This is a genomic window from Streptomyces sp. NRRL S-337 (genome assembly GCF_000720175.1).
In the GTDB taxonomy this organism is placed as follows: Bacteria; Actinomycetota; Actinomycetes; order Streptomycetales; family Streptomycetaceae; genus Streptomyces; species Streptomyces siderophoricus.
On the sequence record NZ_JOIX01000038.1, the window covers coordinates 1 to 57,385 of the forward strand.

Consider the following 57,385-nt stretch of genomic DNA (forward strand, 5'->3'; position numbering starts at 1 on the left):
TCGCGGGCGTCACCGACGATCGGCACGTCAGCGGCGCGGTTCTTGCCGATCTCGGCCGGGTCGATGTCGGCGTGCACGACCTTGGCGTACGGCGCGAAGCTGTCCAGCTTGCCGGTGACGCGGTCGTCGAACCGGGCACCCAACGCGACGATCAGGTCGGCCTTCTGCAGCGAGGTAACCGCGGCCACCGAGCCGTGCATGCCGGGCATGCCCAGGTGCTGCGGGTGAGTGTCGGGAAATGAGCCCAGCGCCATCAGCGTGGTGGTGACGGGCGCGCCGATCAGCTCGGCGAGCACCTTCAGCTCGCTCGTCGCACCGGCCTTCATCACGCCGCCGCCGACGTAGAGCACCGGGCGCTTGGACTCGGCGATCAGCCGGGCGGCCTCACGGATCTGCTTGGCGCGCGGCTTGGTCACCGGGCGGTAGCCGGGCAGGTCGGTGTGCGGCGGCCAGGAGAACACCGTCTTCGCCTGCAGGGCGTCCTTGGCGATGTCCACCAGGACCGGGCCCGGACGCCCCGTCGAGGCGATGTGGAACGCCTCGGAGATCATCCGCGGGATCTCCGCCGCATCCTTGACCAGGAAATTGTGCTTCGTGATCGGCATCGTAATGCCGTAGATGTCGGCTTCCTGGAAGGCATCGGTCCCGATGAGGTTCGTGCCCACCTGACCCGTGATCGCCACCAGCGGCACCGAATCCATGTGCGCATCGGCGATTGGAGTGACCAGGTTAGTCGCACCGGGGCCCGAGGTCGCCATGCAGACGCCGACCTTGCCGGTGGCCTGCGCATAACCGGTGGCTGCATGACCTGCGCCCTGCTCATGGCGGGCCAAGACGTGCCGGACCTTCGAGGAATCCATCAAGGGGTCGTACGCCGGCAGGATCGCACCGCCGGGAATGCCGAACACGGTGTCGGCCCCGACCTCCTCCAGCGAGCGAATGAGGGCCTGCGCACCCGTGACATGCTCAACGGCGCTCGTCACAGAATTGGTGTGCTGTCTTGCGATGCGATCCTGCAGCTGCGATTCGGGGAGCCAAGCGGCCTGCTCAGTCATCAACTGTCTCTTCTCGGGTCACTGGCCAAAGTCCTGCGGAGGCGTACTCCTAGCTGGCGTCCGCGGCCAGGAGGACATCCAGACGGTGCAGCGCCTGATCCGCGCCGGCTGCAACCTCGGCGTTGTCCGGATCGCCGCACAGCTGGATGAAGTACTCGGCAAGGCGCTCCTGGGTTTCCTTGACTGAGCCGTCTACAGGGGCAGGGTTGGTGGTCACGGGGAGTCTCCCTTTCTCGGGCTCTGGAACATTCGAACGTGGAAGGCGAGGTCACATGGCGTTTGCAGCACGCCAGATGTGCACGAAGCCTTCAGCGCTCGCCTGTTCGGGGAAGGCCGCGTACTCGGTGAGGATCAGGCTCTGATTCCACTTGTCCTTGTAGGCCAGCTGGGAAGAGGCGGGGTAGACCACCTGGTTCTCCCACAGGTAGTGCATCAGCCACTTGAATCCGAGACTGTGGCCAGAGACCTCCCGGCTGTCGCTAAGGCTGGTGAAGGGGGTGAACCCAAAGTGCAGCCAGGGGGTGCCTTCTTCGCGGAACACGTCGATGGCGGCCTTGTTGATGGCTTCCATAACGCCGGCTGGACTGTCCGGGAGGCGACGGCTCAGGTCGTGCATCCAGCCGGGGTTCGAGCCGTAGACCGGCGAGTAGGAGACATAGCCGATGGCCTTGCCGTCGATGTGTCCAATGAACAGACGCCGGTGCTTTTGCATCTCTCCGCCGGTTTGCCCGACCAGGTACTCCAGTGGGCGTGCGCCTTCGCCTTTGAGAGGGAGCCAGCGTCGGTTGATGTCGTCGACACCTTCCTTCCACTGCTCGTAATCGGCCTCGACGATCGTCAGCCCACTGCGCAGCGCGCGCGAGATCTTGTTCCGGAGCTGCATGTAGCGAGACCCGGCAAGCGTGAACGTGGTCAGGTCGACGGCGTAGGAGGCTCCCACCTGGTTCACCGTGAAGCCGTGCTGCGAGTAGATCTGTGCATCACGGGCCTGCAGCTGGATCGCCGCGAGCTTCCGGCCGCTTGTGCGCGCGAATTCAGCGAAGCTCTGCATCAGGTCCGCATATGACTCGTCTGGCGCGAAGGGCCCGCCGAACTGGATCAGGTACTCGCCGGCGGGGCGGTACACGACAACGCCGGGGCGGCCGGGTAGCGCGAAATACGAATTCCCTTGGTTGACGGCCAGGAATGAACTCGGATTCTCTGCCTGCGAATATTTCTGGATCGCGTCGAGAACATACTCGACTGGCACGTCTGACGTGCCCGGAATCGTGACCTCAACCATTATATGGGACTCCTTGCCTGAGGGAGTGGTGGACCGGGCCCTCTTCGGCCGGTCGCCCCGGCCATGCCGGGAAGGGCAACGCCGTGGCACATCATGCGCTCGCCGTTAGTTTCATGCAATGTCGGTGAAGGCAAGCACGTTGCTCGCGTCAGATAGATGTCAACTTCACGTCAGAGCACATGGCCTGACCAGTCAACAAGAACCGCATCAGGAAGATGTCAGGAGGAGATCAGAGAAGCGTGTCACCGTAATCACGGTGATATTCACGAGAAGAGCGGCGCGTACACAGCCAGCGCGGTTCTTCCTGATCTTCCCGAGTTCTTAGAACACGGACATTGGACTCCCCGAAACGCTGGAGGCACTCCCAGATGCGGTCTCTCGACATTGCGCGCGACACCTGCGAACGTCACCATCCAGGGTTGCTCAAGGCTCTGGATGCGATACCGATGCAGGAGCGGGAGTCGGCTGCCAGCCCCGTTCTCGACATCTTCCGTGAACACGGCGGAGCGGCACTTCTGGTCCCAAAGGAATACGGTGGCATCGGCGCCGACGCGCTGGACGCGGTCCGCGTCACACGCGCCCTGGGCGCCTACTCGCCATCGCTGGCGGCCGCTGCCACGATGCACAACTTCACCGTTGCCATGCTCTTCGCCCTCACCGACCGGGTCGTCCCGCCGACGGAGGCACAGAACGAGCTGCTCTCCCGCATCGCGCCTGAGGGCATGCTGCTGGCGTCGGGCTGGGCAGAGGGCCGCACCCAGCAGGACATCCTCAACCCCGCGGTGTCCGCCACCGCGGTCGAGGACGGCTTTCTCCTAAACGGGGCGAAGAAGCCTTGCAGCCTCTCGCGGTCAATGGACCTGCTCACCGCCAGCGTAACCGTGCCGGCTCCCGACGGCGGCGAGCCCTCACTGGCCGTGCTGCTGATCCCTGCCAAGTCCGAGGGGATCTCCGTGCACCCCTTCTGGGAGAGCCCAGTCCTGGCCGCCGCCCAGAGCGAGGAGGTACGGCTGAAGGATGTCCACGTCCCGGAGCACCTGATCATCCGCGGTACCCCGGACGATCCCGACCGCCTGGATGACCTGCAGACAGCCACCTTTGTGTGGTTCGAGCTGCTCATCACCTCCGCGTACGTGGGCGCCGCAAGCGCTCTGACCGAGTTGGTCATGCAGCGTGAGCGGGGCAGCATCACCGATCGGGCGGCTGTGGGGATCCTCCTAGAGTCCGCCGTCGGGCTGACCGAAGGGACGGCCCGTGCCGTGCGCGACGGAGTCGCCGGCGAGGACGCCGTCGCTGCTGCTCTCACCGCACGCTTCGCCATTCAAAAGGCATTGGGTGCCATCTCCGAACAGGCGGTGGAGCTCCTGGGCGGCATCGCCTTCATCAAGTCACCCGAGGTTGCCTACCTCTCTTCGGCCCTCCACCCGCTTGCCTTCCACCCGCCCGGCAGGACCAGTTCCTCGCCGCACCTGGTCGAGTACTTCAACGGCGGTCCGCTCCAGATCTGATCCGTTACTGCCCTCACGCTGAGTGGAGCACCCATGGACCAAGTTAACTCCTTCGAATCACCCGCCACCATGCGCCTGCACCGAGCCGAGTACCTGGTCGGCCTCGCCGTCTCTTTGGTGCTGTTCATCGTCCACATCGGCGAGGTGCGCTGGCTGCCGGCCATCATCCTGTTCGCCTACATCGACCTCATCGGCTACATACCCGGCGCGATCGCGTACCGCCGCAGCCCGGACAAGAAGATCCACAAGGGCTTCTACGTCTCCTACAACCTGATGCACAGCCTGATAACCCAAGGAGCCGTGGCCGGGCTGTGGATCTGGCTGAGCGGCCCGGAATGGGCCCTGCTGGTGATCCCGATCCATCTGTTCGCCGACCGGGGCATCTTCGGCAACTTCCTCAAGCCGTTCGCCCTTCCCTACGAGCCGGTCCCCAACGAGGAATTCGCGCGGCTTTCCCACCAGTTGTTCGGCAAGCCCCGGCCGGCCGCAGCCGCTCGTGCCGCCACGCCTACCGCAGGCTCCACGCAATGACCTCCAGCCTCGTCCAGGACGACACGGCAACGCAGGCCCGAGCGCTGCGAGGCATCTCCCGGCGCCTGCCTACCGGGGTGGCCGTCCTGACTACCGCGCATCAGGAGGCAGTGCACGGCGCGACCGTCTCCACTGTGAGCGTGATCTCGCAGCACCCGCTCCGCCTGGGCATCAGTCTGCGGCACGGCTCTTTCATGAGCGGCCTGATCCAGCGCAGCGGACAGTGCATGGTCAACGTGCTCTCCTCGCGGCAAGCCCTGTTGGCCGACTGGTTCGCCAATCCCGACCGCCCCCGCGGAGTCCGCCAGTTCGACCTGGTCAAAACGCAGGCCGATGAAGCCACCGGCATCCCGGTGCTGCAGGAGGCGCTCGCCTGCTTCTCCTGCCGCCTGACCGATCACATGGTGCTGGGGGACAGCGATGACCTGCTGGTCACCGAGGTCCTCCGCGCCGAAGCCAGGCCCGGCCGCCCGCTGGTGAATTTCGACGGCCAGCTGCACGACGTCGAATTCCGCGAAGTGGACCGACGTCAGGGCTGGCGTGCTGGCGCCATGACCACTCTCGATTAACGCCCTATCCAGGACCAAGTACGCATCGAACAGGGAGAACCCCATGACGACCTCCATTCCGCCCGAGACCGACTGGGACCAGGCGCCCGGACTGCTTGACGGCGCGATGAACCTGGACCTCACCGCCGAGCAGTGCAACCTGGCCTACTGGCTGCGCGGCGTTGCCCAGGGCACTCTGAAGGACCGTGCGGAGACCGGGCATACCACCGATGAGCCCACCCCGGAGCACATGCGCACCGACGGGCCCCTTCGCGACGCCCAGATGCTCGAGCTGGGCTGCCGCTCGGTGGCTGAGGAACAGGGCACCCGGGCACTGGCGCACTACGTAGTGGGTGCCACCAACGTCGAAGAAATGGACTTCTTCGCCACCCAGCTGATCGACGAAGCCCGGCACTCCATGGTCTTCCGTAACCACCTGGTCGAGATGGGCGTGCCCGCCGACCAGTTGCACTCCACCATCGCGAAGCTCTCCGTGGACTACCGACGCGAGGTCCTCGACCCCATACTTGACTTCGCTGTACGGGCCGTGCGCGACGAGGGTGACTTCATCGGTGCAGTCGCGGTCTTCACCATCATCATCGAAGGGGTCCTGGCTCCGGCGGCCGAGCTCAGCGAGCGCAAGTGGAACGTCATCGACCCCGCAGCCAGCGCCATCGCCCGCGGCGCCGCCATCGATGAGATCCGCCACCTCACTGTGGGCAGCTCCATCGTCCGCCGGCACCTGCAGAAGTACCCCGACTCCCGCGGCCGGCTGATGGACATCATCAAGCGCGGCAGGGAACTGTGGGACGACATCCCGGACAAGAAGTACATCATGGAGCGGGAGCACCTCTTCCAGGACGGCATGCACCAGCACGCCGCCCTCATCGGTGACTATGAGGTCTGGCCGGACAAGCGCCTGCTGGAGACCACCGCGGAGGAGCGCTACCACATGGCGGAGCGCTGGACGGACAAGATGGCCGCCGCGCGCCTGGAGTACATGGGCCTGCCCGAGGCCGTCGAGATCCTCCGGCTGACGTAGAGCTCTGGCGGACCGGACCGGCCGCTGCCCCGCACGACGGGACAGTGGCTGGCCCCCACCCCTGATGCAGGAGAAGACCATGTCCGGCAGGCCCGGCCCCGCGCAGGACGAGCAGTTCCAGCGCACCCTGACTACCTCGAAGATCGTGTTCATCATCATCGCCGCTGCCGCGCCACTGGCCGCGATGATCTTCACAGTGCCGCTCTCCTTCGCGCTCGGCACCGGTCCCGGCGTCCCCGCCATGTTCCTCTTCGCCGGACTCACCCTGCTGTGCTTCACGTCCGGATACACCGCCATCGTCCGCCGGATCAGCAGCGTGGGCGGCTTCTACAGCCACATCGCACACGGCCTGGGCCGCCCCCTGGCTGCCGGTGCAGGCTTCATCGCCGTCATCTCCTACAACGCCGCCACCGTCGGCGTTCTGGGGGCCTTCGCCTACTTCACCCAGAACGTGGCCGACGCCCACGGGCTGCACCTGCCATGGGTTCTTTGGGCCTCGGTGGGCATGCTTGCCATCGCGCTGCTCGGCTACCGTGACGCCGAGCTCAGCGCCCGCCTGCTGGCCTTCTGCATGATCTGCGAGATAGCGATCCTGCTCGCGCTAGACGCCGTGGTCTTGGTCCGCCACGGTGCGGCCGCTCTTCCCCCCTCCGTCTTCGCGCCGCACACCGTCCTCGCCCCGGGCATCGGTGTCTCCGTCATGTTCGGATTCGCCTCCTTCCTGGGTTTCGAATCAGCCGCGCTCTACGGCGAGGAAGCCAAGCAGCCCCGCCGCAGCGTGCCCAGAGCCATCGTCATCGCTGTCCTGTCAGTGGCGGCGCTCTACGCCTTCACTAGCTGGGTCGCCGCCGGCGCCCTGGGGCCCGAGCACGTCCGCGCGCAGGCAACCCGGCACCTGGGCGACCTCTTCTTCGGCCTTAGCAACACCTACCTGGGCCACCCCGCCACCGTCATCATGCAGATCCTTCTCTGCACCAGTCTGTTCGCCAGCTGGCTGGCCCTGCACAACGCGGCCAACCGCTATATGTACGCCCTCGGTCGGGACCGGCTCCTGCCCGGGTGGCTACACGCCCTTCACCCACAGCACAGGTCCGTCCATCGCGCCAGCCTCATCCAGACCCTCTTCAGCGCGCTGGCAGTCGCGGGTTTCGCAGCAGCCGGGCTCGACCCGTACGTGAACATGTCGACCAGCATGCTGGGCCTGGGCACCCTCGGCATCATCGTGCTGCAGGCCCTTGCCTCCCTGGCCGTCTGGAGCTACTTCCGTCGTCGCCCCCATCACTGGTGGCACACGGCAATCGCCCCCGTCCTCGGCGCGCTTGGACTGATCATCGCCGCTGCGCTCGTGATGTGGAACTACGACATCTTGACCGGCACCACCAGCCCCGCCGTCAGCGCCCTCCCATGGATCCTGCCCATTGCCGCGGCAGCCGGAATCGCCTACGCATACCGGCTCCGCCGAGCGCATCCACACCGCTACACGCATCTGGGTGGCATCCAACCAACACCCTCACCAACCACACACCCCTCGAATGCGCCGGACCAGGCGCGGGCGTCCCAGCCCGACCGGCACCAGACAATCCACTGACGTCCGTCGCCGACTTCCGCGCCCGCAGCGAAAGGAACTGCCAGATGACGTCCGCCGACAACCACCCGGATATCCCCTTCGGCCCGGAAGACACCCCGTGGCAGAAGACCTTCAGCAGATTGCGGGTCCTCGATGGCCTGCCGCGCGTCACGCCGCCGTCCTACGACCCCCGCAGCGCCTATATGGACATACCAGAGGTCCCGTACGCCAAGGTCCAGCTGCCGCCGAGCGGCCTCGACGCCGACCAGTACGCCGAAGCCGAGGCTCTCTTCCGCAGCTATACAGACACCCAGACCCACAACTTCGCCGGCTACCAGGTCACCAGCGACCTCAACTATCGAGACCGCCTGAGCCACTACCTCGACCGCCACCTCAACAACGTCGGCGACCCCTACCAGTCCAGCTCCTACACACTGAACTCCAAGATCCTGGAGCGAGCTGTACTGGACTACTTCGCCTCCCTCTGGAACGCCAAGTGGCCCCACCGCAACGACGACCCCGACTCCTACTGGGGCTACCTGCTGACCATGGGCTCCAGTGAAGGCAACCTCTACGGCCTGTGGAACGCCCGGGACTATCTCTCGGGCAAGCTGCTCCGCCAGCAGGGCGGCCGCCGGGACGGCAAGGGGACCGCCACGGTTACCTACACCCAAGCCCTACGCCAGGAAGGGCAGAGCCCGCACGCCTACCACCCCGTGGCCTTCTTCTCCCAGGACACCCACTACTCGTTGACCAAAGCCGTCCGGGTACTGGACATCGACACCTTTCACACCGTCGGCAGTACTCGTTACCCGGATGAGAACCCCCTCGGACCTGGCACCCCCTGGCCGACCGAAGTGCCCTCCGTGGGCGGGACAGCCGGGGACGGCGCAATCGACGTTGACAAGCTCGCCATCCTCGTCCGCTTCTTCGCCAGCAAGGGCTACCCCATCCTGGTCAGCCTCAACTACGGCTCGACCTTCAAGGGCGCCTACGACGATGTGGCGGCCGCCGCCCGCACGGTCCGTGAAATCTGCGCCGAGTACGGATTGGATGAACGCCGCGTTTACCACGCACGAGGCAACGAGAACGACTACGACCTGCGCTCGGGGTACTGGATCCACATTGACGGTGCACTCGGCGCCGGCTACGCCCCCTATCTGGAGATGGCGTACGACGCCGGCATGGTCGAAGACGCACCCCCGGTCTTCGACTTCCGGCTCCCTGAAGTGCACTCACTGACCATGAGCGGCCACAAGTGGATCGGAGCGCCGTGGGCCTGCGGCGTCTTCATGAGCCGCACCGGCCTGCAGATGACCCCGCCCAAATCCTCGGAGTACATCGGAGCCGCCGACACCACTTTCGCCGGCTCTCGAAACGGCTTCTCGGCTCTGCTGCTGTGGGATTACCTTGCTCGCCACTCCTACGACGACCAGATACGCCTCGCCGCTGAGTGCGACCGGCTCGCAGGCTACGCCCACGACCGGCTTCTGACGCTCCAGGAGAAGCTGGGAACGGACCTATGGGTCGCCCGCAGCCCGCTCGCCCTCACAGTACGCTTCCGTCAACCCCACGCCGACCTGGTCCGCAAGTACTCGCTCTCCAGCGAAACGCTGCGGGTCGACGGCGAGGAGCGCACGTACGTTCATCTCTACGCGATGAAACACCTCACGCGCGAACTCATCGACGAACTCGTCCGGGACCTGCGCCAGCCAGGAGCCTTTCACGGCACCGAACTGTCGGACGCGGCCCCCTTGCGCCCCCAGCTGAACATGCTGACGGACGCAGTACCCCAAGCTCCGGAGGCTACCGAGAAGACAGACCTCGTCATGTCGCACGCGGTCGCGGGCACTAGCCTCACGGGATGACGGCTGCGCAGGACCCAGCCGTGGGAGATCTTCCAGCCTCGTACCAGGGGCGGTTCCCTCACAGGCGGGCAGAGGGGCCGTGACACGAATCAGCACCGTGTGGTCGCCGCCGGCGCCGCCCTCCGGCCCAGGCGGCGGCCATATGGACACAGCCATTGGCTGCCCCGACAGGCCTAACGGGTCTGCGCCATCTACTTCCACGGCTGCTACTCGATCGGCGACGAGAACCTGTGGGGCGTCAACCGTCGCCGCAAAGGGGCGGCCAACACCCTGGCGGCACTGAAGTCGATCCGGGCTGCCCGCCCGGACTGCGTCCCGATCTACGTGATCCTGGACAATCTCTCCGCCCGCAAGGGAGCGAAGATTGGCGAGGAAGAACAAGGTCGAGCTGCGCTTCACCCCGACCAACGCCTCCTATGCGCACCCGATCGAGGCACACTTCGGGCAGCTGCGGCAGTTCACCGTGGCCAACTCCCACCATGCGAACCACACCGTCCAGACCCGAGCCCTGCACGCCTATTTGCGCTGGCGCAACGTCAGTGCCCGCCACCCCGTGACCACGCGCCGGACGCCCCGGTCATAGCTCAGCGGTATGCCATGAACCTCCCCATCAAGCGTGTGGAACCCGGCGGGCAGGAACTTCGAAGACGAGTTCGCGACCGTCCTCCTCGTCCCACTGCTCTGCGACCTCAACGGAGCCGAAGCCCGAGATCGTGGCCAAGGATGCCACGTTGTCGGGGCTGATCGTCGCCCGCACAGTCGTGACTGCGGTTTCGTCCGCTGCCCGGCGGAGCAACTCGATCAGCGCGGATCGGGCATATCCCTGGCGACGGAAGTCGGGAGCAACGCAGTAGCCGATCTCGACCATGCCGACCTCATCAGGCGGTCCGTGGAACCCGGCATGTCCGACGACGAGACCCTTGTCGCCGACGACCGCTTGTCGCACCATCCACCGCCCCTGGCCGGGATCGGCGGCCATCTGGTCGAGCCGGAACCGCCATAGCCACCGTGCTCTGTCGGTCACGAAGTACTCGGTCAGCGAAACCCCGGCCAGATTTCGAAGCGGCCCGACAGCCACTCCGCGATGTCATCCACCAGCACGAACCCACCCCGGTGAACCTTCCCGGTCACAGCACTAGTGTCCACCCGTCAGGTCACTACCGGTCTGTCACTGCCGGAGCGCCAGGCCGGGTAGAGAGCGGCCATTGTCAGCATTGGCCGGTACGGTGCTCTCCGATGGCCCCGGGGGCGCCCATCCTGACGCTTACAGCTGATCGTGCGTTGTCGTTCACGTCTCCTCTTTGAACATGGCGTCACCGAGAGCTCGGTGGGCCAGTTCGAGCACTATGGCGGTGACTTGCGCAGGTTCGATGTCATCTTGCTTCGCGACGAGATCATCGAGCAGCCCGTCGGCCGCGTGGTAGACCATTCGGAAGGCGAGCCGGGTGTCTTGAGCCTGGAAGGCGCCAGCGCGAGTTCCGTGGGCTACGAAGTCGCACATCAGGTCGATGACCCGTTGGTTGGCCTGCTTACACAACTCGAGTGCCTTGGCGTTGGCGGACCCGTAGACGATGCGGTGCAGTTCCGCGTTGCGTATTGCGTGCTCGATGAGCGTCGCCATGACCTTGTCGATCGTCGGCCACCAGGCGGCGCCTTCGTCGAGGATGCTCTGGGTCGTGGAGACGATGGCGTCGACGTAGCGCTCCCAGAGGGCCCCCAACAGGTGGTCCTTGGAGTCAAAGTAGAGGTAGAAGGTGCCTTTTCCGATGTCGGCTGCGCTAGCGAGCTCGTTGATGGTGGCCTGTGCAAAGCCGATGGTGCTGAAGACCTTCTCGCCAGCGCGCAGGATGTCGTCCCTGCGATCATCGGGGCTTTTTGTCACACGCTTGCGCCGTGTCCGCTCTGCCATGACCCCCACCTCTGTTGCTTGCCTCCAGCGGCTTCTCTCTCACCCGACTCTATATGACCGGCGGTCGGTCAGCGTTGACCGACCGTCGGTCATTTGCTTGACTGACCACCGGTCACTTTTCAGGAGTGCTGCCCACTTTGGGCAGCGAGACCCCCTGCCCACCTCCACTGATGAGGATGAGATGACAACGGAAAAGCTCACAGCCTCCACCGGTGATCCATTAGTGGTGCCGACTCACCGAGCACCAGGCAGTCCAGCGCGCTTTTGGATCACTGCCTACACCCTGCTGCTGTTGCTGACCGGCACCAACCTGCCGACGCCGTTGTACCGCGGGTACGAGCAGGCTTTCGGGTTCTCGCCGTTGGTGGTGACGCTGATCTTCGCGGTTTACGTCGCCGCCCTGATCCCATCCTTGCTGATCGCTGGACCGCTGTCGGACTCGATCGGTCGCCGCAAGGTTCTGCTGCCGGCCGTAATCCTGGCCGCCCTCGGCTCTCTCTCATTCGCGCTTGCCGACAACGTTGGGTGGCTCTTCGCCGCTCGCATCCTGCAGGGTCTCGCCGTCGGTGCTGCCTCTGGCGCGCTGACCGCCGCGCTGAGTGAGCTCGAGCCGAACGGTGACCGCCGTCGCGCCGCACTGGTCTCCACCGTTGCCTCCGTCGGCGGGTTGGGAGCAGGCCCACTGCTGGCCGGTCTCCTTGCCGAGTATGCTCCCGCGCCCCGGGTGCTGCCCTTCGTGGTTGAGATTGTGCTGCTCATTCCGGCGCTCTTCGCTATGGCGACGCTGCCGACCGCCCGCCCCACTACGAAGTGGCGACCGCGCCGCCCCTCGGTCCCCGCATCCGTCCGTGGAGTGTTCGTCACCAGCGGCATGGCGAGTTTCCTGGCGTTCACGGTTGTCGGTCTCTTCCTCAGCTTGGTGCCCACCTACGTCACCAAGCTCTCCGGAAGCAGCAACCTCGCTCTCGCTGGGGGTGCGGTCGCCCTCATGCTTGTCTGCTCCGCGGTGGCGCAGATCCTCGCCTCCGGTAAGGCCGCACTCGGTCTGCAGATCACCGGTCTTGCGCTCCTGGCCGTCGGTCTGGTGCTCCTGGCGGTGGCCGGTCAGGTTTCCTCGCTCTCTCTGCTGCTGATCGCCACGGTCGTCGGCGGCATCGGTCAGGGACTTGCCTTCCTCGGCGGCATCACTGAGGTCAACCGCGTCGCTCCGCCCGACCGGCATGCCGACGTGCTCTCCAGCTTCTATGTCGTCATCTACTGCGGGGTCGGCATTCCCGTGATCAGCGTTGGTTTCCTCGCTGGGGTGACGGGCTTGCTGGCAGCCGTGCAGTGGTTCGCCGGAGTCGTCGCAGTGCTGTGCCTGATCGACCTGCTGGTGCTGTCCCGGAAGCGACGAAATCCTGCTGCAGCGTGAGCTCACCCGACTTCCCACCGCGCACTGCGTCTCTAGACACCGGATACCCAATGAAACTCTCTGCCCTGGCGGCCGGCTACCAGAAGCTCCTCGCCGCCGCTGAAGCCATCTCCCCGGCCGCCCCTCTCCTCCCGGACGTGCGCGCCGATCTCGACTGGCGGCTGTGTCACATCGCTCTGAGCGACCGCATCATCGTCACTGCCGCACACAAGACACTCGCAGGTAAGGCGGCTGTCGTGGACAATCAGGCAGCCATGGACTCCGACCAGATCGGAAAAATGGTCACGGCAACATCGCACACCGAACGGGTGGATGCTGTGCGCCGCAACGCCGCTGAGCTACTTGATGCTCTTCGGCGGTTCTCGTCCGATGAGACTGAGACCTCCGTGGAGCTGCGCATCTACAACCGGGAAGGTGAGCATGTATCGGACTCCTGGACTTCCTGGCAGGATCTGATCGCGCTTCGCGCGGAGAAGCACATTCCCGGCCATACGGACCAGCTGGTTGGCTATCAGGTGTAGGAAGAAGCGCTTGGCCGGCCCCCAGAGGCATCGGGCGACCCGCTCAAACCAGACGGGTCGCCCGGTCATGCCTGCAGACCGTCCTTCTCAGCCTTCCCGCAAACGACTGAAGGACAGTTTCCGGTCTTGTGCGCGCCTTTCCTCGATGAGGTGGATCAGTGAGGCCGCGTCTTCCTGGCACAGGGCAGATGCGGTGTAACGGCTATTCGCGCTGCCGTTCAGAATATCGACGTTGGCACTCGGGGAGAGGCCAAGTCTGATCAGCTGAGACGTGCATGATGCCGGCGTGGCCGAGTCAGGGACTGTACTGCCGTGGTGTTGTGGAGAACGGGGTCTTGTTCGAGGACTGCCCGTTCGTACTCCTGCATAGCGGGTGAAGGTGAGAGGCCGAGCTCCTCCGAAAGTTGACTGTGCAACGCCCGGTACACCTCTAGAGCATCCGTCTGCCGGCCTGAACGATAGAGGGCGACCATGAGTTGCTGGCGGAAGCGCTCCTTGTACGGATGTTCAACCAGAAGTGTCTGGAGTTCAGGGATGATCCGGCGGTGCTCCGCATTTTCCAACTCGCAGTCGAAGAGCATCTCCTGGAGTTCGAGACGCGTCTCTTCGAAGCGTGCTGCAGCGGCCTGGCACACCTGTCCTCCGACCGAGCCGCCAAAGATGGGGCCCTGCCAGAGCCCGAGCAAATTCCGTATGGTGCGCGCGGTTTCGGCGGGTGAGGCTCCGCCAGACCTGATCTGCTGATAGCCGCGCATGAAGGTGACTGCATCCAGCCCTCCCTCATCCAGAACTAATCGGTAGCCGGAGTGCTGCGTAATAAGCCTCGGACTTCGCGCGTCAGGCTCCAGGAGAGCCAGCTTTCTGCGGAGTCGACTGACGTGTGCGTGTACAGCATTTTCGACGGCGTCCGGCTGCTTACCTCCCCACATTTCATCGATAAGGCATTCGATGGAAACTGGGCGCCCTTCACTCACCAAGAGCGTAACCAGAAGAGAGCGTTGAAGTGCGCCTCTCGGTCGCACTTCCCCTCGCTCCGAGGAGGCACTTATCATCCCGAGAAGCTGGAATTTAAGCATCATGTCTCCAATGGGCCGCGCATCCGAGGCAGCGTTTTCGGAATGCATTGATGTCGAAATTTTGAATGACTTCCCGGGCTCCCGTTTAATTTCAGCATTAACCCGGTAGTTGCGAACGGGATTTAATGCAGTGCCCTGGTTTCCAGTTTGATGCAGCTCAAGTGGCGCAGATTGCGTCACGCCGGCGCCTGGGAGTCGTCGGAATGCCTGGACGGCCAGCCGGTGAGTGACTAGCGAACTCGACGTGGGGTACGGCGACATCCTCGGCGATGCGCCTGAGGATGCCTGACGACTGCATTGACCTGGTCGTATTGCCCACCCCCCCAGGTGCCCCCCGCGTGACCGACCGACGGTCATTGCTCGGATGTTTGCATATGCGGAAGCGCGTGGTCAACAGGGGTACATGGTGAGGCGAGGCGGCATCCAGCGGGGCCTGAGGGTTATCCGTGCGTCCTGGGTGATCGCCCGACCAGCACTCCGGGCTCGTATTGGCTGCACCGTACGGCAGGTCGTTCAGCCGTCAGCGTCCGAGAGATTCACCCCGGAGTCCCTCGCTTCTGGCGATGCGTCGTGAAGGTCCTAATTTCTGGGTACATGTAAGTTTCTTGCCTGACTGTCGAAGGTTTCATTGAAGTTGCAAAGAGATGGAACCCACTGAAGTCGCGCCGGCTATTTGGTCAAGAGCTGGTCAAGAATCATTGGCGTGGCGAGCATCTTAAGTGATCATTGTCCCCGCGTGTCACCACATGGGACAAAACGGGCAAATAGGGGGGATTAGTGATCGGGCGTATGGAGCATCCAGAAGGCTGGAATCCGCATTTTCAGCCGCCTTGCTGGCTGATCCTGTGAGGGGTGCCCGGCAGATTTAATAAGGGATGTTGTGGCATTGCCCCGGCATTCATGCCGTCGCGCGGGTCGATTTTTAGCCACTGAATGGGTGGCTTCAACCCACGACTGCCCGAGTGTCGCCTGCGCCGACTCACTCCTTGACCAGCGCATGACCGCGTGGCGCCTTGCCGCGCAGCGTCGACCAATCCACAGCCGGACAGGACTGCCTGCACATGAAGCGTCACCGTATTGCTGCCTGCCAGAAGCCCCCTCTGTGCATGGGTGCCGAAGCCCCGCCCTTGTCGAGAGGGGGCCTGGGCGCCACCCAGTTACCCCGCCAGGTCTACCGGTCTCGAGGATGGTGAACGCCATGGGTGCAGACAAACGCTTTGCCTGCCCCGCCGCCGCTGCATGGCATTCCAAGAACCCGCGTGTCGTGCAGCAGCCTGGCCCGCCTTCGATCGGCCCAGGGCATCCGCTGCGCTTGAGCAAACCCATGCGCACCCGGCTCAAGGCTGCGGTTAGGGCCCTGCTGGACAACCCGGGTCTGGCTAACCAGCCCGATGCGGTACGCCTGGCAGCCGTGGTTCTGTTGGGCAAGAGTCGCATTCATGACGGTCACACCTTTCTGCGCAGCGAGGAGTTGGCCCGATGGCTCGGGGTTTCGCGGTCATACGTGCAGCACACCGTGCTGCCAGCCCTGCGCGGGTCCGGAGCGGTGCTCACGCGGGTTATCACGGACACTCGGGGGCGGCCGGTTGGCTTGGACTGCGTACTCACGCCGACGCGCAGGGCTGCGGAGTCCGGAGACGGCCGGCACCCGCTCTTGCTGTCGCGGCCGCAATTGGCGACGCTGCTGCGCTTATGCGAGGCCGTGTTCGGCCCAGGATGGCAGCGTCGGGACCGGCTGGACGTGCCGCCGGGGCTACTGGCGGACCGTACGGGGAAAGGCGCTCCCACAGACCGGCTGGCCCTCCTGCTGCTCGTACTGGAGACGCGCGCAGACGGATGGGTGCGGCACTGCGGTGGCGTGGTCGATACCCGACGCGGACGACCGGCCGCGACCGTGGGGCGGTTGATGTCCCGCACCGCGGCTGCCGGGGAAAAGATCCTGCGCCGGCTGAGGGGAGTCGTTGAGGTGGTGCGGCAGGAGACCCCCTCGGGACTGCTCCATACCTCCCGAATCCACCTGCCAGCGGTGGCGGCGGCGCACCGCAACCAGGCACAGCATCCGGAGTCGGTCCTGCAGCTGGGTAAGCGCAGCACTTCAGACCCTGCTGCACGTGTGGCTGGACAGGACACAAGCCACCTCTCCCTACCCACAGCACGTGACCAGCGGAGACGGGGAGAGAGACGCGGATTATCAGATCCTGCCGTTGCAGCAGACCTTCACACTCCCCACGCTTCTGTGGTTGCGATATCGGAACCAACTGGAGGTGATCTTTTGATATCCGGCGATAGCCGTGGAGGGGCACCCATCGCTGCCGGGAGCGCGCGCACGCGCGAGAGATGCGGTGCGATGCCCGACGCTGTCTGTTCTGCGATGTCACCGGCAGGCCGACCGGCTGCTGCTCTGCTGGCTGATCTGCCCCTGAGCCGCTGTGTCCGGTCAGTGCTCGTCGCCGTGCAACCGGTCGTCGAAAGGCTGAACATCCAACAGGCACTGCTTGTCTCGCGGGCAGTGGAGCGAGCGCTAACGGTGGTGTCAGACGGATGGCTCGGCAGATACTTGGAAGGGCGCCTCGCCTCGCTGTCCAGCGGGAGCATGCGCGAGGCGGTGATACGGCTGCGTGACCCAATGGGCTGGCTGCTGGCGCAGCTTCCCACCGTAACGCTGTGCCCCCGCTGCCGCCGGAGTCGATACGGTCGCGCCTCAGCACTGCCTTCGCTGTGCGATCGGTGCCGCAGCCGCGAAGCCTCTGCATCCCCACGGGCCCGTTGCGCCCGATGCGAACGGGCCGCTGTGCTGTCTGCACAAGGCGAGTGTTCCCGCTGTGAGGCGCGGAGCGCAGTAGCGGCAGCGGCCGAGGAAGCGGTTGCTCTGTTGGCTAGACACGCTCCGGTCTCCGCGGCGTCTGCAGAGAAGGTACGTGCAGAAGTCAGCAGGGTTGCCTCAGCAGCTGCGCGACAGCTGGCGGCAGCAGGGGCGGTGCCGGCTGTGCAGCACGCTGGGGCACGTCTTGCTGCGGAAAGCCACGTGGCGTCCCTTCGGGGCATGAGGCGACCAGCCCAGGGTGAGCATGAGCCGGGATACCGCTTCCCAGTCAACCGAGGGGTGGGAACCGGGCCGGTCGGTCAGCCGCCGCCCAGCGGCGGTTTCCAGCTCATGGCCCTCGCTCAGGCTCCGCAGCCGCAAGGCGTCACAGAATGCGCCCGGCAGCCGGTTCGCTGCCCGTAATCGCTCATCGCCCACGTCATGCAGAAGGCACTCGGCAAGCTCCGGGCCGGTTGTACAGCATTGGCCATCGTCACTGGCGCCTCCGTTACCTGAGGAATCGAAGCCGGGATCCGCCCTGCCTCACTGGCTACACGTTGGCGGGAGCCACTCGACCCGCGGCCACAGAAACGAGGGAAAGACTGTTGTTAGACGAAAAGGTGTTCCGGAGTCTCGATGTGCCGGCAGCGGACCGGTTCGAGTACTGGTCCGAGTTGTTGGGCCGTACCCATGCCCCCATGGAGCTGCGCAGCGACTACGCCGACGACTTCCGGGCCTCCCAGCGTGTGCTGGACCTCGGCGCCGTGACCGCCTGGCGGGCCGTCTTCCCGCCAGTGGCCTTCCGGCGCACACCGAAGCTGATCCGGCAGTCCGACCCCGAGACCTACCATCTCTGCCTCGTCGTCCGCGGGACCGGGGCAGGCGTGTGGAGGGATCGGGAAACCAAATACAAGCCAGACGACCTCTTCATCAACTCCTCCACCCTGCCGAGCGACGTCCACAGCACCGGGGACCCGGCCACGACAGTGGCGCTAGAGATTCCCAAGACGCTGATTCCGCTGCCTCGCGACATGACCCGGCGGATAGTCGGGATGCCCGTATCGACCCGGGAAGGGATGGGGGCCCTCCTGGCACGGTTCCTCACCCAGTTGAGCGCGGACACGGCCGCATACCAACCCTCCGATGGCCCCCGGCTGGGCAGGGTCCTCACCGAACTAGTCGGCGCGCTCTTCGCCCACACGCTCGACGCCGGCCGCTGCCTCCCACCGGAGACTCACCGACGGACCCTGACCCTTCGCATCCAGTCGTTCATCCGAGAGAACCTGCACGACCCGCACCTCACCCCGACCACGATCGCCGCAGCGCACCACATCTCCACCAGCTATCTGCACCGTCTCTTCCGGGACGAGGACTCCACAGCCGCCGAGTGGATCCGCCTCCGACGCCTGGAGGCAGCCCACCGCGATCTCACCGACCCAGCACTCCACGCCACCCCCATCCACACCATCGCCAGTCGCTGGGGCTTCCCCTGCGCCACCCACTTCAGCCGCGCCTACCGCGCCGCCTACGGGGCCACGCCCCAGGAACACCGGCACCACGCCCTCCACGGCCACGAGTGAACTCATTGTCAACACAGTTGGGCACGCAACGCTAACGACTCACCCGCCGCATTCGGGCACCCTGGGAGGACGCTCCGATCGGCAGCGCGATACGGAGTGCAGACCCAAAGATGCAGATCCAGCCGAGCCCACTCGCCCGAGAGATCACCCGTCCAAACCGAGCGCAAGCACGCCAGCACGCCCCCCCAGTGCCGGCAGCAGCTGCGGTACGCGTGTGCTGAGCGCGCGTTCCGACTCATCTTCGAAAGAGAGGCAATGCGAGACTCCAGGCAAACTACTCGGCCGAGTTGGGGCCGCCGCCAACACCTTGAGGTACCCGCCCACTGGGCTCGGCACCCTCTCAGGCGCGGGAACAGTGGCTGGCCTCGACTACCGGGCGCAAATCATCGCCGCCGGCATGCCCGGCCTGGCCACGGCCGCCGCGCTTGCCATGACTGGCCGTATCGCGCGGCCCACGCACCGATCAGCGGGAAGTCAGTGCCTTAAAACGCGGGAAGTCGATTCCGCATAGGAGGAGTGTTGTGGGGAGCCCTCACGGCGGTTCAGCAGTCGCGTGTAAGCGCATCTTCCGTGTCACCGCTGATCATCACGCAGGACACGAAGGCCGGCCTTCACAAGATCAGCGACGCAATTCTGATCCGTACCTCACCGTAGGGATGGGACGGTCCATTGCGGGCTGCCGGATGGCGGTCAGGAGACGAGGTCGCGGAGGGCAGGCAGGGGAGCGGCCGCCCTGATCGGGCCTATGTAGACGACAGCCTCCTCGAACTGGAAGCAGGATAGGCCTCGTGGCCTGGGCCGACGACAAGCAGGTTGTCTCGATCCGGTGATCCAAGTCGTTAGGACACCGTGGCGACAGCCGCAGTCCGGGCGTTCGGCGCCCGTCACCCCCTCTGCGACGCCGCCACTCCGGACGCCGAAACCGACTGGGATCAGGCAGAACAGCACTTCACCCGTCTGATCGAGATCATCATGGGAGGGGCAGCGCCGTCGCGAGACAGTGCCGCAGCCACCGTGCAGCGGGCCGAAAACGAGGCCATCCAATTCCTTCTGTCGGTCAGCAACGTGCCCGACTACCGCTGCCCCATCTGTGTCAAGCGGCAGGCCCGCGCTGTGAGTCCTCGGCCTACGCTGGAGGCGACATGACGGACGACGAACGCGCCGAGCACGCAGCCCGTCTGCGCGGACTGCGCCACCTTCGACGACGACGTCCTGGCCAAGCTCGCCGAGTTGGAACAGCGCTCCGCCCAGCACGAGATCGACCTCCGCCCGCAGAAAACCGTCGACGGCTACGCCGCGGACTGGAAACAGTGGGAGGTCTTCTGCGCGCTGCTCGACCTGCCGGCCACCGCCATCACCCCCGGCTTCCTGACCGCGTTCGTCGAATGGCTGTGGTGGCAACCCGGCTGGAACCGTGGCCGCCCGCGCCCGCCGCGTGCTGAAGGCCAAGGTCCGCGAGTTGCAGAAGACCGACGAGGTCCGCGGTCGCGGACCGGCCCCTGCCCTGCTCCTCGCCCACCTGCGGGCCGGCCTGGACGCCACCCTCGCACCCGACTCGGCATCCGCGACCGGGCCATCATCCTTCTGCAGTTCGCCATCGCCGGCCGCGAGCACGAAGTCGCCCGCCTCCGCCTACGCGACATCGTCGAGGTCGAGCACGGCCTTGAGGTCGACGTCCGCGTCTCCAAGATCAGCCCCCGGAAGGTGAAGGTGCCGTTCGGCTCTCGCCCGTCCACCTGCCCGGTCGGCGCCTGGCGGGCCTGGACCGAGGCCGCCGGCCTCACCGACCCCGACGGCTACGCCTTCCGCGCCCTGAACCCTGTTGGCACACCGTCACCGACCGCGGCCTGTCCCCCGAGGCCATCGGCGCCGTCGCCACCCGCCTCGGCGAGCGGGCCGAGCTCCCCGTCCGGCACACCGGACACTCCGCCCGCCGCGGCGCCGCCGAGGAGTCCCGCCGCGCCGGCAACGACCGCAAGACCATCGCCAAGCAGGGCGGATGGGTCCCCAACAGCGGGGTCATGGAGGGCCGAGGACGCCGATGGCTGGGAGGAGAACGTCATGATCGGAGTGCTGTGAAAGCAGGTGCCGACTTTCACAGCACCTCCCCCAAATGGGTTACCCACCCCGAAAAGGAGGGCATAGTGGATGCGATGCGATCACCGCAGGTCAGCGGGGTTTCCCTATGACCCGAGGCAAGTTTTACGCGTCATGGTGGGGTATCGTAAATTACGGATGACTCGTAAGACTTGCACGCCCCGGCTGGGGTCGATGCAACTCAAGAGTCGCCGCGTGCAGACCACCCAGGTCAGAGCACGCAAAGAGGCCCGGGGAACCGGCGGCTACCGGAACCCACGAGCCTCCCGCAGTTACCGAGCCCGGTCGACCTCGCACCGACCGGGCTCGCTGCATCTTCAGCGGCCGCCGATGGCCTCTCCGGGTCCGGGGCAGGGCAGCTACTGAGAGAGCTGTCCCGCCAGAGCGATGACCGTCGCCGATGTGCCCACCGCCGCTAAGAGAAGCATGATCCACTCGTACGTGGACCACTTCTTCTTGCCGCGCTTGCCCAAGGGGACGCTCATAGCACGTACCTCGCCTTCTTCTCGATCCAGGCCTGTGCACCAGGCCCGGCCCAGGACCCGCCAATCGGACCCCGGGGGCTCATGAACTGAGCACGAATTCAGCGCAGTTCGAGGAGAAGCCGGTGAAGCAGAGACGATGTTACCGGCACACAGCGACCATGCCGCACGCTTGCCCCCAGCCCTCGCGTAAGTCACACCCCCTCAGGGAAAAGCCGCAGCTCAGGAGTAAGGACCACCTCGAACAAGGGCAATATGGACTTCTCTCGGTGCTCAGTGGATCGGTGTGGCGAGCCCGGTCCTGTGACGGAGCCCGGCCGCCTTCGGCCACACAAGAAGGTGCTGACGGAGGAGGAGACGGAGCCGGCCGGCCGGACCCGAGCCCGCCAGCTCCGTGACGAGGACGGGCAGTCGTTCCGTGAAATCGCCGTGAGGGGCCGGCCGTCCTCGACGACGGCGGCCGGCCCCTGCTCGTTGCCAAGCGCCTGCTGTCCACGGAGCTCCGGTCCTCGCTGGCCCGCGACGCCTGGCAGGTCGCCCCCCGGCAGCCGGCCCGCCGGCCGCGGCCCGCCGGTGGCCAGGGCCGCTGTGTGCGGCTGTCTGTATTGGTTTGTTTTTCAGGCCGCGCCGTCACGCATGCGGCGCAACTGGGAAACGAAACGCGGTGCCAGCTCGGGGTGCTGCGCGAGCCGCATCGCCACTACATGGTCAGTCGTGAGCTTGTGCTGGTGGGCGAGGACAAACGACGCGAGTTCAGACGCCCTCGCATTTTCTTCTGTTACGACTGAAAGTAGGTCGACTTGCTTCTCGTAACGCCAAGCGCGTGTCCAGGCAGCCTCCCATGCAGGCCATTCCGGCTCGCAGACCTCACATGCTCGCAGGTACGCCTGGAACTGTTGCCGACTGTGAGGCATGGCCTGTTTGGTCACGATGCGGTGGGCGGTGCTGCGGGGCAGGACACCGAACTGTCCCGCCCGTTGCTCCAACGTGCGCAGTGATGGGGAGCCGGCCTTCTCGTACAGGTCCCGAAGGGCTGCGCTCAGATCCGCGAAGTCGCGAATGAGCTCCGGTCTCGGGGCCGGCACGGTACGGCCACCGCGTAACAGACGCGTGTGTTCATACCGGGCTCGCTTCCACAGGCGCCGTGCCTCCTCGGGCGATGCATCGCAGGCACGGGCGTAGTTGAGCACAGTCTGCAGCTTGGGCACGCTCTCGCCCGAGGCAGCACGCTGGAGCGTCGTGGCGTGACAGCCGGCACGCAGCGACAGGGCCCGGTAGCTCTGCCCTGTATGCATGCGCTGATCGCGCAGCCACTGCTGTAGGTCGTACAACGCCTTGTTGCTCGTGGTGAGGGGATTTTGACGGCGGCACACGACGCTGTCCTCCTCACGCAGCCGGAGCCAGCAGGGCGCGGACCAACGAGCGAAGCCCGCGGATGGGCTCCCCGGTGACCAGGCAGAGCACCAGGCCGGCGGTCAGGCCAGCTCCCGCGATGAGCTGCAAAATGACGGGCACGGACATCTCCGCAACGGCGGCCAAAGCCGCTGCCACCACGGTGATCACGATGATGACGATGGCTTCGGCGCCGTCGAGGCGTCGACGGGACGGGGCGCCGGTCTCCACGCAGGAGATGGAACGGGGCTGGGACACAGGGCCTCCCTGCTCGTGTGTCCGGCGGCCTCTGGCCGCCGGACACCTGCTGCTGACTCCAACGAAGCGCGCACCTATGGCAGTTGCAGCTGCCGTGGAGATGGTGCGTGAACAAAGATGGTGACAGCCTCGGCAGGTCAAAAGTCCCGCCCGGGGTGTTCCTGGGCTCTTTGATGCGCTCGCGTCCCAGCGATCAATTTGCATGTGGACGCGAGGACAGCGACCCAGCGTCAGTGGCTCCACGTGAGCTAACCGCTGACCTGTGGTTTCTCCGTGATCACCACGCTGGCAGGACTGTCGGTAGAACGTGGTAGTGGACAAGTTGATGCACACGTGCGCAGATGATTCTTGCGTGATCTGGGACGTCGCTGCGACGATCCGCCCACCTGGGGGCACCGAGCAGGTGGGCCCTGCCCTGATTGCTGCTGACTCCACCAACAAGCTGATTAGGGATTAGCCGGTCACGCGTTGCAGCGCGAGACCGGCAAGAGCCGGTACCTCCACAAGCGAGGTACCGGCTCTTCCGATGTGGCCTCGAAGGCCAAGCCCGGACTCCTGCCGGCTCAAAAGCCCCCGCCGGGCCCCTCTCGGGACCCGGCGGGGGCTTTTGGCCATGCACAGGCGTTAGCGCGGCGGCTCGGTGGCCGATGTGTGCCCGCCGCTGCGCTCGCTCCGCTTGCCCACAGCCTCGCGTAAGCCACACCCCAGCTGGGGGAAAACCGCAGCTCAGGAGCAATGGCCACCTAGAGGGGCATGCATCCAGCGGTACGCCGATGTGTGAAGGCATCGCCGGAGGGCGACGCCCTGCTTAACGTGCTGTCGGCGGCACTGATCGCAGCGGACGATGGCCCGGTCAGCGGTATAGCGCAGGCTCATGGAGCACTCCCGACGTGATCCTCGGCGCGGTGGGCGGCGGCGAGCTGTTCAGCGTAGTGGCTGGTGATGGCGCACCAGGTAGCAGTGGCAGCTGATACACGCCGCTTATGCTCGCCCGGGCTGTCGGCCTGGGCTGCGGGCGCGTAGGCGGCGCGGGCGGCTGACTCCGCGGCACGGGCAGCCTTCGGAGCGAACGCGGCCAGCACGCGCAGCTGCTCACGGACCGACATCGGCAACAGCGGCTCTTCACCGGTAGGTTCCTGTTCCTGCTCCGGCGACATCTCCGAATAGCCCGGGGCCGAGGCACCGGACGTGACCTCCGAACGATCAGGGGCAGGCTGCCCGGTGGGGGGAGGTGGTAGCGGCGCGCTGAGAGCGGCCTGCAGAGCCTTCCGGGCCCGGGGAGCGTCCATCACCTGCACCTCGCACTCGTCGCAGCGCACCGTGTCGGTGGCCCGGGCGCGAACCAGACCGGGACATCCGCGACGGGCACACGGGAGGGTGGTCTTGCCACCGGGCGCGTAGGGCAAGCCGATCGTCAGCGCCCACGACAAGCCGTCGCGGCGAAACACGTACGGCTGCTCTCCACCGTCAGAGACCAGGGGCTTCAGACGCTCCCGCAGCCGGGCCGCGATCATCGCGTCGTCCTCCCCCTCGATCAGCAGGCCGCGAACCAGGTTCCTCAGACGCTCACGCTGATGGAGGTTTGGCGACGGAATGATCTGGGTGAGGATCTGCGCGACCTGCGGAGCTTGGCGGCCCAGCTCCCGCACCAGCGGGGAATCAGGAGGCGAGGAACAGGGGGTTTGCCGTTCCGCGCGCAGCGCGCCGTCCGGGTTGGCGTTGACCGCGGCAGGCGCCGCGGCTGCGCCGGAGCCGACGGCGTGGTCCTCGCGTGCGCACGCGCATTCCGGCTGATTGCAGGACTCCCGACGGCCATAGCCGGAAAGACAACAACCACCTGCATTGTCCCCACTTTCCGAAACCACAGGTGAGTGGTCAGTGTGCAGTCCTGCAGAAGCACCACGCGGCTCAGGGACCGCTTTACCTCGTCTGACCTGCGGATTTTGCGTCTGAGGAGCTACCTGGTCCCACCCTGCAGAACGATCACCTCGTCGCGGCCGTGGGATGAGCCCACCAGGCCGTCCCGCCGCCCGCTGGACGCGGCGCATCTCCCGGTACGCAGCCTCCACCGCAGGGATCACCAACTGCTTTCGGCCACCCGGAGTCTGACGCACCTCCACCACGCCCGCCGCCTCCAGCCGACCGAGGACGCGAGCCCCGGCCGCCGACGAGCAACCCAGCAACCGCGCCAGCGTCGCCGCCACCCGCCCATGCCGGTCGACCGCACCGCCACACAACCGGACCACGCCTGTCGGTCGGCACTCCAGCACCGCCAGCAGCAGCGCGAGTCGGTCCGTCGCCGCGCCACGTCCTGTGCGCCTGCCCAGCAGGCCAGGAGGCGTCTGCGTACCGTCCGCGTGCGACCAGCCCGGCGCACACACCGCTTCCAACAGCCCCCACAACACCGCGAACTCCACCCGTTGCAGCCGCAGCGGGTGGTCGGAGGGCTGCTGGTAACGGGCGTCGCGCAGGGGAAGCAGCTGCCAGCAGATGCCGGTGACCACCCGCGTTCCCGGCCGCAGCCGATTATCGGAGTCGGTGATGTGTTCCCGGTCCAGATGCGGACGCACCTCATGCCCGATGGTCGACGCCGTCACACCGACCCAACGACCCAGCTCCCGGGCCGTCAGCTCCACCGAAAGGTCGGCCGCCGACGTCCTCGCCGCCAGCACCACAGCCGCCATCCGCACCGAATCCGGCGCACCAATGAGACCCGGCTGCCCCAGCAGGGCATGGACCGCAGCCCGCAGCCGGCCGCGCATCTTGTCCGTGTGCGTCAGCCAGCTCCCGGCCTCCCACACCGCCACCGGCCCCGCTGGCCGCACGGCCATCGACATCTTGCTCACCGTCGCCTCCCCGCGGCCACGCATCCACGCGCGGCGTGGGGGCCGACACCATCAGCCGAAGCGGACATCGGCCGACGAGCAGCCGAAAGGAGCCGGGAAGCGGACAAGCAGGTCACATACAGAGAGGGGAACGTCGAAAGGCCGGACTTGACGTCCAACCTGAAAAAGCGCGTCCGAGCAGGATGGGGAAGGGGCACAGCTGGCGAGGCTGAGGCCGCAGCGGAAGAGAGCATGCTGAACGATCGAACAGTTCCCCTACGGACAGAGGACACAGTCGACGCCTCTCCCACCGGACGGGAAAAAATCTTGGTTGAGGTGCCCGCCAGGCGGGACGGAGGACAAACCGACCACTCGGGAAGGAAATCCGGACGGTCGGCAGTGATGTGCATCACACGGAGGGCGTCAGTACCGGCCAATGGAGCATGCCGGAGCTGACAAGTCGGTCGGGTGTCGTGCACTATGACAACGACCTCCTGTTCTCAATTGCGAGTGGGCAAGAGGGCCGCTCCGGGAGGAGCGGTGAAGCCGGCCCCGCCAACGGGCCGGTACTGCGGAACCAGTCCTTGCCAAGGGACCGGGTACTGCGAGCGCGACTTCTGCCAAGGAGTCGCGGTGGAGCCCTTGCCAAGGGGCTCCGGACTTCGCTCAGGACCGGGCGCCAATCCGGGGTCTGAGCAGACGGGCCGCATGTCCGCCTACGTGGTTGCCAAGCCACGGAAGCGGGCGCGGCCGATGGCCTACGTGGTCATCCCAACCCCCTCAAAACGGTGGCTGGCGTCAGCATGCGCGCACGCCGGAGCAAGGTGATCATGATGCTCAAACGGCGCAGTCGCGCGTTCAGTTCCGGAAATGCGGGTAACCTGCATTTCGCGATCACCTCCTACTAGGTGCGTCGCCGGGACGGGGGTTACCTCCGTCCGAGAGCCCCCGTGGACCCGGCCAGGTCCTAGGGGGCTTTTACCGTTATGGATCAAGCCAGGGGTCACCCTACTCGCATCGGCCCCACGCAACTGCACGAGTGCGCGATGTGTCGGAATCGGCGTTGCACGACGGCGACGGCCGGTCAGACCAGGCCGCAACTGCGGGGATAGGCTGTCGCGGGCATCGCCCCAATTGACGGGGTACGGATCCGTACGATTGATGCGTGAGGTTGTCCGGGAGGGGCCGAAACCGGGGCCTGGCTCGCTGGGTGACGCCGAGCCGCCGGGCGTCGTCCTTCTTGCGCCGTCGCTACTCTTCATGAGCGCACCTGTACAAGGGCATGGGCTCCGGAAGTCCGCCAGTGCGCTGTTGCTTTGAGCTCGGCGAGAGTGCCCGCGTCGAGGCCGACGATGACGTCCGACTTCAGCGTGCGCAGTGCCGTGACGCGGCCCGGGAAATGACCCGTCACCTCAGCGAACGGGGTCGTCGGCTCCCACCAGCGGTCGCCGGTCAACCGACGGTAGTTCAGGTCCCCTTTCAGGATCGTCACTGTGGCCGACGTGAACTCTTGCCGCAGTGCCTCCGGCATTGCCGTGAAATCGAACGGTGCGCAGAAGAACGAGTCCGCACGCACGCGCAACCGTCCGAGGGCAGCTGCCTCGCGCAGCCGATCTCCCACGGCTCCGGCCTCACCTTTGCTGAGCAGAAGCGTCCGTAGGCAGTCGGCGACATCTGCGAGCGTGGCGTCGGAGACGTAGTACGGCGACGGCTTCACGTGTAGCACGACTTCGTGGGCCAGGCCGTGCGCGAGGAGGTGGTCGATGAGGACCAGGTCTGCAACCATCTCGCTGCCTGCGTTGTCAGCGACCAGGGCGACCGTTCCGCCTGCTTCGCTTCGGAGCAGTTCCCATAGGCGTGTACTGTCGTCGGCCACCAGGCCGGATGCCTCGGCCCTTTGGCCTGCAGTGATCTGGAAGCCCAGGTCGGCGCGGTTGCCCCAGAGACTCGACAGCAGCAACGCCTGCCCCAGCTCGTCGTCGGCCAGCCCGGCAACATCATCGAGCGCAGCGATCTCCGCCGCCACCACCTCACCCGCGAGCTCGGCCTGCTTGAACGAAGTGAAGGGATCGACGCCCCGCCACGGCCCGGGCTCGAAGTAGCCGGTGGCCTCCAGGAGGCGCCGGTAGAAGAAAGATTCCGCCCACAGGAACGGCACCTCCGCCCACGGGCGGCCGTACATGCCGCTCCCCCAGCCACGCCAGAGCCCAGCGTCAGCGGCGCCGTCCGGAAGCGGGTGGATCACGCCCTGAACGTTCTCCTCCGCGAGCTCGGACAGCGCTTCGCGCTGCTCAGGGCCGAAGGGCCAGGCATCCGCGACCCGTTCGATCAACGCCGGATGCCGCTTGGCGAACACATCGCTGGCGAAAGGCGACTCACTTGAAATGATCACCGGGGCCTTCTGGGCCATGAGCGTCTATCCCTCTCGGAGCGGGGTCAGGTTGAGGTCAAGGGTGACCACGCCGGCGGCGCTGCCGACGAGGATGCGGCCGTGGACCGGGTCGTAGGCCGCGCAATTGAGGCTGCCGTCGACGCGGACCTCGGCTGTCTGCTGCTGCTCGCCGAGGGACCAGAGCCGCACGGTGCCGTCGGAAGCTGCGGAGGCGAGCTGGCGCCGGCCTTCCGAACGGGCACAGCTCGCGGCCCGGCGCGCTGCCCTCGGTAAGGTCTGGCTCATGCCACTCGCGCTCTTCGACCTGGACAACACGCTCGTCGACCGGAGCTCCGCCTTCACCGACTGCGTGTCCAGGTTCTGCGAGACGGCCGGCTACGGCCCGCACGTCGAGGCGTGGATGCTCAACGAGCTTGCGGACCGCGCCGTGCCCGGCGACTTCGAGAGGCTGCGCGAGACCTTCAGACTGCACGAGCCAGCCGTGCAGCTGTGGCAGGCGTACGTCGACATGATGGCGGCCGCCGTCACCTGCCGACCGGAGGTCCTCGAGGGCCTTGCCCGACTTCGCACGGCCGCGTGGACCATTGGCATCGTAAGCAACGGGGCCTCCGACATTCAGCGCGCCAAGCTCACCGCGACCGGCCTCGCGGACCTGGTCGACGGTGTCGCGGTCTCCGGCGACCTGGAGATCCGAAAGCCGGACCGGCGCCTCTTTGAACTCGCGGCCGCTCGTTGCGGCATCAGCCTTGCCCACGGCGGCTGGATGATTGGCGACAATCCCGCCGGTGACGTCCGAGGCGGCCACCAGGCCGGACTGCACACCATCTGGCTGCGTGGTCGGCCTTGGCCCGACAGGCTCGCCGCCGCACACCGCACCGTCGACGACGTCACCGACGCCCTCAACATCCTGCTCAACGAGACGGAGTAGCAACGTGGACCAGCCCGCCGTCGGCATCCTCCACCCCGGCAGCATGGGCGCCGCCGTCGCGGCGTGCGCCGCGACGAACGCGGCCACGGTCCGGTGGTGCACGGAAGGCCGCAGCCCGGCATCCAAGGCCAGGGCCGAGCAGTTCGGCCTGATGCCGGTGGCCACGTTGCAGGAGCTACTTGACCGGAGTGACATCGTCATCGGCCTCTGTCCGCCAGCCGCAGCCGAGGACCTGGCCCGCGACGTCGCCGCATGCCGGTTCGACGGGGTGTACGTGGAGGCGAATGCGATCAACCCTGAGCGGTCCGCACGGATCGCCGCGCTGCTTGGGCCCGCCACGACAGTCGTGGACGGTGGCGTCGTCGGCTCCCCGCCCGTAAGCGGCAAGACCCCGACGCTGTACCTGTCAGGCTCGGAAACCGCGACCGCGCGAGTCGAGGGCCTCTTCGTGAACACGACCGTACGGACGAAGGTGCTGGGCACAAAGGTGGGGCAGGCGTCCGCGCTGAAGCTGGCGTACGCCAGCTTCCAGAAGGCGAGCCGCGTACTCGTGGGGCTGGCCATCGGATTGGCGCGCGAGCACGACGTCGACCAGGAGCTCATCGAGGTCGCCTCGCGGCGCACCGACTCGTACCTCTCAGAGCCTGAATACATCGCCAAGACCGCAGCGCGCGCCTGGCGCTGGGGCCCGGAGCTGGAAGAAGCCGCCGACATGCTCGCCACCGCCGGCCTTCCCCCAGAGGTGCTGCGCGCGGCCGCCTCCACGTTGGCACGGTGGAACGACGTCAAGGACGACAGTGAGCTCACGCTCACCGACGCCCTCAACCGGCTCGCCCAGCCGTAGCCCCTACTCACGCCGTCGCCGCTCCCGTCTGCTTCTCCAGCAACTGGTCGATGAGTCGTGCTGCCTCCTGTGGAGGCACGGCCGTGGTGTCGACGGTCAGTTCCCAGGCCCTGTCCTGGTGCGTGTCCAGGTCTTCCCGGGTCGCATCCCATGCCGCAAGGCGTGCCGTGGTGTCGCTGTCGCCCCGGCCTGCGGACCGAGCCGCAGTCACCTCGCGCGGGCACCACAACAGCACAACCGTCCAGTCAGCCGGGTAGCCGTCGACCAGGGCCCGGATGCCATCGACTTGACCGAGGTGCATCACCGGCACCCCGGCTGCGAACGCCGCGTCCAGGCCTGGCCTGTCGATGACGTAGGTGTTGCCGTACCGCGCGTTCGCATAGATGACGTCACCCGCGGCGTCGAGGGCGCGCAGCTGCTCCGCCGTGCCCATCCGGTAGCCGACACTCTTGCCCGTTCCGACCTTGAGACGCGCGAACTGCGCGTACCGCGGACTCAGCTCGGTGAGCGCCGTGGTGATGGTGTCCTTCCCCGCCGCCGGCGGGCCGTAGAGGATCACGCCCTGCTTCTCGGTCACGCGTACATCGCCCCCATCGCCTGCCGGGCCTGGTCCGCGAGTGTCACCGCGGTGCCCAACCTGTTGTCGACGACCAGGTGCGGCACCGCCGGGCGCAGGTCCAAATCGATGGTCGCCATGTACTCGTCCCACCGCTGGAGCTTCCACGCGTCCCGCGCCGCGGAGCGGAAGGTGATGTACTCCCGCATCGACTCCTCGTCGCAACGCACCCACACCGGGAACACGTCAACGCCCATGGACGAAGCCCGGTTGGACAGGCGCTGCATCCAGGCAGCGTCAGTCATCTCCGCAATGAACGGGGCGCTCAGCACGGTGCTGATCCCGCACTTGATGTTGGCCATGGCTGACTGCATGAGGCAGTCGTACTCCACCGACCGGACACGCTCCCTGTAGAGCTCCGTGTGCCGGTCGTTCGGATCGCCACCCAGCGCGACCAGGAGGCGCTCCACCAGCGGCCGGGTGAGCGGGTCCTTGTCGAGCAGCGGCCACCCAGTGAGCTGGACGAAAAATCGGGCCAACTCGGTCTTGCCGCTACCGGCGAACCCCCCAACCAGAATCAGGACCGGGCGGTGCGGGTCGCCGCCGGTGTGCCGGCGCTTCCACGCGTCGATGATCCGCTGCTGCAGAGCGAGGTGATCGGCTTCCTCGCTCCCCGGAGCGATGCGGTGGATCGCCCGCTCGACGGCCAGGACCTGCGAACCATTCAGCTGGTCGTCCAGCGGTGTGAGCTTGAAAGAGCTCTCCTCGCCAGGCAACGCAGTCCGGAAACCGAGATCCGGCTCGGTGGCCCTGTACAGGAGGCAGTAGGCACGGCGGTAGTGCGGGCCGGGGTAGACCTCGCCCTGCTCGTGCTGCCACAAGGTCTGTGGGTTCGCAGCGGGGATGCCCTTGAGCTTGGCCTGCTCGGCAACCTGTCGGAGACGCTCCCCCGCCTTCTCCAGGGTCAGACCGTGAGCTTCTCTCTGCTCGCGCAGCCTGTCCGGCCGCCATCCCGCTCGGTGCTTCCCCACCCTGGTCCCCTCCGTCATCGTCATGTCCGCAGCCTAGGTCTGAGCGCTCAAAACCCGTGTGTACGCGGATGTTGAAAACCCGTGTAGCCCGATGCCCATGAGCTTCGACAAGGCGCTGTGATGTTGTGATCCGGTTCCAGCGAGTGTGATTGCCCCCACAAGCGAGCGTTGAGGGGGCAACACAGTGGAACGAGAAAGCGTCGCCGAGATGTGCGGACAACTCCTGGACACACGGGGGCTAGCCCGAAATGGGCATGTGGGTGCCGGGGGCGTAGACGTCTTCCCAGTAGGCGAGCGGGCCGTTCTCGTCATGGAACGTCTGCGACGTGACGAGAACGGCAACGGACACATGTTGGGGGGCATCGATCTCCAGGGCGTCCAGCTCGTCCTGCGATGCCTGCCGCGCTCGTGCCGTGCGCTGGCCCTTCACGACCTCTCGGTCGGTTCGCTCGGTGTAGATGTCTGCCCAGTACCGCTCCATCCGACCCTCATCCGCGAGTTCGGGAACCTTGCTGGTCGTCTGCACCGGATAGACCGAAACCCCGACCGACGTGGCCCTGTCTCCTTGGCGGAAAGTCCGGATCCGGATGACGACCTCGTCGCCGGGCTCGAGGTTCAGCGCCTCACATACCTCGGGGTCGGCTACCGACCTGCGCATCACCCGGTGTCCTGTCGAGGTCTCGCCGGGGGCGTAGCGCAGGCCGTTCCTCTCCATGCGTTCGATTCGGTCGGCCCCTGTGATCACCATGGGCGACGTCGCCACGACAGTCCCGAGAGCTCCTCGGGCCACGACGAGGCCCTCGCTTTTCAGGAGAGCGAGAGCACGGCTGACGGTCTTAGCTGCGACGCCGAATTCGGAGCGGATGTCCGCGACCGAAGGAAGCGTGTCCCCGGGGGCGAGTTCGCCGCTCTGGATCTGCTGGCGGAAGTGGGCTGCGACATCGGCGTAGCCCTTGCCCGGTCCTCTGTACGGCATGCCCGCTTCTCTCTCTCGTTTGCTTGGACCCTACCTCTTGAAGGTACATCGCTCGCTGGTGAAGGTACAACGCTTGCCGTGACGAGCGATTGAATGTACCTTCGCTCTCACCAAAAGGTACATCAAGTACCTCGGTCGGGGTGACCTGTACCTACGTGCGCCCTACCTGTTATCCGCCGCCCGGAAGGAGCCCCATCCCATGAAGATCACCCGCCACCTCGCCGGCAGCCTCGCTACCGAGCACTTCGACGCTGAGACGCTCGCGCTCTTGGATGCGGTCGAGGTGCCGCTCCCCGAGTTCGCCGGCCTCGACCTGGACGTCGCGTTCGGGACGCCGTTGGAGATGTATGAGGTGGGGGAGCTGCCGCACGAACGATGGGCCGGCGTGGATATGGCCGTGACGCTGGATGCGCTACACAGCCGATACGCCCGCCTGGTCGCGGCCCGCGACATCGCCGCCGACGACCCGACCATCGCCATCCGTGTCCGGGAGCGGCTGGTCGATGTGCTCCTCCCCTACGCCGCGCAGCTGCACATCGCGCGGCTCACCACCGCCTTGCCTTCGCCGCTGGCGGCCTGATTGCTCGCCGGGTCCACACGGACCCGGCTCCCCCATCCGGAACCGCCTGAGGGCGGCGCCGGATGAGGGAGCCGGATCAACGGCCCCTATCAGCACGTCCGCAAGACCGCAGGAAGTCGTCCGCCCTTCGGGGCGGCCGGGGTTGAGAGCTTCATCAAACTCCCCCGGAGCCTGACGGCCGCGACGACTGTGTGCACGTCGCAGCGCTGTGCGCTGTCTGTCCTGCGGGACGCCGGCCTTGTGCCGTGCGGCCCGGAGGGCGGAGAGAGCATCGCGACCCGCGCCCCTGCCACTCCGTCCGTGAGGAGTCCAGATGTCTGCTTCGACCCTTGAGCGCACCGCCCGCCCCCGCCGGAGCCGGACCCGCTCCCGCACCGTCAATGCCCGCCCGGCGCTCGTCGTCTCCACCCTCAAGCCACACCAGTACGACCTGCGTCCGGCCTGCGCGTCGCTGGTCTGCCCCGACTGCACGACGTGGGTGCCGATCACCGGGTTCCAGACCAGGAAGCCCAAGCTCGTGCCGCACGACACCGGCCCGGCGGGCAAGGCTCCGGCCGTCCGCTGCGGCCTGGGCAGCAACCGTCTGGTCACGGTCGACGTCACGGCCAGGAAGTGGGAGGAGCGTCTGACGGACGGCCACGCGGAGACCGTTCACCGCCGCCGGACCACCGTGCGGCGCAAGCCGAAGGTGCAGCCCGCCCCGGCCGTCAGCCAGATCGCGGCACACAAGCAGATGGCGACGAATGACGAGCCCGGCGACGGTCGGCCCCTGTGGCTGCTGCGCAAAAGGCAGTGGAGGGCGAGCGAGGTGATGGTCCGCGACACCGACACCCGCCGCGCGCAGTTGCCCGCCGGTGGCGCGCCGCTGGGCGCGCCGCCGGTGCCGCTCAAGACGCTCCACCCGAAGCGCCGCGCACGCTGACCGGCCTGGACGAACGACCACGGCCCTGGCCCGCCCGATAGGGGGCGGCCAGGGCCGTGGCTGGTCGTAGGACCTCGGCTCCCAATTGGGGCCGAGGCGACAGCCCACTGATATCGGCCTCGCATTACACCGGTGCCCGCTCAGCTCGGGCGCCGGTGCCGACTCCAAGGAGACCCCGTGACCGTCACCTCGATCACCCGCCGCGCTCGACGCTTCTCGCCCACCGAGGAGCTGTTCATGACGCACCAGCAGCGGCTGCTGGCCTTCATCGCCAGCCGTCTGCCGGTGCCGGATTTCCATACAGCTCCCGACCCTCACCTGGTCGAGGACCTGGCCCAGGAGACGTGGCTGCGCACGCTCATCAGCGGTTCGAAGACGCCGGTGCAAATCGACCGGGGCGCGGACCAGGATCTCGCCGGGGGCCTCCCCTGGTGGCTGCGCAGCGCTGCCCGGCAGGTGCTGCTCGCCCATCTGGTCGAGTCCGTTGAGCGCACAGCTGGCGAGAGCCTCGACGCGGCCCAGCAGGTGGCGGCCTGAGCGTACGAACGACCACGTTCCCCGGCTCCCTCCTCAATGCGGGAGGGAGCCGAGTTCGTGGCTGCTCGTACGACAGCCGACTCCACTGAAAGGAGCACCTCATGGACTGGCGTCACCGCGCGGTATGCCGCGAGGAGGACCCCGAGCTCTTCTTCCCGATCGGCAACACCGGACCGGCCCTGCTCCAGATCCAGGAAGCCAAGACGGTGTGCTGCCGCTGTCCGGTCATGGCCCAGTGCCTGCAGTGGGCGTTGGAGACCCGCCAGAACGACGGCGTCTGGGGCGGCCTGTCTGAGGACGAGCGCCGGGCGCTGAAGCGCCGTAGCGCCCGCAATCGCGCCCGTAACAAGGCGGCCTGAGCGTACGAGCGACCACGTTCCCCGGTTCCCTCCTCAATGCGGGAGGAGGAAACCGGGGTTCGTGGCCCGCTCGTCCGAGCCGGCCACGGCGACAGCCCCGGAAGGTGAGAGCTCCGGGGCTGTCAGTACCAGGACCTGAGTTGGAGGACCTGATGACCGCCAGCATGACATCCGTACTCGACCGCCCGAGCGCCGGCCTCCAGGAGGAGATCGACCGCATCGAGCGCGAGGACGGCAACGAGCCTGAGGGCGCCGATGAGCTGGACCGTCTGCACGCCGAGGTCCGTCACCGTCTGCGCACCGCCGACGCCCGTATCACCGCCTCCCGGCGTGCGCCGCGCACGCTGGATGCGATGCGGGACCGTCTCCCCCTGCCCCCGGTCGCGGCGACGGAGGAGGACCTCAACCGCGAGCTGGACAACCCGGCGGAGGACTGGGACCAGGCGGTACCGCACACCGTGCTGCCGCAGGCGGCCGCTGACGGCGGCCGCATCGCCTGCATCGGTGGAGGTGCCCGATGAGCGCCTGTGGCCACCCCCCTCGGCTTGTGACTGTCAACCAGGTGGGCGCCGACGGAAAGCCGTATCAGGCCGTCCGCCATGAGCCCTGCAACTGCGGCGGCAAGTAGCTGCAGAACTGCTGACCAGCCCAACCGTCCCGCTCGGTGTCGGCTCGGCCTCTCTTGAGGAGGGCGAGCCCACGGACCGGACAGCAGGAGATCCGATCACCACCCCCGACATACACACTGCCCGCGCCGCCCAGCACTCCGCGGCGCGGGCCCTTGCCCGCTACGGGCTCACTCATCCGCTGGCCATCGCACTGCTCGCGGCCGCCTGCGCCGCAGCGGCCGCGGCCATGGAGGCCGGCCACCACGTCCACGACATCCACCGCCCACAGGGAGGACACGAACTCATGGACTCCACCACCCCTACCGAGCCCACTCCCACTCCCCCGCCCCCGCCGCCCCGACCACGGGTACGGCTGCGGGACCCGGACGGCCCGCGCATCCCCTGACCAGCCTCTGACGGTTGCCTGATCCGCCCGCACCGACCGCCGACCTCACGGCGGCCGGGTCGGGCGGTGACGGGGAGCCGGACAGCCGCTCTCGCCAACCACGAGCAAGGAGTCCACATGACCCAGCAGCCGCAGACGCAGGCCACCAGCCCTCAGACCACCTATCGCCAGGGCGACTTCGTCCTGTTCCGTGACGCCGAACGCTACTGGCTGGGCAAGCCCGGCCACACGTTCGTCGGTCGGGTGGCACGGTCCTGGCAGCACGCCCACACCGGCCAGGTCCTCTACGACCTGACCGAGTTGGGCAGCAACCGCTACATCGCCGGGGTCGACCGCAACTACATGCGGCTGCTTCCGCCGGACGATGCCATGGCCGACATCGACACCGCGCCGCTCGCCGAACCGGACACCGGGGCGATGAGCCCGGCCGCCGTCGCCTGGCTCCGCCAGCACCTCAGGCAGGACAGCAGCAAGCTGCCCGCCCAGCGCGACTGATCAACCACTCCGAACACCGCACCGAGTCTGACGGTTGCCTGCTCGGCCCCTCCCGCCACCCGGGGGGAGGGGCCGAGTCATGGGGAGCCGGACAGCCGTCCATCCGCTGCACGAAGAGAAGGGAATGGGCATGGCCGCGCGCACCGCGACCCGTACCAAGAACAGGCCGCCCACCAAGAATAGGAACGCGGCGAAGCAGACGACCGCCGCAGCAAATGTCCGGGACCGGGCCGCTGACGACTGCGACCTCGCCCGCGAGGCCGCCCGGTACGACGCCAACCAGGTTCTGGCCGCGGCGCAGAAGCAAGCTGCGGAGACGAACGGCACTGCTCGTACCCAGGCCCGGCAGATCCTCGCGGAGGTGGTCGAGGAATCCGGCCGCCGTTTGCGCCAGGCCAGCAAGGACGCTGACGCCACGCGAGCCTACGGTTCTCGCCAGGCGCAGCAGGCCCTGGAGGAGGCCCGCAGGCAGGCGAAGGACACCACCACCGCGGCCCGCGCGGCCGCGGCCCGGCACCGCAACCGTGCCGACCGTGCCGCCAAGGCGGTCCAGCAGCGTGCCACGGACCACGGCGAGCAACTCCTCGCCGACGCCCAGGCCCAGGCGCAGGAGCTGACCCGCCGGGCCCGCACCCAGGCCCAGCACCTGCGCCGGGACGCCCAGGCCCAGGTCCGGCAGGTCCTCGTGGAGGTGGCGGAGGAAGCTGGTCACCGTCTGCGTCAGGCCACCGAAGCCGCCGACCACGACAGGCAACAGATCCGCGAGGAGGCCCGTCGGGAGGCGAAGTCCGTCGTCACCGCGGCCCGCGCGGCCGCGGCCCGCTACCGCAATCGCGCCGACCGGGCTGCTGAGGCGATCGAGCGGAATGCCACACGCCAGGCCGAGGCACTGGTGGACCAGGCGCGGACGCGGGCGGCGAAGCTGTCGGAACAGGCCGAGCTTCAGGCCAGTCAGCTGCTGGACGCGGCTCGCGACCGTGCCGAAAGCCTGGTGGCCGAGGCCCGCGCACAGGCCGCCGACCTCACCGAGCTGGCTGCCGCCGACCGCGAGGCGGCGGGCAAAGCCGTCGCCGAGCTGCGCCGCCTGGCGGAAGGTGACCTCGCCGAGGTCAGCGAGTTGATCGAGGAGCGGCGCCAGCATGCCGGTGCCATCCTCGGCCTGGCGCAGGAGCAGGCCGACGAGCTGGTCACTACCGCCCGCCACGAACTGGAGCAGGCCCGTAAACGGTTTGGCGAGCTCGCCCAGACCTCGGCCGGCCAGTACGACGCCCGGCGCGCGGAGGCCGAGAAGCTGTACGCGGATGCGATCGCGGCCGCCGACGACCGCCGCCGCGAGGCCGACAGCTATGTTGCCGCTGCGCATACCGAGGCGGAGCAGGCCCGCACCGAGCTGCGCGAGCAGCTGCGCAAGCTGACCGACCAGTTCGACGCGGAGGCCGCCACCAAGCGCAAGGCACTTGCCAACGATCTCGCCGGGCTCAAGCAGGCGTGTGACAAGCAGCGGGAGCGGCTGCGGGAGGAAGCCAAGACCGTCGCCGCGCAGCTGCGGGAGGCCGCGCAGAAGGAGGCTGACCGCATTACCTCGGAGGCGGAGCGCAAGGCCAAGGGCATCGCCGAGCGGGCGCAGGCCGACGAGGCTCGCGCCCGCCGGCTGCTCGATGAGGCCCGCGAGGCGAAGAAGGCCAACTCCCGCTTCCGGGGCTGGCGGCAGAACCTCGGCCGCAAGGCGTGGAAGACGGCCCCGTGGATCGCGCTCGCCGCCGGCGTCGGCCTCGCCGCCTCCGGCGAGTTCGAGCTGGCTCACATGGTCGGCATCAACCGGTACGTCGCCCCGCTGCTGCCGGTATCGATCGATGTCTACTGCGTCACCGCGTTCCGCGCTAAGCGGGACATCCCGGCGGCGCTCGCACTGATGGCGTCGGCGAACGTCACCTATCACCTGGCCGAGCAGGCCCACCTCGTTGAGGAAGGCCAGTCGGCTCCATGGCAGCTGACGACGTTCGTCGTGCTGATCTTTGTGGCCGTCATCTGGCGCGTCCACGCGCTCATGCACGACACCAGTACGGACGGACACGGTGGTACGGACATGGCGATCGGGACGGACGGGCGTACCGGTACAGCCGCTCGTACAGACGGCGCGACCAGTACGCAGCACGCCCGTACAAGCCCGTCCGGTACGGAGTCGTACGGTGCGTCAGCCGGTTCAGTCCCCGCTCGTACGGCCCACGGCACCGCTCGTACGGAGCCTGTACAGGGAAGCCCGCACCACCCCGCCCCGCCGGGAGCGAAGGCGGGCCTGACCAGCGCGTACAGCGACCGTACAAGCGACGTACAGGCCGCCCCGAACTGGCCCGCGCGTACTGGTACGGAGCGCTCTGGCCGTACCAGCGCTGCCGCGTACGAGGGCGGAGCGCGTACCAGTACGGTCACCGCCCGTACGAACTCGGCCAACGACGTTCCGGTCGCGCGTACCAGTACGGCGGAGGCCCGCTCGCGTACCACCGCGACGGCCGCCGCCGGGCGTACCGGTACGGTCACGCCCGCTCGTACGGATGCTGAACTACTCCCCCTCGTACAGGAGCTGCCGCGCGAGGACGACGGCTTCGTCAACATCAGCCGCGTCCGTACCGAGCTCTCCGTCAACCAACCCCGGGCGATCCGCCTGCTCTCGCGGGCCGGCCTGCTGCGGCCCGAGGACGCGGACAAGTACCTGACCTGATCCACCGTCCGGCACACACCAGTGAGGGCCAGCCCGAAGGAAGCGGGCTGGCCCTCGCTGCGACTGCCGGAAGCAGCCAACAGCCCCCTGAGTACAGCAGATCCGTCCCTCGAAGAGACCGAAAAGGCCTTCTTCGACAATCGCCCCTGCCCCGAGAAGGAGAAACCGCAGCTCATGGATATCAACGCGCTGTTCACGGATGAGGGCTTGCGGGCCTTCACCGCTACTGTCCGCGACCAGCACGTTCGCGACGCCCAGCAGTACGGGCAGATCGCGGACATCGTGCGTCGGCGCCTGGAGCAGACGCCCATTGAGGGCGATCGCTGGATGGCCAAGAAGATCCGCGCCTGGAAGGTGTCGCGGCAGCTCAAGGCCATGCAGAAGGCGTCCGGCGAGGCCGCGAGCAAGGCGGAGGCCCTGTACGCGACGTACGTCAACGAGGTCCTGGAGCTTCCCCAGCGCAGGGCCGCGGCGGAGGCCAAGAAGCTGGAGCGCAAGCAGGGCAGGCAGGCCGCCCTGGGCGCGGCCGTCGCCAAGTCCCTGGACAAGACGGTGACTTCGCTCAGTGCCCCGCAGGAACAGGCACCGGGCGTGGTCCCGCAGGTGAGGCCGGCGGAGTTCGTGACGCCGGACAACCCCTGGAACCAGTGGCCGATGGCGGCAGGTGGTGAGCAGGCCCCGGCCCGCACGATCAACGACTTCTTCGCGAAGGGGGAGGGGCGTTGACGACGCCTCGGCAGACGCAAAACCGTGCGAAGCACTGGAATGCGCGGATCGCGGAAGCCGCGACCGACCAGGAGCGGGCCGGGGTCTGGTACGACGCGTGCCGGACTCTGGCCCGCCAGGCCGAACGCGACGGCAAGCCGGACCTGTGGCGCGCACTCACCGCCACGCTCCACGACTTCTACAAACGCAACGGAGGGTGATGAAGTTCTTCTTCATCACCGCCTCCTCCTCGCCGCCTGGAGCACCCCACGGCGCGCGCGTGTCGTGCGCGCGCGAGGGTCCCTCAGGCGGTGACCGTCTGTCAACTCCGAGAGGGAGACGTCATGGCCGACGACGACGGCCCGAACAACCTGATCCACTTCCCCCGCGTGGGCTACACCGCCCCTGCTGAACCCCCCGCGGAGATGCCCGGTCCGGCCCCGGCCGACGTGCCGTTTGCGGCCCCCGCCGACGTCTCCACGGACACGCCTGAAACGTTTGCACTCGCGACGCGGACTGCTCCTTTGGACACCATCGCGGCCCTGCCCGAGCCCGGTCTCGGAGCTCCGTTCACCGCCGATTCGCAGCCCGCTGCGGCCCCCGCGGCGACGGGGGCGATGCTGCCGGCGACCTTCCGCTCGGAGAGTTCGCAGCCGGCCGCGCCGCGCCTGGGCGCGCTGTCGCTGGCGGCGATCCTCGCGGTGTCCCTGGCGGCCATGCGCGGCATCCACTCCGCCATCGCGACGAACCGGGCCAACCGGGAGCAGCGCGAGGCGGTCGCGAAGACGGCGAGCACCGGCAAGGACGGCTCCTTGGGGGACGGCTCGAAGAAGCAGGTGCAGCCCAGTCACGAGTACGGCCGTAAGGTCCTCCAGCGCGGCCCTGGCGCCCTGGGAGGGCGCTCCGGAGGCGCTGGTCCGGGCCGGCCCGGGTGGGGCGGCAGCGGGGCGTACAGCGGCTCGGGAGGTCGAGGGCGCGGCGGGATGACGACCCGGTCGCCCAGCGGTGTCGGCGGCGGCGCCCGAGGCGGTCGCAGTGGCGGTTCGGGCGCCGGGCCCGGCCGCTCCAACACCGGCTCCGGCAAGGGCGGCCCGGGGATCACCCCGCTCAAGCGCAGCTCCCAGGGAGGCGGCCCCAGCCTCAAGAAGAACCGCGGTCCCGGATCCTCCGGCGGATCGGGCGGTTCGGGAGGCTCCGGCGGCAGCAAGGGCCCGAGCAACAGCGGCGGCGGTGGCGGCGGGCGTAAGCGCTCCCCCGGCAGCCGCGGCGGGTCCGGCTCCTCGGGGGGTGGCCCGAGCACGAACAGCAAGCGCGGACCCGGCAGCACCGGGCCCGGGGGTTCGTCCGGCAGCCCCGGCAAGAAGCGCGGGCCCGGCGCCGGATCGGGCAGCGGCAAGGCCGGTCCCACCAGCAAGAGCCCCGGCAAGGGCACGGGCGCGGGCGGCGGGAAGACCGAGCCCGGCGCGTCCAGCTCGAAGGGCCCCGGCACCGGCAAGGGCACCAGGTCCGGCACCAAGAGCGGCACGAAGAAGTCGCCGCGCGGGACGACCGGCCCGTCCGGGATCCTGCGGAAGAAGCCCGGCATCACCACCTCCGGCACCGGCCCGAAGTCGAAGGGGAAAGGCATCACCGGCCCCGGCGGCGCGGGTACGACGGCGTCCGGCAAGGGCGGCGGCAAGAAGGGCAAAGCCCGCTCCGGCAAGAGCGGGACCGGTCCAGCCTCGGTGCCCAAGGCGCCGGGCGGGAAGTCCCGCAAGGGCAAGAAGATCACGCTCACGCCGGGCATCGCGCACGGCACGTTCGCGGCGGCGGACAAGTACGGCTGCCGCTGCCGCAAGTGCCGACGCTTCAAGAAGGAGTACGACCGCAAGGTCGCCGGGGCGATGAAGTCCGCCGCCCGGGGCCGGACCACCTTCGGCGAGGCGGTGTACGAGACCGCTGAGAAGCGCCTCAAGCGCCGCCGCAAGAAGATGGGCCCGCCGGTCGTCACAAAGGTCAAGGTCAGGAAGCCCAAGAAGAAGACCGGCCCGAAGACCAAGACCACCAAGCCCAAGAGCCCCAAGCCCGCCGGCCCCGCTGCGAAGGCGCCGACCGGCCCGGCCGCGAAAGCACCGACCCGTCGCACGCCGTGGTCCACGGCCAAGGCACGGGCTCGCAAGCGCGCCCGGATGCGAACCACCACGGTGCCGGGCCCCCGCCCGGCACCCGCGACCGGCCCGGCCACGCCACCGGGACCAGCTGCCCCGACCACCGCACCGCCTCCAGCCGCCGCGGTCGCCGGGGCCACCACTGCCCCGGCCCCGCCAGGCGGGGACACGGTGCCGGGCACCGGCGAGCCGCGCCTGTCGCCGTTCGAGGCGATGGGCGTGGCGACGGCGGTGTCCGCTCCGGTCGATCCGATCACAGTCAAGCGGGCCGACTCCCCCGGATCCGCACCGGAATCATCCGGCGCGGGCCGGCCCGCCGGCACCTCGAGCACGAAGGAGAACAGCGTGAGTGACGCCTGGCTGACGAAGTGGGGCAGCGGCAGCGTCGCGGAGATGGACGCACAGCACGAGACCGAGGTCACCCTCGATGACAGCCTCGACCTCCTGGAGGAGCTCACCGAGCAGTCCTTCAAGGCGCACGAGACGTGCCGCAAGCTGGCGTCGAAGGCGCGGGAGATCCGGCACGAGCTGGACGAACTCGCCGCCGACCTGCGCTCCACCCACAACGTCATCGGCCGTATGACCGGCGCCGCGTTGGCCAAGCTGGCGGAGTCCATGGAGGTCCTGGCCCGCAAGGCCGACGAGATGTCCACGAAGTCGCTGACGGCGGCGGAGCTCTCCGAGAGCGCGGAGAACGCCATGTTCGACGCCTACCGGCCCCTCGTGCAGGCCACCGAGGACGCGGGTCTGGTCGTGCCCGCCGCCCGCGTCCACAACGAGAACTGAAAGGAGATCAGCACGTGAGCGACAACCTCCCCGCGATCCCGGGCATGAACAACGGGGCGGCCAGCGGCACCGGCAGTGCCAGCACGGGCAACGGCTTCCTCGCCCTGGCCGGCCGGACCGCCAAGCTCGCCGCCTCCGCCCTCTTCCTCAAGGAGGGCATGCACCTGCTCCGCTCCCACATGCAGGCCAACGCCGGTGCGGCCATGCGCCTGTCGGAGATGTGCGGCCAGGCCGAAGTCGAGCCCCGCTTCACCTCGATGATCGAAGACGTCTCCACCTCCCTGACCAGGGTGGCGGAGGCGTCCGGCGAGATGGTCAACGCCGCCGACGCCGTCGACACCGATGCCCGCGGCTTCAACGGCGCGCACGACCGGGAGTACCGCCCCGGCTACGAAGCCTCCAACGGCTCCGGAGTCCGGCAGGCCAAGCCCGGCTTCTACCGGCGAACCGGCCGCCGCCGCTGAACAACCCCCACCCCGCCGCAGCAGGGCCGCACCCGGACCTCCGGGCGCGGCCCCTGCTGCTGCCTGTCCTTGAACGGAGGCAGTGTTGAGCACCATCGACCAGGCGGCGCCGGCCGCCGACACCACCAAGCGCGTCCCGGGCCACGTCATCTACCGGCGCGTCCTGGCCGAACGCACCTCCTACGCACTCGCCGCGGCCGGGATGATCGTCGGCCCGCAGCTCGACGACAGCGCCTGGTCCTACCTCGCCTCCGGCGGGATCGGCCTGGGCACCCTCGCCTGGCTGTACGCGAAGACCAAGGACCCCGACCAGGGCCTGGACATGCTGACCCGGGCACAGCGGGCGATCCCGTTCCTGACAGCCGCCGGCACCTACATGGCGAACCTGATCACCCCCGGCTTCAACTGGTGGGAGGTCGTCGCCCCGGCCGCGTGGGCGTCCCTGATGGGATGGATGGCGCCGCTCACCCGCAGCGCCGGCCTGGTCCTAGAGCTCACCGAACACCAAGACCAGCAAGGCGCCGGACCCGGGGAGCCGCTGACCTACACCGAGTTCCTCGCCGCGAAGTGGCAGCAGGCCACCGGTGACGGCACCCGGCTGGTGTCCATCACCCCGTTCCGCGCCGACCGCCCCGACTTCGAGGCCATCGTCGTCGCCCAGGCCGGGAAGGCGGTGCCCACCTTCACGGACGTGCAGCTGGCCGCCGCATTCGACTTCCCCATCGGCACCGTGAAGCTGCGCCCGGTCCAGGGCTCCGGGCCCGGCCGGATGAGGCTGGTCGCCCGCCCCACCTCCGAGGACGTTGAGGCCGTCGCCGAAGGCATTCGCGGTCTGTGGGAGACCGCGGTCGCCGCCCCGGGCAAGGCCGCCCCCGGCGTCGACCTGGTCGACTACCGGGCCGAACCGCACCGCATCGTGCTGCTGGTCGCCTCCCCTCCGGGCAAGGAGATCCACCTGCCGCACACAGCGATCTGCTCCGCCTTCGGCATCGACGACCCCTCCCGGCTGGTCATCGAGACCGACGGCATCCGCCAGGGCGTCGTCTCCATCTACAAGACGAACCCGCTGATGAAGGTTCGCAAGGCCACCGTCGAAGACCTGGCGATGGACGCCAAGGGCCGCGTCACTATCGGCGTCTGCCACGACGGCAAGCCCGCCCGGATGCGGCTGTGGGACCCGAGCCAGGGCGCGCTGCGCGGCATCACCGCCGGTGTCACCGGCGCGGGCAAGTCGGTCCTTCAGAACCTGATCCTCGCCGCGGAGAAGCGCTCCGGCGTCGTCTCCTGGGTCGGCGACGTCCAGGGCGGCATGTCGCTGCCCGAGGCGGAGGGCCGGGTCGACTGGTTCGCCAAGGGCCCGGTGGAGACGCTACTGATGCTCACGGCCGCGCACGCGGTCATGAAGTACCGCGAGCGGATCTCCAACGAGATGGGCCGCGGCGACTTCGCCCTGAACCGGCCCTGGCCGCTCATCAACATCACGCTGGACGAGATCAACCGGCTGCTGTCCCACCCGGACGAAGCGATGCGCAAGGCCACCGCCTACCTCATCGCCGACATCCAAAAGACCGGCCGCAAGGTCGGCATCGGCATCCGGCTCGCCGTGCAGTCCCTGCACCTCAAGGACCTCGGTGACGACGACGCTATCCGCCAGCAGGGCAAGGTTGGCGCGCTGTTCCTCATGCGCACTGCCTCCTCCTCCACCAAGGAGATGGGTCTGGACGGCATCGCCCCGGCCGGTTTCCAGATGGAGAACATCCCCGCCCGGATCTACGAGAACGGGCAGATCGAGGCGCTGTTCTCCGGCAAGGACGACGAGGACGGCGAGTCCACCGCGGGCATGGCGTACATGTTCCTGGACGGGCGCGCCAAGTTCATGCGCACGTTCTTCGCGGAGAAGGTCGACGGCGTCTACCCCGACCTGATCGCCCTGTACGGCGACGAACCGCCCACCGGGCTGACCGAGGGCGAGGCCAAGCCCGCGCAGGCCGGGGCCGCGATCTACGGCGTGCGGCACACCAACCCGTACGCCGACTGCGACACCCTCGCCCAGGCATTCTCCGACGCACCCGGCAGCGAGCCGAAGGCCGGCACCTCGGCCCCCGACGCCGACGGCGACAGCGGCGATGCACCTGCCCCGTTCGAGACGCCGTTCGGCATCCCGTTCGGCGACAGCGGTCCTGACATCGGGGAGGAGCCCGGCCTCCAGGACCAGATCCTCGACCTGCTCACCGACGGCCCCAAGAGCCTCAAGCAACTGCGCGAGGCCCTGCCCAGCTTCCAGCCCTCCAGCGTCAGCAACGCCTGCACCCAGCTCAAGGCGAAGGGGCTGGCTACGTCGCTCAAGCGTGGCCACTGGGAGCTCGCCGACAGCTGACCCGCACCACCCACCCCGCTCACCACTCACACCGAAGGAACCGATTCCCGTGGTCCTGTCGATCTCCATGGTCCTGCTGCTCGGCATCGCCGTCTTCTTCCTCTGGAAGACCGGCTACCAGCGGATCGTCCCCGGCATCGTCGTCTGCCTGTTCGGCTTCTTCCTCGCCAGCACCGGCATCGCCCCCACGATCACCGCCACCGTCACCTCGGTCGCCGGATGGATCAGCTCCCTGTGACCCGCCCCGACTCGCCCCACGTGAAGGAGAACACGACGATGACGAAGCACCGCCCGCTGGTCCTGTTGGTCGACGACGCCGCTGACGTCCTCGCGGCCAGCCCCAAGGCCCGCGCGCTCGTCACCGAGCTGCTGCGCACCGGCCGCCGCAACGGCCTGGTGGTCCGCTCCGAGGACCGCCGGCCGCTGTGGCAGTACCCGACGGTCGGAGCGCTCGAAGCCGCCGCCGACCGGCAGTAGCCCCGCCCGCTCCCCCACCCCTGCGCCCTCCCCGCCCGACCGGCGGGGAGGGCGCCCCGCGTCTGCCCTGAAACGGAGATCACCGTGGACTTCGAGAACATCACCCGCCCGCTCACCGACGACGAAGCCAAGGCCGAAGCCGAGCGGATCATCGCCCGGTCCTTCCAGCACCCGCTGCCGCCCGTGCGGCACATGCCGACGTCGTTCCGCGACGACACCCCACTGCCCGCGTACGGCGACACCCCGCCCGTCCATCAGGACGACAAGCGGATCGTGCCCGCGTGGGCGGCCGGGATCGCGGTGGCCTCCATCGGTGTCGGCGCCGGCATCACCGGCATCGGCTGCGGGGCCTGGCTGGTCCTCCAGGGCCTGGCCTCCGTCACGCTCTACGGCGTGCTGATGGTGACCCTCCCCTTCGCGGGTGTCGCGATGGTCGCCACCGCGATCGGCGGCGCGTTCAGCAAGGCCCGCAGGTCGGTCTCCAAGACGGTCTACGGGGGCCCGGTCGTGCAGAACACGCAGATCAACAACACCAGCAACCAGCGCGGGATGTTCTCCCGCACCCGCAACGACATCCGCTGAACTCCGGGCCCCCTGCCTCGTATCCGACACCTCGCCCGCGGGCCGGACTTCGGGTGCGGGACAGGCCGTCCGGCCTCGCGGTCAGTCGTAGTCGATCCAGATCCGGCCGTCGCCGTCGACCTCAGCCCCCCGGATCTGCCCTCCGACGATCGCGCCGTTGATCGTCACCTCGACGTCGTAGTCCACGTCGATCCACAGCACACCGTCGTCGTCGGTGAACGCGGGCCAGATCGTCCCGTCCGTGTCCACGACCTCGTCGAAGACGACTTCCTCCGGCTCATCGCGGGTGAACCACCCCATCGCAGCCGCCCCCCTCTCTCCGGGCCCGTCGCACACAGCTTGGCCCACTCACACGCTCCGCGAACACCACATCGACACCTAGGAGTTGCCCCGTGCCGACCAACGACAACGCCCCCGGCCACAACCGCCAGGAGCTCGCCTACCTACCCGTCCCGTTCCCGAAGGCGCCGCCCAAGCCGCCACGGTTCGCCGTCCTGCGCGAAGGGGTGCGCGACTGGTGGAACCGGGCCTGGGACGTCGACGGTGTCCTGTACGAGATGTGGGACGACGTCCTCAGCGCCCCCGAGGACGGCCTCCGGTACATGGCGCCCTGGCTGCGCGCCGCGCTGACGACGGCTGGAGTCGCCTTCGTCGTGCTGATGGCCAAGGCCGCCGGCGAAGTTGTCCTCCAGGCGCTGCACCAGATCCTCACCGCCGTGCCCAAGGTGCAGGTCGGCGTCGACACCTCCAGCGGCGTGGCCTCTGTCGTCGACCAGCCGGTGCGCACGTACATCGCGCAGCATTCCGCCGGCCTCCCGGTCGCGGCCTCCACCGTCTACACGCTGTGGCTGCTCACCGGCATCGTCGGCCTGGTCCTCGGCTGCCTCTCCCGGAACAACGGCGTGCGGGCGATGTGGACCGCGTGGGGCGCGGCCACCGTGTTCATGGTCTGGACGACCACCCCGCAGGCCAGCCGCTCCGTCGCGGCCGGGCTCGCCGTCCTCGCCTGGACGTTCCTGTCCGCCTTCGCGATGCGCGGCCTGACCCTGCGCCGCCACGTCGGCGCCGGCCGCCCCGCGAAGGTCACCGTCAAGCCCGAGATCCACGTCCCCGTCCAGCCCCCGGCCCCGGCCGCCGAACAGCACCCGCACAGCGGCTGCCCGTTCCGGAACTGACCTCCGGTCGCTCCGTCTGGTCCTCGCCCACCCGCTTCCGGGTGGACGAGGGCTGGACAGGCCGACCGGCCACCTCGCACCGCGCCCCGCCGACATCAGCACGACGTCGGCGGGGCGCAGCGCTGTCCACCGACCATTGGAGGAACCGCTCGTGCTCATTCCCCGCCCGCGCCGCCTGATCGGCCGGGCCCGCCCGCAGCGTCCCGGTCCCCGCTACCCGCACCACCCCGACCGGCTGCCCGGCGCCTGGAGCAGGTGATGCCGCGTCCGAGGAAGAAGCGCTACCGCCGCGAGGCCGCCCGGGTGCCGCGCAGTGACGCGGCGCTGCCCGAGTACGACCGCAGCACGGTGCCGGAAGGCTTGGTCACCAGGCGGCAGTTACGGGGCATGGGCCTGAGCGCCGGCAACAACGAGGGCCCGGTCGCGATCCTGCGCTGCAAGCTGTGTGCCACCCGGCCCCAGTGGTCGTGCGCCCACCCCACCCGTGGCTATCTGCTTCGCCTCGACCTTGCCATGCCCAAGAGGACGCCGACGCTCGCTCAGGAGTGGGCCCTCGATCGGGCGATGGCAGCGAGGCAGACCTGCCCGCGTTGCCACCGGCGCTACTACTTCTGTCTCCCGCTGCGCACCCAGGGTGTCTGCGACCCCTGAGACAAGGGCTACGAGCCCAGCGCCGACACCTACATGTCGTCCCGGGCCCCGGTCGTGCATCGACTGGCCGCCTGACCAACGATTCTCTGAAGGAGAACTCACCCATGGCACTGAGCCTGTTCACCCGCCGTATGGACGTGCAGGATCCGGCGACTTGGACGCCGCCGGGCACGATCGTCGTCCAGCGCTACCGCAACGTCGTCGGACCGGCAGAGGGCGCGGTTGTCCTCGTCTACACCGCCGACAGCGACTGCCGCAGCGCCTACTTCGCTACAGCCTGCCTCGGCTGCACCTACCGCATGTCCGGCAGCGACCGCCGATCGCCGCTCACGCAGGCGAAGGCCGCCGACCTCGCCAACGCCCACGCGGCCACCTGCCACGCGATGAACTGCGGCGTCCCGGCAGCGCCCAACGACACCGAGGCCACGCGGATGGTGCGTTCCCGGCTCTGGGGCCTGCGCCCGCACGGCACCAGCCCCCACTACGTCCACCTCACCGACTTCCACGTAGACCGCGTCGATCTCCAGCGCGACGCCGCCTTCATCAAGAAGACGATGGTGCAGCTCACCCACACCGAGCCGCACTTCCTCACCTCCAGGACCATCCACGACGGCAAGGGCACCCAGTTCCTGGTCCAGCCGCACCCGCCCCGGGGCTGACTCGGTGCGCACCCGAACCGCCGTGCTCCTGACGGCCGTCGTGCCTGCCGCGGTTGGCGCGGCCGTCCTCGCGCTCAAGGCCGGCCACTGGCAGCTGTACGTCGACCGGCACCGCATCGAGCTGACGCCCCGCCCTCGCCGCTCTTGCCGCAACTGCCGGGGTGCGGGCGGCTGGTGGATTGGTGGCCCGTTCCCGGAGATGGAGGCGTGCGGCTGCTGGTCCGGCCGGCACGAGCTGCGCCTCCGTCTCCTGCCCGTCCCGCCCTGGCCGGACGAACCCCCGTTCTGAACGACCCGACCCCGGCCACACCGGCCGGGGCGGGGCCGCCGGGTGGCCGCGCATCGGCAAAGGGCCGACCACCCCGCTCCTTCACCCTCCTCGAGATCAGGAGACCTCAGCATGCCCCGTTTACTTATCACCACCGAGCGCCTGGCCCTCTTCGGCACCCTGCTGGCCACCTTCGGGGAGCTGCATCCTCTGTGCGACCACTGGGTGCAGGGGTCGAAGACGGCTGTGCGCAAGCGGCTGTACGGCGAGGACCTGGTCCACGCCGACGGCACGCCCGCCGACCCGGACTCCACCCGCCCGACCATGACCACCAGCGACCTCGGTCGGCGTGCGGTGGCCTGCCATGTCGCGTCCTACACCGCCGTGCAGCTCGCCGCGACCATCAGCATCACTCGTGCGTTCGGCTACCGCGTCACTCCCACCGCCCTGCTCGCCGGCGCGGCCATCAACGCTTCGACGCACGCCGCGATCGACCGCGGAGCCGTCCTGCTGTGGCTGGCGAAGAAGACCGGCAAGACCAGCTACATCGAGCACTGCAAGGCCGCCCGCCTCGACGACGACGGCAAGGCCACCTCGGAGCTCACCGGGCCGGGCAGCGCGTGGATGGAGCTGGACGCCGCCCTGCACCGCTCCATCGGCATCGCGGCCGCCGCTGTCACCACCTGGCTCACCACCCGACCCGACGCCCGCCACTGAGCCTCGCCTGCCTGGAGAACCCCGGGCAGCGCCTGAGCTGGTCCGCCCCATCCCTCGACCCGCAAGGAGAACACGAATGACCTCGCTGACCTACCCGCAGCTGCCGGAACGCTGCCTTGTGGTCCTCATCGGCGCATCCGGCGCTGGCAAGACGACGCTTGCCGCCACCTGGCCGGCCTCGCAGGTCCTTTCCCTGGACGCCCTGCGCGGCACGGTGAGCGACGATCCGGGCGACCAGGAGGCGACCGCTGACGCGGTCGATGCCCTGCACCTGCTCCTGGAGCGCCGAATGGCCCGGCGGCTGCTCACCGTGGTCGACGCCACGAACGTCACCAGGGCGGCCCGCGAACCGCTGGTCGCCGCCGCCAAGCGACACAACATGCCTGTCATCGCAGTCATGCTGTCTACCCCGGCGTCCGTGTGTGTCGAGCGGCAGCGCCCAAGGCCGGCCGACCGCACAGTGCCGGACGACACGGTCCGTCGGCAGCACAAGGCGATGGTCCACTCCCACCCCGGGCTGGCGTCAGAGGGCTTCAACGAGGTCGTCTTCGCCGACTCGCTCGGCCAGCTGCTGCCGCATCTTCGAAGGCTGAGCGAGGCCCGCAACGCTGACCTTGGACTCGACGGCGGTGATGGCTTGGGCGACCTGCTGCTCGTACGCCGGGTATTCGGCTCGGAGATCCTGCCGCTGTGGCGGTGGAAGCCCGGCTCCGACGTCGCCGACGGCGACCGCGTCGCGGAGATCCGGCTCGGACAGCAGTACCTCACCCTTGCCCTGCGCACCGACGTGGACGACGAGGGCGACTACGGGTTCGACGTGATGCTGCCGTGCCCGCACAACGACGAATGCGCCGGCTACGCCTGGGCGCCCGCCTACAGCATCACCTGCCTGTTCCGGGCGCTGAACGGTGACCTGGACACCAGCGACGACATCGTCTGCACCGTCCACACCGGCGTCGAGGACTTCGATCAGGAGGCCGATGACCACGCCCTGCAGGTCCTCTGCGAAACCGCTGGGAGCGTGCGATGACCTTCCGCGAAACCAGCGCCTTCCCCGACTGGACTGACTGGCAGCTCACCCGCGAAGCCCTGCACCACGCGCCGCGTTCTCCGACGGAGAGCAGCGCATCACCGAGCTGTTCACCGAAGAGCAGGTCCACCGGGTCAAGACGTACCTGGCCGCCGGCCGTCCCGACACCGAGCGCCTGACCGCCATCGAAACCCGCCTGAAGGCCGTCCCCGATGGCTGGCCGCAGCGCAACAACGACGCCGGTGTCATCGAGGACGCCAGCGGCCACCCCATCGCCATCCTCGGCACCAGCGGCGATGTACGTCTCCCCCTCGGAGAGTTCCTCGTAGCTGTTCCCGCCGATATCGAGTGGCTTGCTCAGCAGCTGAGGCGGGCGTGGGCGCAGCTGAACCAGCTGCGCGACCGGATCGACAACGCCGGAAGCCTCATGGACACCAACCACATCGCCACCGCCATCGATTACGTCCGTGGCTCGCGCGAGAGGGAGTGAGACTCAGTCCGCCGCCCGCTCGCCCCAGCTTGATGCGTGGGCCCGTTCAGGCTTCACAGCATGTGGGGGCCTGACCTGCGCGATCCATCTGGACTACCAACAAGGAGGGCCTCATGGCCGCCCAGAACCGCCAGTTCGACATCTTCACCACGCTCAGCGACTGCTTCGCCGCGGACCTCGCCGCCTTCATCGGTGACCAGCCGGCGCGCGGCGCCACCCCAACCGGCTTCATCGAGCTGGTCGAAGACGTCCGGGACGTCCTTGCCACCGCCAGCGTCGGCCACCTCCAGGACGCCAGTGCGGAGCTCGACTCCGCCGCCACCTACCTCACCGACGCCCTGAACAGCACCACCGGCGACCGAAGTTCGCTTCTGGCCTGGGCGCGGACCCACCTGCGGGACGCCATCGCCACCGCCTGCTGAACCCTCCGCTGAGTTGAGCGCATTCTGTGCCGCCCCGACCCACACCCACCGGGCCGGGGGCGGTCGCAGCAGCCCCTCAACCCACCAAGGCACGAGAGGAGATAACGCGCCCGCATCCGCGAGGCAATCGACCGCCTCTTCTCCGGGACCGACACCCGCTCCAATGGAAGCCTCACCATCGTGGCTCTCGCCGCCGAAGCCGACGTCCACCGCATGGCACTTCTTAAACGACACTCCGACCTGAAGAACGAGTTCTACGAACGTGTCCAAAACCAAACGCACCAGACCCCCGGTGTCGAAAAGCGACTTCGCGAAACCGTGGTCAAGCTGAAAAAGACCATCGAGTCGTGGGCGACAACGTCCTCCCCTTCACCGCACCACCCCGATAAGCCTCACCAGGCCACCGGCCTCGACACCTCCCGCTCCCTCGGCCGTCTGGGGTCCAGGTCCATTGGCGCATAGGTGACCTTGACCAAGTCCCATGGGGCTGGTCGGCTTGGCTGGTTGGGACGTCCTTCTGGGGGTTGGGTACGTGTTCAAGTCGGCTCTGCCTGCGCTGTTCCGGTCCGATGGCCGGGGAGCGGGGCTCATTGGGAATTGCGCAGGCGACCTGGTGACGCGCTCGTGAGAGCGAGGCGCGGCGCGACGATTGCCGTCATCGCAGGCGGGGGCGCGATCACCACCATGCTCGTGGGCTTGGTCACTAACGCCGTTTCCCAACAGTCGCACTGGCCTTCATGGCTGGGATGGTTGCAGGTGCATCCCTGGCTTTCGTTCGTCCTTCTGGGGGTGGTCACGGCCGGGCTGACGGCGTTGCTTGCCGCATTGGACGGTCACCAGGCACCGGGGCAAAGCCTCGAGCCGACAGTGCGCCCGGATGAAGGATCAGGGCCTCCCGGGGCCGCCCTGGTGCTGCGGTCGCTGCCGCGAGATACTGCGGCGTTCACCGACCGGTCGGCCGAGCTGGAGTCGCTGGTGCGCTCGGTACGCGCCGCGCAGGAGACCGGTGAGGCCCTGCTGGTCCACGTCATCGACGGGATGCCCGGAGTAGGGAAGACGACCTTCGCGGTACACGCCGGGCACGTGCTCTCCGAGCGGTTCCCCGACGGGCAACTCTTCGTCAACCTGAACGGGCACACAACGGGGCGCAGCCCGGTGCAGGCGACCGAGGCTCTCGCGTCGCTCCTCGCGGCCACTGGTGTGCCGGCGCAGCAGATACCCGTGGGCGACGACGTCGGGGCGATCACGGAGGCGCGGGCCGCCATGTGGCGGAGCAGGCTCGCGGGCAAGAAGGCGCTGCTCATCCTCGACAACGCGGCCAGCTACCGGCAGCTGGAGCCGTTGCTTCCCGGTGGGAGCGACTGTCTCGTGCTGGTGACCAGCCGCAAGCGGCTGGCTGCCCACGAGGAAGTGGTGCTGCCGGTCGAGGCGCTGCCGTCCGACCACGCGGTGGACCTGTTCATACGGCTCAGCGGGCGGACGGTGGACTCACTCGACCGGGATGTGGTCGAGAATCTGGTGCGGCTTTGTGGGTATCTCCCGTTGGGGGTGTCATTGCTCGCCGCGCGGTTACGGCACCATCCGTCCTGGAGCGCCGAGGATCTGCACGAGCGGTTTGTGGCGGCCCGGGACCGGCTCGGAGAACTGCGCGCCGGAGAGCGCGCTGTCGCCGCGACATTCGATCTGTCGTATCGGGACCTCGCACCGGAACGCCAGCACTTCTTCCAGTGCCTCGGTTTTTACCCGGGCGCGGACCTCGACGCGCACGTCGGGGCCGCGCTCGGATCGGTTTCCGTGGTGGTAGCCCGCCGGCAACTCGACGCGCTCTACGACGCCCACCTGATCGACGAACACCCAGGGAGCCGTTACAGGCTTCACGATCTCCTACGCGACTACTCGCGCGGTCTCGCTGACGAAGGAGACGGCATGGACCACGTACAGGCCGTTCAGCGTGTGTGCACCTACTACCTGGCCGCTCTGGCCGTCGCGAATGAGCACATTGTTCGCGGCGGCTCCGTAGTGCCACCTTCAGCGGACGACGCGGGACACATCGAGACTCCAGCCATGGAATCGCGAACGGCGGCCCTGGGATGGCTGGAGAACGAGCGGCCCAACATCCTGGCCTGCATCCGGCAAGCCGACGGGCTCGCTCTGCACGACCTCGTGATCCGTCTGGCCGCGGCCATGGCACCCTTCCTGCGGCAGGCCGGACCCTGGGACCAGGCCGTCGGGCTTCACCGGACGGCGGCCAGGGCCGCCCAGCACACTGACGACCAACAGGCGCTGGCCGGGGCTCTGGCCGAACTCGGTGTCGTACGACGCTTCATGGCGTCCTATCCCGAAGCGACCGAAGCCCTGAACGAGGCTGTGACACGGTACGACGCGGTCGGGGACCGACGTGGCAAGGCGGACGCCCTGAACCAGTTGGGCATCGTCTGGTACCTGACTGCGGACAACGATGCCTCGGCCCACGCCCAGACTGAGGCGCTCGCCCTCTACCGCGAACTCGGGTACCGGCTCGGTCAGGCCAACGCGCTGGCCGACCTCGGCATGGTGCGGCGCCAGACCAGTAGGTTCGATGAGGCCGTCGAGGCCCAGTCCGAAGCACTGTCGATCTACCGCGAGCTTGGCGACCGGTACGGGGAGGCCAACTCCCTGCGGGACCTGGGCATCGTGCACTGCCTCATGGGCGAGTACGGCCTGGCCACCCAGCGGCAGCGCGAAGCGTTCGACATCTACAAGGCACTGGACGACCGGGTCCACCAGGCCTACGCCCTCAACGAGTTGGGCGTGGTGCAGCGACTCACAGGTGATCTCGACGGTGCTCACGATGCCCACACCCAAGCGCTGGAGCATTACACCGAGCTCGGCGAACGCTTCGGCCGCGCGAACAGCATCCGCCACCTTGGGGTGCTGGACCGCTTGTCGGGCGACGTGTCGACGGCGATCTGTGTCCTCGAGGAGGCTCTGGAGATGTATCGAGATCTCGGCAGCCGTGGCGGCGAAGCCGCCTCGTTGAGCGAGCTGGGGATCGCCCGCGGGATCGTCGGCGAGCAGGACGGTGCTGTTGAGGCATTCCGGCAGAGCCTGGAGATCTTGCGCGATCTCGGCGATCGCTGTGGCGAAGCGGAGGTACTCAACCACTGGGGAGCGCTACTGCGGACGTCCGGCGCCCCGACCTCCGGACGCCAGCGCTTCGAACAGGCGCTGGTTCTGGCGCGGGACATCCGTTGTCCGTTGGAGGAAGCACGGGCGCTGGAGGGGATCGGCCGCTGCGATTGGACGATCGACAGCCCCGCGCAGGCTGAGGGGATGCTGCGTGAAGCGCTCACCGTGTACCGGCGGTTGGGCGTGAGTGCGCCGGCCGACGACGTCGAGCGGCTCCTGGTGTCGCAGACGGGATGAGCTGGAGCGAAAGACGTGACCATTTTCCGCATGTCGCGGTGAGTGGCGACACTGCTACGTTGCGAACCGATCTATAGCTTCAACAGCTTCACCTGCCCGTCGCTTCATCCGCCATCGCAGCGTGCCGGTCTCCCGGCACACCCACCACGAGGAGCGTTGAATGCCGCCCAGCTCGAATGTTCCCTCCCCTTCGGCCTCCGGCCCGGACACTTCGGAGTCCGCGCCCCGTCCCGAAGTTCTGGACCGTGTTGCTGCCCGCGTGCAGCGCCGCCTGGCGGCTGAGCGGGCCGCCTCGAACAGCATCGGGGACGGCGCCCACGCCGCCTCGCTGATCTGGCCGTGGCCGCTGTAGTCGCTGCTGCTTGATGACACAGACGCCACTTCATACGCCGTTCCACACCTTCATCCTCAAGGTCGCAAATCGATGCAATATTGATTGCGACTATTGCTATGTCTTCAACTCCAAGGACCAGGCGTGGCGGAGCCTGCCTGCGCGGATGAGCGTGGAGGTGGCGCGGGCGGCGGCTCGGAGGATCGCCGAGCACGTGGTGTCGTACGGACTGCGGACCGTCCACATCGTGCTGCACGGTGGCGAGCCGCTGCTCGCCGGGCCCCGGCACCTGGGGGAACTTCTCCACGTGCTCAAGGACGGCATCCCGTCCGACGTCGAGGTCCGCTTTGAGCTCCAGACCAACGGGACGCTCGTTTCGGAGGCGTGGCTCGACCTGTTCGAGCAGTACGCGGTGACGGTGGGTGTCAGCCTCGACGGGCCGCCCGCCGCGAACGACCGGCACCGGCTCACGCACGCCTCCCGGTCGAGCACGGCCTCGGCAATACGGGGCATCGAGCTGCTGCGGTCCCGGCCTGGGATGTTCGCGGGGCTGCTCGCCGTGGTGGACCTGGCGAACGATCCCGTGGAGGTGCACGACTACCTTGCGGCGTTCGAGCCTCCGGTGATCGATTTCGGGCTGCCGCACGGAACCCATGACACGCCGCCGGATCGGAATGATCCCGCCGTCCCGGAGTACGGAGCATGGATGAGCCGCGTCTACGACGCCTGGCTTGCCCGGCCCGAGTACCAGCACAGCGTGCGCATGCTGGAAGACATCGTGGCGCTGAGCTCTGGCGCGCACGGTGCGGTGGAGACCCTTGGACTCGCCCCGCCCGCCAGCGTTGTGATCGAGTCCGACGGCTCCGTTGAGGGCGTGGATACCCTGCGGTCGGTGGAGGAGGGCGAGTCCCGGCTCGGGCTTGACGTCTTCAGTGACTCATTCGATGCCGCCATCCATCACCCCAAGCTGCTGCATCGGCAGAAAAGCGGGACGGCCGCCCTATCCGAGGAGTGCCAACGCTGTCCGCTGGTGCCCGTATGCGGCGGCGGCTACCTGCCGCACCGCTTCAGCGCGGCACGCGGGTATCGGAACCCGTCCGTCTACTGCGCGGACCTGGCGTATCTCATCCGACATGTCCAGGGTTCTCTACAACGGCACGGCTGGGCGCTCGGGGCTGCTGCCGCCGGGTCCTCGTAGCCACTGTGAACGACAGCGCAAACGACAGGAGTTGCACGCCGATGACCGTGACGATCCGGGCCGCCGAGAAGAGCGACGTCCAAGGGCTGGCTGAACTGATCGAGGAGATCGAGCGGTTCTACGGCACGGCCGACGCCGATATTCAGCCTTTCGACGAGCGCGAGGACCAGGTCGAGGGAGCACTCTTCGGCTCACCGCCGCTCGCCTCCGCCCTGCTGGTTGAGGACGAGGAGGGGGATATCGTCGGACTCGCCGCGTATTCGTTCCTGTGGCCGTCGGCGGGGTCCACCCACTCCCTCTTCCTCAAGGAGCTGTACGTCCGTGACACGCTCCGTCGGCAGCGTGTCGGTGAACGCCTCATGAACGAGCTTCGCGCTATCGCCGCGGCGC

General features: G+C 68.0%; 56 protein-coding genes and 2 pseudogenes (1 of these 58 cut by a window edge). 41 read left to right on the forward strand and 17 right to left on the reverse strand.

Going from position 1 to position 57,385, the window contains the following annotated elements:
* From IG62_RS0124460 to IG62_RS0124470, 3 genes are all read right to left on the reverse strand, one after another.
* The coding region (locus tag IG62_RS0124460; protein WP_030807190.1) for a thiamine pyrophosphate-binding protein at nt 1-1,055 on the reverse strand (1,055 nt) is incomplete at its 3' end.
* Between the two features lie 49 nt (nt 1,056-1,104).
* The gene (locus IG62_RS47345; protein WP_158795087.1) at nt 1,105-1,272 is read right to left on the reverse strand and encodes a hypothetical protein; all 168 of its coding nucleotides are present in this window, start codon (nt 1,270-1,272) and stop codon (nt 1,105-1,107) included.
* Nucleotides 1,273-1,323: 51 nt separating this feature from the next.
* A complete protein-coding gene (locus IG62_RS0124470) occupies nt 1,324-2,337 on the reverse strand; it encodes a DUF2156 domain-containing protein (RefSeq protein ID WP_030807194.1) in 1,014 nt (337 codons plus the stop codon).
* A 368-nt stretch (nt 2,338-2,705) separates the two neighbouring features.
* Between IG62_RS0124470 and IG62_RS0124475 the strand changes: the two genes are divergently transcribed.
* The 7 genes and pseudogenes from IG62_RS0124475 to IG62_RS42210 all read left to right on the forward strand — a co-directional run.
* Nucleotides 2,706-3,845 (forward strand): acyl-CoA dehydrogenase family protein, encoded by a 1,140-nt coding sequence (locus IG62_RS0124475; RefSeq protein ID WP_030807197.1) that lies wholly within the window; start codon nt 2,706-2,708, stop codon nt 3,843-3,845.
* Nucleotides 3,846-3,878: 33 nt separating this feature from the next.
* Entirely contained in the window at nt 3,879-4,376 is a 498-nt protein-coding gene (locus tag IG62_RS0124480) for a hypothetical protein (protein ID WP_030807202.1), read from the forward strand.
* Nucleotides 4,373-4,945, forward strand: a complete 573-nt coding sequence (locus IG62_RS0124485) for a flavin reductase family protein (RefSeq protein WP_078872210.1) — start codon at nt 4,373-4,375, stop codon at nt 4,943-4,945. The genes IG62_RS0124480 and IG62_RS0124485 overlap by 4 nt, the downstream gene beginning before the upstream one ends.
* 43 nt (nt 4,946-4,988) lie before the next feature.
* On the forward strand, nt 4,989-5,966 hold the full coding sequence (locus tag IG62_RS0124490) for a hypothetical protein (RefSeq protein ID WP_030807207.1): 978 nt from the start codon (nt 4,989-4,991) through the stop codon (nt 5,964-5,966).
* Nucleotides 5,967-6,030: 64 nt separating this feature from the next.
* Entirely contained in the window at nt 6,031-7,554 is a 1,524-nt protein-coding gene (locus IG62_RS42205) for an APC family permease (protein WP_234326717.1), read from the forward strand.
* Between the two features lie 44 nt (nt 7,555-7,598).
* Nucleotides 7,599-9,401 carry a pyridoxal-dependent decarboxylase gene (locus IG62_RS0124500; RefSeq protein ID WP_078872211.1) on the forward strand — a complete coding sequence of 601 codons (1,803 nt, stop codon included), beginning with the start codon at nt 7,599-7,601 and terminating at the stop codon, nt 9,399-9,401.
* A 192-nt stretch (nt 9,402-9,593) separates the two neighbouring features.
* A pseudogene (locus IG62_RS42210) lies at nt 9,594-9,951 on the forward strand (IS630 family transposase); the annotation flags it as partial.
* A gap of 60 nt (nt 9,952-10,011) precedes the next feature.
* On the opposite strand, the gene IG62_RS0124510 reads toward IG62_RS42210, so the two are convergent.
* Together IG62_RS0124510 and IG62_RS43360 are read right to left on the reverse strand one after the other, a co-directional pair.
* Nucleotides 10,012-10,479: a GNAT family N-acetyltransferase gene (locus tag IG62_RS0124510; RefSeq protein WP_037839203.1), complete on the reverse strand. Its 468-nt coding sequence runs from the start codon at nt 10,477-10,479 to the stop codon at nt 10,012-10,014.
* 210 nt (nt 10,480-10,689) lie between these two features.
* Nucleotides 10,690-11,310 (reverse strand): TetR/AcrR family transcriptional regulator, encoded by a 621-nt coding sequence (locus IG62_RS43360; protein ID WP_158795088.1) that lies wholly within the window; start codon nt 11,308-11,310, stop codon nt 10,690-10,692.
* 181 nt (nt 11,311-11,491) lie between these two features.
* Here IG62_RS43360 and IG62_RS0124520 point away from each other — a divergent pair, with 181 nt between their 5' ends.
* Nucleotides 11,492-12,724, forward strand: coding sequence for an MFS transporter (locus tag IG62_RS0124520; RefSeq protein WP_030807222.1), 1,233 nt, complete (start codon nt 11,492-11,494; stop codon nt 12,722-12,724).
* A 50-nt stretch (nt 12,725-12,774) separates the two neighbouring features.
* A complete protein-coding gene (locus tag IG62_RS0124525; RefSeq protein WP_030807225.1) occupies nt 12,775-13,245 on the forward strand; it encodes a hypothetical protein in 471 nt (156 codons plus the stop codon).
* 260 nt (nt 13,246-13,505) lie between these two features.
* Here the strand turns inward: IG62_RS0124525 and IG62_RS50225 are convergent, their stop codons facing one another.
* Both IG62_RS50225 and IG62_RS50230 read right to left on the reverse strand, forming a co-directional pair.
* A complete protein-coding gene (locus IG62_RS50225) occupies nt 13,506-14,000 on the reverse strand; it encodes an AfsR/SARP family transcriptional regulator (protein WP_234326721.1) in 495 nt (164 codons plus the stop codon).
* 102 nt (nt 14,001-14,102) lie between these two features.
* Nucleotides 14,103-14,678 (reverse strand): annotated as a pseudogene (locus IG62_RS50230) (AfsR/SARP family transcriptional regulator); the annotation flags it as partial.
* Between the two features lie 3,051 nt (nt 14,679-17,729).
* Here IG62_RS50230 and IG62_RS0124540 point away from each other — a divergent pair.
* The 3 genes from IG62_RS0124540 to IG62_RS45060 all read left to right on the forward strand — a co-directional run bounded on the left by IG62_RS0124540 (nt 17,730) and on the right by IG62_RS45060 (nt 20,783).
* A complete protein-coding gene (locus IG62_RS0124540; protein WP_030807231.1) occupies nt 17,730-18,704 on the forward strand; it encodes a helix-turn-helix domain-containing protein in 975 nt (324 codons plus the stop codon).
* An 849-nt stretch (nt 18,705-19,553) separates the two neighbouring features.
* Nucleotides 19,554-19,850 carry a hypothetical protein gene (locus tag IG62_RS0124545; protein WP_030807234.1) on the forward strand — a complete coding sequence of 99 codons (297 nt, stop codon included), beginning with the start codon at nt 19,554-19,556 and terminating at the stop codon, nt 19,848-19,850.
* Nucleotides 19,851-19,934: 84 nt separating this feature from the next.
* Nucleotides 19,935-20,783: an integrase gene (locus tag IG62_RS45060; RefSeq protein ID WP_234326718.1), complete on the forward strand. Its 849-nt coding sequence runs from the start codon at nt 19,935-19,937 to the stop codon at nt 20,781-20,783.
* Between the two features lie 377 nt (nt 20,784-21,160).
* On the opposite strand, the gene IG62_RS49640 is transcribed toward IG62_RS45060, so the two are convergent.
* The 6 genes from IG62_RS49640 to IG62_RS47355 all read right to left on the reverse strand — a co-directional run bounded on the left by IG62_RS49640 (nt 21,161) and on the right by IG62_RS47355 (nt 28,435).
* Nucleotides 21,161-21,286: a hypothetical protein gene (locus IG62_RS49640; protein ID WP_267887911.1), complete on the reverse strand. Its 126-nt coding sequence runs from the start codon at nt 21,284-21,286 to the stop codon at nt 21,161-21,163.
* 614 nt (nt 21,287-21,900) lie between these two features.
* Complete coding sequence (locus IG62_RS43365; protein ID WP_051798517.1) at nt 21,901-22,656, reverse strand: helix-turn-helix domain-containing protein; 756 nt, start codon at nt 22,654-22,656, stop codon at nt 21,901-21,903.
* Nucleotides 22,657-22,669: 13 nt separating this feature from the next.
* Nucleotides 22,670-22,933, reverse strand: coding sequence for a hypothetical protein (locus tag IG62_RS0124565; RefSeq protein WP_030807244.1), 264 nt, complete (start codon nt 22,931-22,933; stop codon nt 22,670-22,672).
* Between the two features lie 872 nt (nt 22,934-23,805).
* Entirely contained in the window at nt 23,806-25,779 is a 1,974-nt protein-coding gene (locus IG62_RS47350; protein WP_158795089.1) for a hypothetical protein, read from the reverse strand.
* A 1,237-nt stretch (nt 25,780-27,016) separates the two neighbouring features.
* Nucleotides 27,017-28,168: a damage-control phosphatase ARMT1 family protein gene (locus tag IG62_RS0124575; protein ID WP_030807250.1), complete on the reverse strand. Its 1,152-nt coding sequence runs from the start codon at nt 28,166-28,168 to the stop codon at nt 27,017-27,019.
* Nucleotides 28,169-28,174: 6 nt separating this feature from the next.
* Nucleotides 28,175-28,435 carry a hypothetical protein gene (locus tag IG62_RS47355; RefSeq protein WP_158795090.1) on the reverse strand — a complete coding sequence of 87 codons (261 nt, stop codon included), beginning with the start codon at nt 28,433-28,435 and terminating at the stop codon, nt 28,175-28,177.
* Here IG62_RS47355 and IG62_RS0124585 point away from each other — a divergent pair.
* Both IG62_RS0124585 and IG62_RS0124590 read left to right on the forward strand, forming a co-directional pair.
* Entirely contained in the window at nt 28,434-29,078 is a 645-nt protein-coding gene (locus tag IG62_RS0124585; RefSeq protein WP_030807253.1) for an HAD family hydrolase, read from the forward strand. The genes IG62_RS47355 and IG62_RS0124585 overlap by 2 nt on opposite strands.
* 4 nt (nt 29,079-29,082) lie before the next feature.
* Nucleotides 29,083-29,922, forward strand: a complete 840-nt coding sequence (locus tag IG62_RS0124590) for an NAD(P)-dependent oxidoreductase (RefSeq protein WP_030807256.1) — start codon at nt 29,083-29,085, stop codon at nt 29,920-29,922.
* A 7-nt stretch (nt 29,923-29,929) separates the two neighbouring features.
* Here IG62_RS0124590 and IG62_RS0124595 read toward each other — a convergent pair whose 3' ends face one another.
* From IG62_RS0124595 to IG62_RS0124605, 3 genes are all read right to left on the reverse strand, one after another.
* On the reverse strand, nt 29,930-30,499 hold the full coding sequence (locus IG62_RS0124595; RefSeq protein WP_030807259.1) for a phosphotransferase-like protein: 570 nt from the start codon (nt 30,497-30,499) through the stop codon (nt 29,930-29,932).
* A complete protein-coding gene (locus IG62_RS0124600; RefSeq protein WP_030807262.1) occupies nt 30,496-31,533 on the reverse strand; it encodes an AAA family ATPase in 1,038 nt (345 codons plus the stop codon). Before IG62_RS0124600 ends, IG62_RS0124595 begins: the two co-directional genes overlap by 4 nt.
* A 214-nt stretch (nt 31,534-31,747) precedes the next feature.
* Nucleotides 31,748-32,485 carry a GntR family transcriptional regulator gene (locus IG62_RS0124605; protein WP_030807265.1) on the reverse strand — a complete coding sequence of 246 codons (738 nt, stop codon included), beginning with the start codon at nt 32,483-32,485 and terminating at the stop codon, nt 31,748-31,750.
* A 199-nt stretch (nt 32,486-32,684) separates the two neighbouring features.
* On the opposite strand from IG62_RS0124605, the gene IG62_RS0124610 reads away from it, so the two are divergent.
* The 15 genes from IG62_RS0124610 (at nt 32,685) to IG62_RS0124690 (ending at nt 46,649) form a co-directional block, all read left to right on the forward strand.
* Nucleotides 32,685-33,065, forward strand: coding sequence for a hypothetical protein (locus tag IG62_RS0124610; RefSeq protein ID WP_051798518.1), 381 nt, complete (start codon nt 32,685-32,687; stop codon nt 33,063-33,065).
* 313 nt (nt 33,066-33,378) lie between these two features.
* Nucleotides 33,379-33,987 (forward strand): hypothetical protein, encoded by a 609-nt coding sequence (locus tag IG62_RS46550; protein ID WP_030807271.1) that lies wholly within the window; start codon nt 33,379-33,381, stop codon nt 33,985-33,987.
* Between the two features lie 177 nt (nt 33,988-34,164).
* Entirely contained in the window at nt 34,165-34,524 is a 360-nt protein-coding gene (locus IG62_RS0124620; protein WP_030807274.1) for a hypothetical protein, read from the forward strand.
* Between the two features lie 101 nt (nt 34,525-34,625).
* Nucleotides 34,626-34,883: a WhiB family transcriptional regulator gene (locus IG62_RS0124625; RefSeq protein WP_030807277.1), complete on the forward strand. Its 258-nt coding sequence runs from the start codon at nt 34,626-34,628 to the stop codon at nt 34,881-34,883.
* Between the two features lie 152 nt (nt 34,884-35,035).
* The gene (locus tag IG62_RS0124630; protein ID WP_158795091.1) at nt 35,036-35,404 is read left to right on the forward strand and encodes a hypothetical protein; all 369 of its coding nucleotides are present in this window, start codon (nt 35,036-35,038) and stop codon (nt 35,402-35,404) included.
* A gap of 610 nt (nt 35,405-36,014) precedes the next feature.
* Complete coding sequence (locus IG62_RS0124640) at nt 36,015-36,392, forward strand: hypothetical protein (protein WP_030807286.1); 378 nt, start codon at nt 36,015-36,017, stop codon at nt 36,390-36,392.
* A 79-nt stretch (nt 36,393-36,471) separates the two neighbouring features.
* Entirely contained in the window at nt 36,472-39,111 is a 2,640-nt protein-coding gene (locus tag IG62_RS0124645) for a hypothetical protein (protein ID WP_234326719.1), read from the forward strand.
* 174 nt (nt 39,112-39,285) lie between these two features.
* Entirely contained in the window at nt 39,286-39,837 is a 552-nt protein-coding gene (locus tag IG62_RS0124650; RefSeq protein ID WP_030807292.1) for a hypothetical protein, read from the forward strand.
* Complete coding sequence (locus IG62_RS0124655) at nt 39,834-40,037, forward strand: hypothetical protein (protein ID WP_030807295.1); 204 nt, start codon at nt 39,834-39,836, stop codon at nt 40,035-40,037. The genes IG62_RS0124650 and IG62_RS0124655 overlap by 4 nt, the downstream gene beginning before the upstream one ends.
* A gap of 123 nt (nt 40,038-40,160) precedes the next feature.
* A complete protein-coding gene (locus IG62_RS43370) occupies nt 40,161-42,749 on the forward strand; it encodes a hypothetical protein (protein ID WP_051798519.1) in 2,589 nt (862 codons plus the stop codon).
* 14 nt (nt 42,750-42,763) lie between these two features.
* Entirely contained in the window at nt 42,764-43,213 is a 450-nt protein-coding gene (locus IG62_RS0124665; RefSeq protein ID WP_030807301.1) for a hypothetical protein, read from the forward strand.
* 85 nt (nt 43,214-43,298) lie between these two features.
* The gene (locus tag IG62_RS43375; RefSeq protein WP_051798520.1) at nt 43,299-45,590 is read left to right on the forward strand and encodes a hypothetical protein; all 2,292 of its coding nucleotides are present in this window, start codon (nt 43,299-43,301) and stop codon (nt 45,588-45,590) included.
* Nucleotides 45,591-45,639: 49 nt separating this feature from the next.
* Nucleotides 45,640-45,828 carry a hypothetical protein gene (locus IG62_RS0124680; RefSeq protein ID WP_030807307.1) on the forward strand — a complete coding sequence of 63 codons (189 nt, stop codon included), beginning with the start codon at nt 45,640-45,642 and terminating at the stop codon, nt 45,826-45,828.
* 38 nt (nt 45,829-45,866) lie between these two features.
* Complete coding sequence (locus IG62_RS0124685; RefSeq protein WP_158795092.1) at nt 45,867-46,067, forward strand: hypothetical protein; 201 nt, start codon at nt 45,867-45,869, stop codon at nt 46,065-46,067.
* Between the two features lie 84 nt (nt 46,068-46,151).
* Entirely contained in the window at nt 46,152-46,649 is a 498-nt protein-coding gene (locus IG62_RS0124690; RefSeq protein ID WP_030807312.1) for a hypothetical protein, read from the forward strand.
* 81 nt (nt 46,650-46,730) lie between these two features.
* On the opposite strand, the gene IG62_RS0124695 is transcribed toward IG62_RS0124690, so the two are convergent.
* Nucleotides 46,731-46,949, reverse strand: coding sequence for a hypothetical protein (locus tag IG62_RS0124695; protein WP_030807315.1), 219 nt, complete (start codon nt 46,947-46,949; stop codon nt 46,731-46,733).
* Nucleotides 46,950-47,041: 92 nt separating this feature from the next.
* Here IG62_RS0124695 and IG62_RS0124700 point away from each other — a divergent pair, with 92 nt between their 5' ends.
* The 12 genes from IG62_RS0124700 to haaN form a co-directional block, all read left to right on the forward strand.
* The gene (locus IG62_RS0124700) at nt 47,042-47,824 is read left to right on the forward strand and encodes a hypothetical protein (protein WP_030807318.1); all 783 of its coding nucleotides are present in this window, start codon (nt 47,042-47,044) and stop codon (nt 47,822-47,824) included.
* A gap of 258 nt (nt 47,825-48,082) precedes the next feature.
* Entirely contained in the window at nt 48,083-48,475 is a 393-nt protein-coding gene (locus tag IG62_RS43380) for an RRQRL motif-containing zinc-binding protein (RefSeq protein WP_063755392.1), read from the forward strand.
* A gap of 104 nt (nt 48,476-48,579) precedes the next feature.
* Nucleotides 48,580-49,134, forward strand: a complete 555-nt coding sequence (locus IG62_RS0124710) for a hypothetical protein (protein ID WP_030807323.1) — start codon at nt 48,580-48,582, stop codon at nt 49,132-49,134.
* A gap of 4 nt (nt 49,135-49,138) precedes the next feature.
* On the forward strand, nt 49,139-49,423 hold the full coding sequence (locus tag IG62_RS0124715; protein WP_030807326.1) for a hypothetical protein: 285 nt from the start codon (nt 49,139-49,141) through the stop codon (nt 49,421-49,423).
* A 111-nt stretch (nt 49,424-49,534) separates the two neighbouring features.
* The gene (locus tag IG62_RS0124720) at nt 49,535-50,119 is read left to right on the forward strand and encodes a hypothetical protein (RefSeq protein WP_030807329.1); all 585 of its coding nucleotides are present in this window, start codon (nt 49,535-49,537) and stop codon (nt 50,117-50,119) included.
* 76 nt (nt 50,120-50,195) lie between these two features.
* Nucleotides 50,196-51,149 carry an ATP-binding protein gene (locus IG62_RS0124725; RefSeq protein WP_030807332.1) on the forward strand — a complete coding sequence of 318 codons (954 nt, stop codon included), beginning with the start codon at nt 50,196-50,198 and terminating at the stop codon, nt 51,147-51,149.
* Nucleotides 51,150-51,752: 603 nt separating this feature from the next.
* A complete protein-coding gene (locus IG62_RS0124735) occupies nt 51,753-52,061 on the forward strand; it encodes a hypothetical protein (protein WP_030807335.1) in 309 nt (102 codons plus the stop codon).
* A 114-nt stretch (nt 52,062-52,175) separates the two neighbouring features.
* Nucleotides 52,176-52,523: a hypothetical protein gene (locus IG62_RS45075; protein WP_420711101.1), complete on the forward strand. Its 348-nt coding sequence runs from the start codon at nt 52,176-52,178 to the stop codon at nt 52,521-52,523.
* Between the two features lie 162 nt (nt 52,524-52,685).
* Nucleotides 52,686-55,466, forward strand: coding sequence for a cyclophane-containing RiPP biosynthesis TPR protein HaaT (haaT, locus tag IG62_RS0124740; protein WP_030807338.1), 2,781 nt, complete (start codon nt 52,686-52,688; stop codon nt 55,464-55,466).
* A gap of 160 nt (nt 55,467-55,626) precedes the next feature.
* A complete protein-coding gene (haaA, locus tag IG62_RS49910) occupies nt 55,627-55,818 on the forward strand; it encodes a HaaA family cyclophane-containing RiPP peptide (protein WP_030807341.1) in 192 nt (63 codons plus the stop codon).
* Nucleotides 55,819-55,831: 13 nt separating this feature from the next.
* A complete protein-coding gene (locus IG62_RS0124750; RefSeq protein ID WP_030807343.1) occupies nt 55,832-56,995 on the forward strand; it encodes an FxsB family cyclophane-forming radical SAM/SPASM peptide maturase in 1,164 nt (387 codons plus the stop codon).
* 41 nt (nt 56,996-57,036) lie between these two features.
* Nucleotides 57,037-57,385 carry the 5' portion of a cyclophane-containing RiPP N-acetyltransferase HaaN gene (gene haaN, locus IG62_RS0124755; RefSeq protein ID WP_030807346.1) on the forward strand. Its footprint extends 131 nt past the window's final position, so 349 of the gene's 480 nt are visible here — the first part of the coding sequence; it begins with the start codon at nt 57,037-57,039; its stop codon lies beyond the right edge, outside the window.

What these genes read in the sequence shown, in the direction of transcription:
- IG62_RS0124470 (WP_030807194.1), bottom strand. Translation starts at nt 2,337, where the DNA reads ATGGTTGAGGTCACGATTCCGGGCACGTCAGACGTGCCAGTCGAGTAT.
- IG62_RS0124475 (WP_030807197.1), top strand. Translation starts at nt 2,706, where the DNA reads ATGCGGTCTCTCGACATTGCGCGCGACACCTGCGAACGTCACCATCCA.
- IG62_RS0124480 (WP_030807202.1), top strand. Translation starts at nt 3,879, where the DNA reads ATGGACCAAGTTAACTCCTTCGAATCACCCGCCACCATGCGCCTGCAC.
- IG62_RS0124485 (WP_078872210.1), top strand. Translation starts at nt 4,373, where the DNA reads ATGACCTCCAGCCTCGTCCAGGACGACACGGCAACGCAGGCCCGAGCG.
- IG62_RS0124490 (WP_030807207.1), top strand. Translation starts at nt 4,989, where the DNA reads ATGACGACCTCCATTCCGCCCGAGACCGACTGGGACCAGGCGCCCGGA.
- IG62_RS42205 (WP_234326717.1), top strand. Translation starts at nt 6,031, where the DNA reads ATGCAGGAGAAGACCATGTCCGGCAGGCCCGGCCCCGCGCAGGACGAG.
- IG62_RS0124500 (WP_078872211.1), top strand. Translation starts at nt 7,599, where the DNA reads ATGACGTCCGCCGACAACCACCCGGATATCCCCTTCGGCCCGGAAGAC.
- IG62_RS43360 (WP_158795088.1), bottom strand. Translation starts at nt 11,310, where the DNA reads ATGGCAGAGCGGACACGGCGCAAGCGTGTGACAAAAAGCCCCGATGAT.
- IG62_RS0124520 (WP_030807222.1), top strand. Translation starts at nt 11,492, where the DNA reads ATGACAACGGAAAAGCTCACAGCCTCCACCGGTGATCCATTAGTGGTG.
- IG62_RS0124525 (WP_030807225.1), top strand. Translation starts at nt 12,775, where the DNA reads ATGAAACTCTCTGCCCTGGCGGCCGGCTACCAGAAGCTCCTCGCCGCC.
- IG62_RS50225 (WP_234326721.1), bottom strand. Translation starts at nt 14,000, where the DNA reads ATGCGCGGCTATCAGCAGATCAGGTCTGGCGGAGCCTCACCCGCCGAA.
- IG62_RS49640 (WP_267887911.1), bottom strand. Translation starts at nt 21,286, where the DNA reads ATGAGCGTCCCCTTGGGCAAGCGCGGCAAGAAGAAGTGGTCCACGTAC.
- IG62_RS0124575 (WP_030807250.1), bottom strand. Translation starts at nt 28,168, where the DNA reads ATGGCCCAGAAGGCCCCGGTGATCATTTCAAGTGAGTCGCCTTTCGCC.
- IG62_RS0124585 (WP_030807253.1), top strand. Translation starts at nt 28,434, where the DNA reads ATGCCACTCGCGCTCTTCGACCTGGACAACACGCTCGTCGACCGGAGC.
- IG62_RS47355 (WP_158795090.1), bottom strand. Translation starts at nt 28,435, where the DNA reads ATGAGCCAGACCTTACCGAGGGCAGCGCGCCGGGCCGCGAGCTGTGCC.
- IG62_RS0124600 (WP_030807262.1), bottom strand. Translation starts at nt 31,533, where the DNA reads ATGACGATGACGGAGGGGACCAGGGTGGGGAAGCACCGAGCGGGATGG.
- IG62_RS0124605 (WP_030807265.1), bottom strand. Translation starts at nt 32,485, where the DNA reads ATGCCGTACAGAGGACCGGGCAAGGGCTACGCCGATGTCGCAGCCCAC.
- IG62_RS0124610 (WP_051798518.1), top strand. Translation starts at nt 32,685, where the DNA reads ATGAAGATCACCCGCCACCTCGCCGGCAGCCTCGCTACCGAGCACTTC.
- IG62_RS46550 (WP_030807271.1), top strand. Translation starts at nt 33,379, where the DNA reads ATGTCTGCTTCGACCCTTGAGCGCACCGCCCGCCCCCGCCGGAGCCGG.
- IG62_RS0124625 (WP_030807277.1), top strand. Translation starts at nt 34,626, where the DNA reads ATGGACTGGCGTCACCGCGCGGTATGCCGCGAGGAGGACCCCGAGCTC.
- IG62_RS0124630 (WP_158795091.1), top strand. Translation starts at nt 35,036, where the DNA reads ATGACCGCCAGCATGACATCCGTACTCGACCGCCCGAGCGCCGGCCTC.
- IG62_RS0124640 (WP_030807286.1), top strand. Translation starts at nt 36,015, where the DNA reads ATGACCCAGCAGCCGCAGACGCAGGCCACCAGCCCTCAGACCACCTAT.
- IG62_RS0124645 (WP_234326719.1), top strand. Translation starts at nt 36,472, where the DNA reads ATGGGGAGCCGGACAGCCGTCCATCCGCTGCACGAAGAGAAGGGAATG.
- IG62_RS0124650 (WP_030807292.1), top strand. Translation starts at nt 39,286, where the DNA reads ATGGATATCAACGCGCTGTTCACGGATGAGGGCTTGCGGGCCTTCACC.
- IG62_RS43370 (WP_051798519.1), top strand. Translation starts at nt 40,161, where the DNA reads ATGGCCGACGACGACGGCCCGAACAACCTGATCCACTTCCCCCGCGTG.
- IG62_RS0124685 (WP_158795092.1), top strand. Translation starts at nt 45,867, where the DNA reads ATGACGAAGCACCGCCCGCTGGTCCTGTTGGTCGACGACGCCGCTGAC.
- IG62_RS0124695 (WP_030807315.1), bottom strand. Translation starts at nt 46,949, where the DNA reads ATGGGGTGGTTCACCCGCGATGAGCCGGAGGAAGTCGTCTTCGACGAG.
- IG62_RS43380 (WP_063755392.1), top strand. Translation starts at nt 48,083, where the DNA reads ATGCCGCGTCCGAGGAAGAAGCGCTACCGCCGCGAGGCCGCCCGGGTG.
- IG62_RS0124710 (WP_030807323.1), top strand. Translation starts at nt 48,580, where the DNA reads ATGGCACTGAGCCTGTTCACCCGCCGTATGGACGTGCAGGATCCGGCG.
- IG62_RS0124720 (WP_030807329.1), top strand. Translation starts at nt 49,535, where the DNA reads ATGCCCCGTTTACTTATCACCACCGAGCGCCTGGCCCTCTTCGGCACC.
- IG62_RS0124725 (WP_030807332.1), top strand. Translation starts at nt 50,196, where the DNA reads ATGACCTCGCTGACCTACCCGCAGCTGCCGGAACGCTGCCTTGTGGTC.
- IG62_RS0124735 (WP_030807335.1), top strand. Translation starts at nt 51,753, where the DNA reads ATGGCCGCCCAGAACCGCCAGTTCGACATCTTCACCACGCTCAGCGAC.
- haaA (WP_030807341.1), top strand. Translation starts at nt 55,627, where the DNA reads ATGCCGCCCAGCTCGAATGTTCCCTCCCCTTCGGCCTCCGGCCCGGAC.
- IG62_RS0124750 (WP_030807343.1), top strand. Translation starts at nt 55,832, where the DNA reads ATGACACAGACGCCACTTCATACGCCGTTCCACACCTTCATCCTCAAG.